This window comes from Maribellus sp. YY47, assembly GCF_023111095.1.
GTDB lineage: Bacteria > Bacteroidota > Bacteroidia > Bacteroidales > Prolixibacteraceae > Draconibacterium.
This window is the reverse complement of sequence record NZ_JALGYW010000020.1, coordinates 1-57,671: the sequence shown is the minus strand read 5'-3', so window position 1 is coordinate 57,671 and position 57,671 is coordinate 1. Positions and strand designations below refer to the sequence as shown.

Sequence of the window (57,671 nt, the reverse complement as noted above, 5' to 3'; positions counted from 1 at the left end):
TGGAATTTATGACTTTCCCGCGCATCTCTGCCCTTGCAGAGTCGGGATGGACCCGCGAGAATTCAAAAAATTACGAGGACTTTCAACAGCGGATTAGTAAACTACTCGCGTTTTACAAAAAAGAACAAATTACAGTCTTCGATTTTACGTCTCCGAATAGCAAGGAAATTACCGGACCGGTGAAGTGATGTGCAGAATTTCAATGATTGTTATTTTTGATGGTAGTTCGTAGTGAGTGCGATTTTAATGATCAAATCGAGTTGGTTTAAATGTTGAAACATATACTGTTGCATTATTTGGCGGGAGCAGAGAACAGGCAAAATCTTTCTTCTCGATAAAGTCTCTCTTTGATTTCAATATAATAATATTCTGAATCAGAGATATGAAATTTGAATAGAATTAGCGTTATGCAAGATTCGAATATGCATTCATTAGTGCCTCTATAACAGGCAGTTATTTGAGTTGTGTTTTTGAGGGTCACCGTTTCGTTCATATTTGAAGAACTTTTCATCTCAGATATTAAGAGTTGATAAAATTGGTAGTAAAAAACCGGATCGTTCTTTAATAAAATACTTTTTTATTGTATGTTCGGGGTATTATTTAACGACCATATTTTTTGACTATGGAATCAATCCTCGTTTTTTGGCGGAAAGATTGAGGGGAAAATTGTTCCAATGTTGATGCTGCTAAGTTATTCTTTTCTCATGTAGCCTTATTCTATAAAAGGCAAGTTTTAGACATTTTATCAATTACAAGACGACACTATTTTTATTAGCCAGATGTGCGCTTAGTTGCTGCATTTGTTTTTCAGTTGAGGTGAAGTATTATGTATAAAAATATACGTGGGCGATACGATCTTCTGTAAAAACTGTCTGGGATTGAAATTCTATTAATAATGACAAATAGCTGTAATCTAATAACTAAATAACTTGATAAAGATGAAGAAGCTAATTTTAGTAATAACAATTTTTCTTTCAGTCGCAACTGCATTTCCCCAAGGAAAAAGAATCGGGAATGAGGCAGAAGTTCAAAAGAAGGAACGGATGGGGTGGTGGGTTCACGATCGCTTTGGAATGTTTATTCATTGGGGAATTTATGCATTGCCGGCTCGCCATGAGTGGGTGAAAAATTACGAAAGAATATCTGACGAACAGTACCAAAAGTATTTCGATAACTTTAATCCTGATTTGTACAATCCCAAAGAGTGGGTGCGAAAAGCAAAAGAAGCAGGAATGAAATATGTGGTGCTTACAACCAAACATCACGATGGTTTCTGTCTGTTCGATTCAAAATATACCGATTATAAGGCAACAAATACTCCGATAGGCCGTGATTTGGTTAAAGAATATGTAGATGCTCTCAGGACAGAAGGATTAAAGGTTGGTTTTTATTATTCACTTCTCGACTGGCATCATCCCGATTATACAATCGACGGGTTTCATTCACAACGTGTAGAGGATGAAAAAGAATACGCTAAACTGAACAAAGGGCGTGATATGAATAAATACCGTGAGTATTTGCATAATCAGGTTCGGGAATTATTAACAAACTATGGTAAGATTGATTTGCTTTGGCTCGATTTTTCCTATCCGGGAGAAAACGGGAAAGGTTCAAAAGACTGGGATTCTGAAAACCTATTAAAGATGGTTCGTTCGTTGCAACCTGGCATTATTGTTAACGACCGTCTTGACTTGAATGAGTACGAAGATGGCTGGGACTTTACAACACACGAACAGTATAAAGTATCGAAATGGCCGGAAGTAAACGGTAAAAAAACTCCATGGGAAACCTGTCAGACGTTTAGCGGTTCTTGGGGCTATTACCGTGATGAATATACATGGAAAGACTCCAAACAATTATTGGGTCTGCTTATCGAATCGGTAAGCAAGGGTGGAAACCTGATTATGAATGTTGGCCCCACAGCCCGGGGTGTTTTCGACGAACGGGCAAATGCTTCTCTTGCTGCTTTTGGTAATTGGATGAAATACAATAGTCGCTCGATATACGGTTGTACCCAGGCGCCGGAAGAATTTGAGGCCCCGGCGATGAGTTTGTTAACCTACAATCCGGAAACAAACCGTTTGTACATTCATCTGCTCGATTATCCGCTACAAAACCTTGTTCTTCCAAATTATAAGGGAAAAGTGAAATATGCGCAGTTGCTTCATGATGGTTCGGAGATTGCAGTTAGTGCGCGTTCTGCAGAAGACATAAAGGAAAATGAATATCCTAATGATTTGACTTTGAGTTTACCTGTTCGAAAACCAAACGATGAGATTCCGGTAATTGAATTAATTCTGGAATAGAAAACATAATTGAAAAATTACTCAGATGAAATATTTGAAGCCAATAATTGCTTTAGCTTTCTCTTTTGTATTGACGACTGTTTTTGTCGCATGCTCTGTTAATAATAAAGAAATCCAGGTAGACAGCCCGGCTGGAACTCTAACCGTAAAAGTTTTTATGGCTGACGAAAGGCTTTCTTATTCTGTTTCTTCAGGTTATACTCCTGTTTTAAAAACATCTTCTTTGGGTTTAACTGTTGACAGTGTAGATTTAGGACATAACACAAATATTCTGTCTGCTTCCGGAATACAGGAGATTAATGAAGAATATCCGTTATTTGGAAATCATTCTGTAGCCCGAAATCATGCCAATGAAATAAAGATTAAGATGAAAACTTCGGGGAAGGAATTTAGCCTGATTGTACGTGTGTATAATGACGGAATCGCAGTTCGTTATACAATTCCCGAAGGAACAAAGTATATAAATGAAGAAAGTACCTCGTGGAATATTCCAGAAGGGACATCAAAGATTGCATGGTCTGAATTTAATCCGTCGTACGAAGAGTTGAGCTACGTCACTCCTCTAGAAAAAGTTCCGCAAAATAATCCGGTGATGGGGCCGCTAACGTTGAAAACAGATGGTTACTATCTTTCATTCTCTGAAGCCGATTGCGAAGACTTTCCCGACATGGTTTTTATCCGCAATGGTAATTTCTTTAATGTATGTTTCCCGGCAGCTGAGCAGGGATGGGAACTTAACCGACTGGCTGAAAACAATCCACAGGCATTGGATGGCACTTACAACGGCGAAAAAGTTACTCCGTGGAGGACTACCATTATTGCCAAGGATTTAAACGAACTGGTTAATTCCGATTTAATCACAAATGTATGTCCGGCGCCGTCCAAAGGTTCCGACTTTTCGTGGGTAAAACTCGGTCGCTGTTTGTGGCAGTGGTGGAGCATTGGCGCGCCCAGGTATGAAGACCAGAAAGACTGGTATGATGCAGCAGCTAAGTTAAAATGGGAATATTATCTTATTGACGATGGTTGGCGTTACTGGCAACAACCCAGTAAAGATCAGTGGAAATTGCTTGAGGAGGTTATTGGATATGGAAAAAGAGTAGGAGTGAAGTCGATTGTTTGGGTCGATTCTGAAGAATTCAGAGCGGCCAAAGAGCGTCGGACATATCTCGAAAAAGTTAAGGAAATTGGAGCCGATGGAATAAAAATAGACTTTATTCCTGAGCCCACTTCCGAAATAATGCAGTGGTACATGGGAACCATGCAGGATTGCGCCGAGTTGAAACTGCTCCTGAATTTTCATGGGAGTGTAAAACCTACCGGCTTGCAGCGTACTTACCCAAATGACATTACGCGCGAAGCAGTTCGGGGTAACGAATATCATATGACAAGATATGACCGTGTAATGTCGTTCGACCACGATGTTTGTTTGCCATTTACCCGCTTAATGACAGGGCCTGCCGATGTAACCCCGGTAATGTTAAATCCGGAGGAACTAACTACTTCCAGGTTCACCTGGGCGCACGAGTTTGCACAGGCAATTGTTTACCTGTCTCCGGTTACACATTTTTGCGACCAATACAAGTTTTACCTCGAAAGCCCGATGTTTGATTTGTTTCAGGAAATTCCAACTGTATGGGACGAAACAAAGGTTTTACCTTGTACTGATATGGGAGAGGTGGTTGCTTATGCCCGGAGAAAAGGAAGTACCTGGTGGATAGGTATTATGAATGGAGCAAATGAAAGAGAAGTAACAATATCGTTAGATTTTCTGAATGGTCAAACACCGGCGACCTTAGTTTTTGATGGGGAGGTTAATACAAGTATCGACCGCAAAGAACTGGTTTTGTCGCCTGATGAAAGATTAATGGTGCGTTTAATCCCCGGAGGAGGATTTGTTGGCCGCTTGTCTGGAGCCGAAAAATCTGTTAATTAAATAGGAGAATAAAGAAATCGCAGGCGAAGAATTCGTGTTTGAAGGACTTTGCTTTGTTCTAAGAAACAATTGGCCGTCATTGCTTTATGCCGCGATTAAATTATATCTTTGAGAGAATTGGGACAGTAAATAATTTAAAAAATAAGATACTCCACAGCGGAGTTGTTTGGGATAGGCAGTAGTTGGTTGTTTAGTCTATTCTTACATTCATTAATTTCTAAATATTTGATTGTTGAACTTTTGAGTTAATTCTTTAAAGAGAAGAGCTATGGAGATAAACGAGGAAAAACTCAATTTTGATAAAGATGCAATATTTCTGACGCGTCATTATAAACAAGACTATTTTACTTCCCCCCGACATTTTCATAACGAATACGAAATTGCCTACATTGAACAAAGTGAAGGTAAACTTTATGTAGGGAATAATATTGTTGATTTTAAGGCGGGGAACTTGTTTATTTTTGCTCCAAAGCTGATTCATAGTTTTAAAAATTCCAAAAAAAATAGTGAGAAAGGGACTGCCAAAGCAACCATTGTTCTCTTCAAAAAAGAATTTTTAGGAGATTCTTTTTTTGACCGCAAAGAAGCCATGCTTCTTAATAAGTTACTTGCCAATTCTGAGGCTGGGATAAAAATATTTAAGCCATCGCGCGAGGTGCTTAAGCTGATGAAGAAATTGTCTTTCAATAGTGGGTTAAAGAGTATTCTTGATTTGTTGACTATTCTTGATCTCTTATCGAAGAGTGAAGATTATGAATTGCTTACTGCCCGATGGGTAAAAAAGTTCTATTACAAGATAAGCGATAGTTTGATTAAAGATATAGTCTCTTTTGTTGAAGAAAATTATGCTGATGAAGATATTTTTAAAAGAGCCGTAGAATTATCTGGAATGGGAACAGCTTCTTTTTCCCGGTATTTTAAAAACAGAACTGAAAAAACTTTTTCGCAATATCTTAACGAGGTTCGAATAAATAATGCGCAAAAAATGCTGATCAATACAAATCTTGATATTAACGAGATTTGTTCCAGTTGCGGGTATAACAGCCTGTCTTATTTTAGTCGTCAGTTCAAACAAAAAAACGGCATCAGTCCCCACGATTTTCGAAATACTTATTTAAAAATACACTCTTTCTAAAGGATTAAGTGTTGATCGGACATTAATCTATGTTTTCTTCAATGGCTTGGAATCTTGGCTATCTATTTCGTTACGTACTGTTTATTTGTTAGCATTAGTTTTGCTTTGAAGTTTATTGTCTCTTATTTGAACTTAATTAACCTACTTTTTGGTCGTAACATCGCTTACCTACTTTTAACTCCTGAAAAGAAATTTGAATAAAGTCTGCAATTAATAGACGTCATTTCCAAGGCAAAAAGGAAAAAAGTATCCCGATTCAAATTCTGTTTCTGAAAACAAAATAAAAATGGCGAATAACGTAACAACGATTAAAACATGACAAGCATTGATAACCTAACATTCGCCTTTTATATACTTGCTTTTGTTTTTACTGGAGTAATCGCCGGAAGAAAACGTAGAACCGATGCCGCCGATTTTTATATCCGTCAGAATCATCTTCCCTGGTATGTTATTGGATTCTCTCTTGTTGCTGCCGGAATAAGCAGCGAACAATTTATAGGTACTGTGGGAGCAGTGTATAGCCGGGGCTTGGTAACAGCAAACTGGGAATGGGGGATAGCGCCGGCAGTAATAATTATGGTGGTGTTTTTTGTTCCTTATTATCTGAAAAATAAGATACTTACAACACCTGGTTTCTTAGAGAGGCGCTTCGATAAGCGGGTGAGTTCGTTGTATGCAATATTATCAGTATTTATTTATGTTTTTATAAACCTGGCAGGGGTACTGTATTCCGGCGGGTTTGCAATGAGCCAGATATTGGGCGTAAATATTTATGTGTGTATCGTAATTATAGCCTTGGTTGTTGGTTTCTTTTCTATTTATGGAGGAATGGCTTCTTTGGCCTGGACCAGCGTATTGCAGGCAAGTATGTTGTTAGGGGGAGGCTTCCTGCTTTTTGTGTTGGGGCTTAATCGTATCGACGGAGGCTTGGTTGCAATTATCGGAGAAGGAGAAAGGGCGCATTTAATCCGTCCAGCAACTGACCCTGAAATTCCATGGACAGCTTTGCTGGTTTTGATGTTCTCTACCAACATCTGGTACTATTGTACCAGTCAGAATATTAATCAAAGTGTTTTAGGGGCAAAAAACAGATGGCACGGTCGTATTGGATTGATATTTGCCGGATTTTTGTTGCTTTTTGTCCCTTTAGCCGATGTTTTTCCCGGGCTTATTGCCTATCGTTTAAATCCTGACTTGCCAAAAGCAGATATGGCTTTTGTATTTGTTACCCAGCAGTTGCTCCCCGTTGGAGGTGCTGGCATAATGTACGGGGTGTTGATTTTTTCAGTTGTTACAGCAGTACTTTCCGGCATCAACGGAGTTTCAACAATTTTTACATTCGATATTTATAAGAAGTTTTCGAAAAAGCAGGTTGATGATAAACGCCTGATTAAAATGGGACGTATTTTCTCCGCTTCCGTATTATTTGTCGGAGCATTATATACCCCTGTAGTTGGAAGCTTCAAACATATATTCGATTTTTTCCAGGAATGCTGGGCGTTTGTGGCAGTTCCCATCTCACTTACTTTTTTGTTGGGAATTTTCTTCCGGCGGATGTCGGCAAAGCTGGCTTTTTATCTGCTATTGCTCACTTTCCCGATGTTTCTAATGCCTTATGTGGTGAAGCTTCTCGGAATAACCATGAATATTTTCAATGTAGCAGGTATTGTATGGATTATCACTTTTGTTGCCTGCTTGCTTTACATGTTTTTGATTGATAAGTCAGAAAAAAATCAGGAAAAAATACTCTTTCTCTTTGAAAAAATAAAAGTGCCATGGTATAAGAATATTGTATTGTGGGCGGTAATTCTGGTCGCCTGCTATTTTACCGTTTATGTGTTGCTGTGGTAGTTAAGTAAAAACTAATTAAAAGCGAAATGATGCAAATATCATCATTATTAAGAATAGAAAACAAACACTTGCTGGTTGACATATTCCCCAAAGGAGGTGGAAAATTAACAAGCATTTATAATAAAGAACTCGGGTGCGAATTTTTATGGAGAAATGAAGCTCTTAATCTACAAAGTTATGCAACGGGTACTGAATATGATCCTGCATTTTATGGGGGGGTTGACGAGTTGTTGCCCAACGATATTCCGGAAAATGTTGATGGAATGGAATTCCCTGATCATGGAGAATTATGGACTCAGTCTTTAACTGCTTCTTTCATGGATAATTGCGTGACATTAAAAGGGCTTTTACCTGTTTCAAAGTTGAATTATCAAAAATCTATTCGCTTGGATGATAATGGCCCGTTTATTCATACGAGTTATATAATAACCAATGAAAATACTCAGCCTGTAAAATTCTTATGGAAACTCCATGCAGCGTTGAAGATTAAAGAAGGCGACCATGTTTTGTGCAGTGCGGGAAAAGGGCAGGTTGTTGATCCGGAGTATTCTCGTTACAAGCAAACTACTCCGTTTGAATGGCCACTTCTGGAACAGAATGATGTGTCGCTTGTCCCTCCGGAAAATGATACAATGGATTTTTATTACCTGTATGAATTGGGAAATGGAGAAGTAGGACTGGCCACCAAAGAAGGCACCTATTTCGGCTATCGTTTCGATAAGCAGGTATTCCCATATGTGTGGCTCTTTGCTTCTTACGGAGGTTTTCTAAATCACTATACTGCAATTTTGGAGCCTTGCACAACAATGCCTGTATCGGTAAATGATGCCGCCCGGTTGGGACAAACAATGATTTTGCAACCCGGAGAATCAATGAGTACGCAAGTGACGATTATTGCCGATAGTTTAACAAACACAACAAAGAATAAATAAAAGATTAACCAATGAGAACCAATAGACCAAAAGTATTAGTAACAGGTGCAGCTTCAGGGACCGGAAAAGCTACTGCAATGCGTTTTGCTTCAGAAGGATATGATGTCTGCCTTAACGATGTTCAGGATATGGAGAGTGTATTTGCTTCTCTTTCTCCCGGAGATCATATTGCAGTGAGGGGAGATTACGCAGATGAAAAAACAATAAATGAGTGCCGTGATCGGATTCAGTTGCACTGGGGACAATTGAACGTTCTTGTTAATTGTGCGGGAATTAGTGTGAAAACTGTTGTTGCAGAAACAAATACAGAAGATTGGGAGCGTATTTTTCATCTTATGTCCAGAGGTGCGATTCAAATGAGTAATCTGGCAATTCCGTTTATGGCTAATGGAGGAAGGATCATCCATATTACATCAATTCATGGCGAAAGAGCTGAATTTGGATCCGGCAGTTATGCTATGGCCAAAGCGGCTATTAATCAATATTGCCGGAATCTGGCGAATGAACTCGCTGATCGTAATATCCTGGTAAATGCCATTGCCCCTGGTTTTGTGAATACGCCCATGTCGGTGGTTGACGGGGCAAATGAACTGGAAAGCGAATGGTTCAAATGTAACTATGTTGACGGGCATCATTTACCGCTCCGCAGGCCAGCTCAACCGGAAGAAATTGCCGGTGTTGCTTTTTTCCTTGCAGGGAAAGATGCATCCTATATCACCGGACAGGTTATCACAGTAGATGGTGGCTTAACGATTACCTTTTAACAAAAACGAGATGAAGATAGAGTCAGTAGATTTTTTTTATTTAAGTATGCCCGAAGTGTTAGATGTGGGCGATGGAAGCCAGGACGCTCTACTGGTTCGTATAAGGGCTGGCGGCCATGAAGGCTGGGGTGAATGTGAAGCATCTCCTTTAACCAGCATTGCCGGTTATGTTTGTCCAATGTCGCATAGCGGTTGCAAACCTGTAAGCTGGGCTTTGGATGGGATGTCTCTTACTTCCGTTAACGACATTTATAAAATCAACCAACGGGTGCACGAAAACTGTTTTGACCTGCTCCAGGCAGATCATATTCTTTCTGGAATTGACATTGCTTTGTGGGATTTACTGGGGAAGATAAAGCAGGAACCGGTTTTTGCTTTACTCGGATATAGCCAGTCATATCCTAAACTTCCGTATGCCTCTCAACTATTTGGCGATATTCCTGAAGAAACTTTTCAAAAAGCCAGTGAATCGAAAAAACAAGGTTACAAGGCTGTGAAATTTGGCTGGGGGCCCATTGGAAAATTGGATGCGAAGACTGACAGAGAACATTTTCAGGCTGCCCGTAAAGGATTGGGTAGCGATTTGTTTTTAATGGTTGATATCGGTACTTATTGGGGAGAGGATACAGGAAAGGCAAAGCAACGGTTGCAATTCTTGAAAGAGGCAAATGTGTATTGGCTGGAAGAGCCTTTTGTTAACATGTCACTAGAAGCCTATAAAAATCTTTCTTGTGCTACTCCGCATGTAAGTCTGGCAGCTGGCGAAGGTTGTAACAACTATCATCAGGCCGTAGCAATGATGGATTATGCCGGATTGAAATTCATTCAAATCGATACAGGAAGGGTTGGTGGAATAACAGCCGCTAAACGTATTGCAGACCGGGCAACGGTTCAAAACATTACTTATGTGAACCATACTTTTACTTCTCATCTGGCATTGAGCGCATCTGTTCAGCCTTTTGCCGGAATAAAAGATAGTCGAGTCTGTGAATATCCGGTTGAAGCCAGGGCGTTAGCAAATGAAATAACAAAAGAAAAAATATTGCCGAATGAGTCGGGAGAACTTGTATTGTCGAATAAACCTGGTTTGGGGTTAAGTATTGACACTGAAAATTTGAAGAAATACCTTGTTGAAACCGAAATTCGGGTAAAAGGAAAATTACTGTATAAAACCCCCGATTTATAGAAATGAAATTGAAAAGAAATTGATATGACAACGTGTACAGGATTGCTAAAAAGAAAAATAGAAAATAAAGAAACACTGCTTTCCGGTTGTGTTTTCGACAGCCGATCAGGTTCTGTAATCGAGATGTATCATGAGATTGGTTTTGATATGGTTCTCATTGATCGTGAACATGGAGGGTTTAACAGTGAAACAGTTTTTGACCATATTCGCCTTGCCCGTGCATTGAATTTTCCCTGTATGGTGAGGGTAGCCGAACCATCTTATGCCGAGCTAAACCGGGTGATGGACCAGGCTCCGGATGGGATATTTGTTCCAAGAATCCGGACCCGGAAAGATGTGGAAGATTTTATGAGATTGATAAAATTTCCTCCATATGGAATTAAAGGTTATGCCGGGAGTGCATGTCCTGCCGGAAAGTATTTGGGTTGGGAAAGGCCACTTGAACAGTTCGATTATTTTAATCGTGATTTTGTTGTCGGGATACAAATCGAAACCGCAGAGTCGATTGAAAACCTTGATGATATCCTTTCTGTTCCGGGAATAGATGTTGCCCTGGTCGGAAATGATGATTTGTCGCTCGGTATGGGTATTCCTACTCAAACAGATAAAGCTGAATACATAGAGACTGTTAAAACAGTAATTACAACCTGCAATAAATATGGGGTTTTACCCGGAATTGCCTGTGGCGACCCTAAAAAGATAAAGTTCTGGAGGGATCAAGGTATGTGTTTGTTTTGGGCTGCATTTGATGTGGTAAGCATGTGGCAACATACAAAACAGGTATATCAATCTATTCAGCAAGAGTTGACATAGAAAATACATACTGGAAGGTAGGGGCATGAATTGCGTTTACTCGCAATAGAAAAGAATAGTGGATTAGTAAGTAAAGATAGCGAAAGCACTAGTAGGATTATGGTTTAGTGGAGAGATGGGGTAGCTGGAAATGTGAGATAAAATCTTAGCATATGGATGAGATTGAAAAAATACAATCTGAGACTAAGTTGTGGAATGATTTTGTGTCCGGGAAAAATGAGGCGTTTAAGACTATTTATTACCGGTATGCCAATGAATTGTTCCGGTTTGGGTTACATTTCTCTCAAAGTGAGGATATTGTTTTCGATGCAATGCAGGACCTTTTTATTGATTTGTATAATTATCAGCCACAACTTAAATCAGGGGATTGTATAAAGCAGTACCTCTTTGTATCTCTGAAAAGAAAGATATTTCGTCTTCAGGGAGAAGAAAATAAATACCAGTCTATTGATCTAAGTAAAATGTCGTTTGCATATGCGCTGGTTTCAGCAGATACTGATAACGAAGAAATGGATAATGAAAAACTAAAATTATTGGATAAAGCGATGGGAGAATTGAGCGACAGGCAACGGGAAGCTATTTACCTGCGCTACGTTAGTGGCTTGAGCTATGAAGAATTAAGTGAGGTGCTTCAGTTAAATTATCAATCAGCCCGGAATCTTATTCACAGAGGTATCGAAAAACTCAGAAAGATTTACCATAAAAAATCGTTGTCGCTGTTTTGTTCCTCTTAACATATTTTTCCATGAATAAAGTATGGTTTAATTTTTTATAAAAAATACAAAAAAGAGTGAGTACAAAATGAATGTTTCCTGCTCTTGTTCACAAAACATTTATTTAAATGGCAGAGGTATCAAATAAAGGCGTAAACAATTTCATAATCCGAGATGATTTTGTTGAATGGGTTCAATACCCAACAGCAGGGTCAGACTGGTATTGGAAACAGTTTCAGCTCGATAATCCCTCCTCAAAAGCAGATATTGAGGAAGCCATTTTTATTCTAAAAAGTATAAATCCTTACGAAAAACAGTTAGAAGATAAAAGACTGGAAAAGTTATGGATTTCAATTAGTAAAAAGACTGTAAACAGAAATCGTTCAAAAAGAATTTATATATGGTCGGCAGCAGCTTCGGTTGTTGCAATACTTGGAATTTCTATGTTGTTTTATTTCTCCGGTAACCCCGAGAGTGAAGTTGCTGGTTTCTCCTCCGTTGCAAAAGTGACTGAAGATACTGATGAAGTGAGGTTAATCCTTTCTGATAACTCGGAAAAAACATTTAGTTCGGATGATTTGGAAATAAAATACAACAAAGAAGGTGAAATTGAGGTAACAACTGAGAACGGGGAAAAATCAACTAGCATTATAAATAAAACTCCCAATGCAATAAATGGCAAACAAAAAGGAATTTCAAGTTCCGGTGTTGTGGGGGCGAAAGTAGAACAGCTAAACCAGTTAGTTGTTCCGCGGGGAAAAAGAATGAGTTTGGTATTGTCCGATGGATCTCGATTATATCTGAATTCGGGTAGCAGGGCAATTTATCCTGTAAAATTTTCAGAAAAAAGACGCGAATTGTTTGTGGAAGGAGAAGCTTACATTGAAGTAGCACACGATTCAAAAAGACCATTTATTGCAATAACTGATCAGGTAACGGTTCGGGTTTTGGGTACAAAATTCAATATTTCAGCCTATCCTGAAGATTCGTACTGTTCAGTTGTTTTGGTTGAGGGTAATGTGCAGGCCGAGGTTAACTCTCAGCAAATTGCGATGGATCCCAATCATTTACTGATGTATAAAAAAGACACAAAAGAAACATCTTTAGATAAAACTGAGGTATTGCCTTATATATCGTGGAAAGATGGGTGGTTGTATTGCAAAAAAGAAAAACTGAGAGTGGTTGCTGAAAAATTATCGAGGTATTATAATATTAAAATCGAGTTTCAGGATGAGGAAACTCCGGAGATGACATTGTACGGAAAGCTTGATTTAAAAACAGACTGCTCTGATATTTTTAAAGCAATTAGTGCCATTGCCCCTATTTCTTGTGTTGTTAACGAAAATGAAATTATAGTGTCAAAGAAAAGAGATAATAACTAAAAATTATTGCCTATAGAAAAGTTGAGAAAAGAAGAAACACTGCTAAACTATTAAAAACAAAAGAGGCAGATTATACCGCCATATAATCTGCCAAAGGTGTCTTAAATACATTGATATGTAAAGATTATTGTAAATAAAACAAACAAATTTATGAAAAAAAAAGGACTTTACGGGCCGGTGTTCCGGCATGTAAAAAAGTTACTACTGAAAATGAAAATATGTCTATTCTTCTTGGTTGTTTCTGTTGTGTCAGCGTATGCAAACGAAAGTTATTCGCAGAACACCAAATTAACCTTGAATATGGATAATGCCACCTATTCAGAATTGATTGACGCAATAGAAGGGCAAAGCGAATTTATTTTCATGGTGGTTGAAGATGCTCTGGATTTGTCTGATAAAGTGAGCATTAATGTTAAAAACAAAACAATCGAAAAAGTATTGGACGAGATTTTGGATCCGTCTAAGAATTCATTTGCAATTTTTGACCGACAGGTAATAATTGGGAAAAATACCGAAGACGTTGAAGCTATTACTTACAAACCTGAACCAAATCAGGTAAAAGGAAAAGTTACCGATTCTTCAGGCGCTCCGTTACCTGGTGTTACTATTACAATTGTAGGAACAACTCGTGGGGTTATTACTGATATTGATGGTTCATATGTGATTGATGTTAAACCTACGGATAAACTCGTTTTCTCTTTCATTGGGATGAAAAGCCAGATTGTTGATGTTGGTGAACAAACCAAAATTAATGTGGTATTGGAAGAGAAGAGTCAAGAACTGGATGATGTGACGGTAGTGGCATTTGGTAAGCAGAAGAAAGAGAGTGTACTGGCTTCTATTACAACTATAAAACCGGATGAACTAAAAGTTCCGAGTAGTAACTTAACTACTGCTTTTGCAGGAAGGGTTTCGGGCTTAATTTCATATCAACGCAGCGGGGAGCCGGGTGAAGATAATGCAAGCTTTTTTATTCGTGGTATTACAACTTTTGGTGCTGAGGCAAAAAAGGATCCTCTAATTCTTATCGATGGAGTTGAATTGAGTACGTCTGATTTGGCACGTTTAAATACCGATGATATTGCGAACTTTTCTATCATGAAAGATGCTACAGCTACAGCTCTTTATGGCGCACGTGGTGCAAACGGGGTTATTGCTGTAACCACTAAAGAAGGACAGGAAGGAAAAGCAAAAGTCAATGTGAGGATTGAGAATTCATTTTCGACACCTACCAAAAGGGTTCAGATTGCTGATCCGGTAACCTTTATGAGGTTGCACAATGAGTCGGTCAAAACACGTAATCCTCTGGGGTTAATGTTATATGATCAGGAAAAAATCTCGATGACCGAGAAAGGGCTTTACCCTGATATTTTCCCTTCTACCGATTGGTATCACACAATGTTTAAGGATGTGGTTTATAATCAAAGAGTTAATTTGAGTGTGAGCGGTGGAGGAAAAGTTGTGCGTTATTATGTAGCAGCCAATGTGGCACATGATAATGGCGACCTAAAAGTTGACAACCGCAATAATTTCAATTCAAATATTAATTTGAAAAAGTATGGTTTCCGTTCTAATATAAACATCAATTTAACAAAAACTACGGAAATGATCCTTAGGCTTAGCACAACTTACGATGATTATACAGGACCAATTGATGGTGGAACAGATATGTATAAAAAAGTGATGCAAGCTAATCCTGTTTTATTTAAACCTTACTACGAACCGGATGAGCAATATGCTTATGCAAAACATATTCTTTTTGGTAATTATGGAGATGCGAATTATGTTAATCCTTATGCAGAAAGTTTAAAAGGATACAGAGACTATAGTAAAAATACAACTATTTCACAGCTTGAAGTTAAACAGGATCTGGATATGTTAGTAAAGGGGCTGAAAGTTCGTGCGATGTTTAATATGGATAGATACTCAGAATATGCCGTAACCCGGCAATATACTCCATATTATTATTCAATCTCTTCTTATAACCTAAAGGAAAACACTTATTCTTTGGTACGCCTTAACCCTACAAAAGGGACGGAATATATTGACTATAATCCTGGCTCACGTTATATCAACAGTGCATATTACTTGGAGTCTGCTGCTGAATATAACAGACTCTTTGATAAGCATTCAGTAAATGGTTTATTGGTTTATACTATGCGGCAAGAGAAGACAGGAATAGCCGATAACCTTCAGCTTTCTCTTCCTAACCGAAATATGGGAGTATCTGGTCGTTTGGCATACAACTTTGATACTCGTTATTTTGGTGAGTTCAACTTTGGATATAACGGTTCGGAACGTTTTTCAAAAAATCACCGTTGGGGCTTTTTCCCTTCTGTTGGGGCTGCATGGATGCTTTCTAACGAGAAGTTTTTTGAACCGCTGACACATATTTTCAGGCAGTTTAAAATAAAAGCTACTTACGGAATGGTTGGTAATGATGCTATCGGTAGTGATAACGATCGCTTCTATTACCTTTCTCAGGTGGATATGGATGCTGAAAGAAATGTTTTCTGGGGAACGAACCTTACTTATAATCCGGGAGGTATCGATGTTACCCGGTATGCCAACGATGAGATAGGCTGGGAAAAGTCTTATAAAACGAATATAGGACTGGAAATGTCTTTGAATAATGGTTTTTCTGCAAACGTGGAAGTTTTTCATGAAAAACGTAAGAATATTTTAGTAAGCCGGGTAATTCCGGGAACAATGGGGGTTATTCCAGAGATAAAAAAGAATTTTGGTATCGCTTCCGGTAGAGGTATTGATTCTGAATTTAATTATGAAAAGAATTTTAATAAAGACTTATGGGTTACGGGAAGGGCAACCTTTACATATGCAACAAGCGAGGTGAAAGACTGGGAAGAACCAGATTATTCTGAAACTCCGTGGTTGTCTAAAGTTGGGCAATCTCTCTCTCAGCAATGGGGGTATATTGCAGAACGCTTGTTTATTGATGATGCAGAAGTAAAAAACTCTCCCACGCAGTTTGGCTCTTACATGGCAGGAGATATTAAATACCGGGATGTTAATGGCGACGGTAAAATATCCGAACTAGACAAAGTTCCAATTGGTTACCCTACAACTCCTGAGATTATATATGGATTTGGTTTTTCTGTTGGGTATAAGGGCATTGACGCTTCCTTCTTCTTTCAGGGAGCGGCACGTGAATCTTTCTGGCTGGATCCGGAAAATGTGACCCCGTTTCTGGATGGTGATGGAGATGACGGGTTAACCGGTTATAATTCTGTTCTACAGGTGTTTGCTGATGATCACTGGTCGGAAAGTAATCGTGATCCTTATGCTTTGTGGCCCAGGTTGGCAAACTACGAGGTGACTAATAATAACCAAACGAGTACATGGTTTATGGAAGATGGTTCTTTTCTTCGTCTGAAATCCGTTGAAGTTGGTTATACTCTACCTAAGCATTTAGCGAATAAAATGCATTTGGGAAATTTGAGGTTGTATGTTAGTGGAACAAATTTATTCTACTTCAGCAAATTCAAACTTTGGGATCCTGAAATGGCCGGAAATGGATTAGGTTATCCTATCCAACGGGTTTTTAATGTGGGGTTGAACATTAGCTTATAATGGCTGGTGCTACGGCTAATCATCATATAAATAAACAAAAACATAGATAACGATGAAAAAGATTATTCGATATATCTTAATCCTTATACCTCTGGCCTTGTTGTCTTCGTGCGACTATCTGGATGTTGTTCCTGACAACGTGGCTACACTTGACAATGCATTTTCCGATCGCTATAATGCTGAGAAATACCTGGCTACCTGCTACTGGAGTATGCCAAAATCGGGAGGATGGAATGAAAATCCTGCGATGTTTGGTGCGATGGAAATGATTTTTAATCCGGAGCATAATGATGGAGGAATGCTCTCTGCACTGGGGTATGATAGCCCTACCCAGACATATTTTAATTACTGGAATGCAGGTGGAGCACCAGTGCGTGGTTTGTATGCCGGAATTAATAACTGTAATGTTTATCTTGCTAATATTGGTAATGTAAGTGATTTGGAAACTTACGAAAGGAATCGCCTGATTGCTGAAGTAAAAACCATCAAAGCTTATCTCCATTTTTATTTACTGGCTTATTATGGCCCAATCTGTCCATTGAAAGAGAATTGGGACATAAATGAAACGGTTGCAGAGGTGAGGGTTTACCGAGAAAAGGTAGATGATACCTTTGAATATATTCTTGAATTGTTGGATGATGCAATTAACAGTAACGCGCTTCCTGTTCAGATTCAGAACAGAACTACCGAACTTGGACGTTTTACCCAGGCAGCTGCATGTTTTATTAAAGCAAAGGTTTTGGTTTATTGGGCGAGCCCGCTTTTTAATGGAAATACTGATTATAACAGTTTTATGGATCATAACGGAGAGCCATTTTTTAACCAGACTTATAATTCTGAGCGCTGGAAAAAGGCGGCAGTGGCGTGCGATTCGGCAATTACGGTTTGTAACAATAGTGGAATAAAGTTATATCAGAAAAGTGATTATATTACTGCAAAGACATTGTCTGATGAGACTTTCTTGGTTAATACGTTGCGTAATGTTATTAGCGAACGTTGGAATTGTGAATTAGTTTGGGGTTCTACTGCATGGCCGATAGATGAGGGTGTTCAGCAACAATGTATTCCCCGTTTTGAAGAAGCAGTTGAGCAAAACACTACAGCTAATATGAGTATTCCGTTGAATGTTGCAGAGAAGTTTTACTCTAAAAACGGAGTTCCTATTGACGAAGACCCTGATTATGACTATGCACATCGTTATAACTTGCGTACAGGCGATGTCGATCACCGTTATTACGTTGAGGAAGGCGAACAAACTGCCGCTCTTAACTTCGACAGGGAACCAAGATTCTATTCAACCCTGGGATTTGATCGTGGAAAATGGTATGGTAATTCATACAAAAATGAGCCAACTGATGATGCTGATTGTTTGTATCCGAAAGCCCGGTCCGGAGAATTTTCTTCGATGTTTCAACCCGGAGATTACAATGCTACCGGTTATTTCTGTAAAAAATTAGTTTCTGTCAACACCGTTTATAAGGATAAAAACTCGGTAGAATACGAAAGTTTTCCTTTCCCTGATATGCGTTTTGCTGATTTATTGTTATTCTATGCCGAGGCATTGAATGAAATGAAAGATGCCCCCGATGCCGAGGTCTATCAGTACATTGATATGGTGAGGGAGCGTGCCGGCCTGGACGGGGTTGTTGAAAGCTGGAAGAAGCATTCGATCGCTCCGTCGAAGCCGTCAACAAAGGCTGGGATGAGAGAGATTATACAAAGAGAACGTGCAATAGAACTGGCATGCGAGGGAGCTTATTTTTGGGACAGCAGAAGATGGAAAACTGCTATCAGAGAACAAAATGGACCGGTAAAAGGCTGGGATGTAACCAAAGCAGATGTTAATGATTATTATACTGTAACAACTGTGTATAACCAGACTTTTTCTTTTAAGAATTATTTCGCCCCAATTCCTGAAAGCGATATAATTAAGAATCCAAAATTGGTTCAAAATCCTGGATGGTAAATTAAGAAATAGTTACACGGATGAAACGGCCACGTTTAATTCTGAGTCCGATAACATCGGAGATTTATTCAGGTAGTTACTTCCACGAATTTTGAAAAACGTTTAATCTTAACTTGATGAAAAAAATAATTATCTCACTAATAGCACTTCTTTTTGTAATTAGTGCATGTGATGAAAAGGAACTTGGACCGATTACTGAAAGCATGGGAAAACCGTCAACGGTAACTCAGGTTCAAACAACCTCCATACCAGGAGGGGTATTAATCACTTATCGAATTCCTGATCAGGAAGATTTGTTGTCGGTAAAAGGGGTTTATACGTTAACAAATGGAAAAACCAAAGAAGTTGTTGCTTCTTTTTACGAAAATATCATAAGAATTGAAGGGTATAATGATGTTCAGCAGCATGTTGTTGAACTGTATTCGGTTAACCGTGCAGGAGAATTGTCGGATCCTGTTGAAGTGTCTTTTACTCCTTTAGAATCTGCGATTAGTAAAGCTTATAATTCGATGGAGATTGTACAGGATTTTGGAGGGGCACGTTTTAGCTGGTTGAATCCGGATAAAGGAATCCTGAATTTTGAGTTTTTGGCAGAAGATAGTGTTGGAATGATTCGACCGTATAAGATTCTTACCTCTCAGGAGGATACTGTCAAGTATTCTATGCGAGGCTTTGAACCAGAGCCAATAATTTTTGGAGTGGTTATATCTGATTTATGGGACAATGTTACCGATACTATTTTCCCGGCAGGAAAGATAATAACCCCTCTATATGAAAAGAAATTTGACAAATCGAAATGGTCTTTGTTGCAATTGGGAAACGATGTTACTTCCTGGAATAATTGGGAAGGGATTTCGGAGGGTATTATTGATGATGATGTATCAACAATCGGACATTCTCCTGTTGGTGCTATGCCTGCTTCGTTTACAATTGATATGGGAGCGAAGGCAAAATTGAGTCGCCTGGTTATGTTTCAATGGGATGATGATTGTGAATATGCGTGGGGAAATCCTAAACGATTTGAAGTGTATGGGCGTGCAGATGCTCCAAGTATGAATGGAGACTGGGACGAATGGGATAAAATCATGGATTGTACTATTATCAAACCATCAGGATCTCCTATCGGTACTAATACTGATGCTGACCTTGCAGCTTTAAAGGCTGGGCATGAATTTACAGTTGATGTGAACGCCGGAGTATTTCGTTATATAAGAATTCGGGTACTTAGTACATGGGCAAGCACCACATTCACACATATTGCAGAAGTTACAATGTATGGATCTGAGGTAAATTAGTTTAAACAGGATAACCTTTAATTTTAGTCTAGGCAATATTAAATGAGCATGAAGATCAAAGTATATTAGTTCGTATTGATTCCCAGTTGTTTGATAGACATGCAAGTTCATTTTGTTACTAATCATTAAATAAATATAGATACATGAAAAATTGGAAAATAATATATCAATGCTTGGTGGTAATCACATTATTGTCTGCGTTTGTTTCATGCGAAGACATGATGGATAAACATCAGGATTATATTGAAGGGGGTGAAATTATCTATGCTCCCAGGCCAGATTCAATTGCTTTTCTTCCGGGAACCGGACGAATTTTGTTTCGTTACTGGTTATATAATTCGCCCAATGTAAGTTCTGTGGACATATTCTGGAATAATGGCGCCGATTCTCTTATTATTCCGGTAACACCGGGAACCGGACTGGATAGTAGTGAGGTTCTTTTAAGTAATATGCCAGAGAGATCATATACATTCGATATTCGAAATACCGATAAATTTGGCAATAAGTCTTTAACTACAACTGGATTTGGAACCTCGTATGGCGAAAATTACGAAAGCGTACTTTTTCAGCGAAAAGTGAAATCGGTTGTAACATCTGGTGATGACGGAATTATTCGTTGGTATTCTGCAGCAGAAGATTTACTGGAAGTGCAGGTTCGCTATAAAGCAAATAATGGAGAAAATGTAGTTGTTGATATGCCGGCAGATATTGACACGCTTTTATGTTCCAATGTGTTGAAAGGGTCATCTTTTGAGTATCGCTCATTTTATAAACCCGAAAAGGATGCAATTGATACTTTTATCATGGCATGGACAGAATACGAAGAGCCATTTCCGTCAATAATAGAATTTGACAGGTCTGAATGGGAAGTCATTGATTATTCCGATCAACAGGTTGACGACGGAGGAGGTATCGGTACTTTATTCGATGGTGATTTCGATACATATTGGCATTCATCTTACAGTGACGGTGCTGCGCCGTTACCCCACTGGGTTATTATAGATTTGAAATCGGCAAAAAATATGAGTCGGATTGAAACATACAGGGCTGGAAATACCGATGCAAATACCATTCAATATTGGACAAGTGATGATCCGGATCCGGATGCTGCTTCATGGGAAAAAATAGCTGAAGGAGTTTATTCTTCTAGTGGAGATGTACTTGCATTAAACCTTCCCGGTACAGGTGTTACTTCAAAACGTTATTTGAAACTGGTTTTACCCGATAGTAATAGGGTTACTTATACCAGTATCTCAGAGGTGTTTATATACGGAAGTTACTAATATTTGATATTGTCTCATGCCTATGTTTATAGGTGTGAGACAATGTTGGTTTGTCGTAGGTGTTGTTTCTTAAAACAAGTTTGGAAAGATGTTAAAGAAATCAGGTTTCCTGTTATTTCCGGTAATTCTTTTTCTTATTCTGATGGCATGTAAGGAAGAGAAAACAGCGGTATCTGTTATTGATTTTGGAGCTGTCCCAAATGATAATAAAAACGATGCTGAGGCTTTAAACAAGGCTATGCAGTATTGTAGGGAACATTCTGGAACTACTTTATATTTTGAACCAGGAGTTTATGATTATGCCAACGAAATGGCAATCGAACTGATGAATGGAATACTGAACGGAGAGGTGAAAGGTAATCCGCAGGATTCTATTTTCAAACCATATTATCCATACGGAAAAGGTTTGGATTTTAATGGGCTGAAAAACATCAGGGTGGAAGCAAACGGAGCTGTTTTGCTTTTTAATGGCTGGGGAGAGCCGGTTTCGCTTAGCAATTGTGAAAATATTACCATCAAAGATCTCACTATCGACCATAAAATAAAACCCCATATCGAAGGCCTGATAACAAATATAGGGTCAGATTGGTACGAGGTTGCCTGCGACAGTATTTATCAATTAACCGAAAGAATGCCGCTTTGCCGTGTACATTATTACGATACGCGGGCACATCGCTTGTTGAACAGGGAAGATTACCTCCCGGAATTTGAGTTGGTAAATAGTCATGTTTTAAAAATCTTCAGGCAAATTGATCCCGAAATGTTGGGTTACCGCATAATGTCGCCGCAAACCTTTCATTTTCGTCCGGCAGTGTTGATGTTGGAAGCAAAAAACATCCGGCTGAATAATGTTACCATTCATTCTCAGCCGGGAATGGGGATTGTTGGCCATCGTTCTGAAAATATCTCACTAGAAGGATTACGCATTGTTCCTTTGTCAGGGCAAAGAATGTCAACAAATACGGATGCTACTCATTTTACTTCGTGTAAAGGCTACATCCGTTACCACGATTGCCAGTTTGAAGGACATGGTGATGATGCTGTGAATATTCATAATTATTACCTCACGATCGAAAAACCTGATGCAGGTAATGCGTATCACTTGGTTTTGAAAGGCGCTGATTGGCATGCACAAGTATTGGATTATCCTGATGTGGCAGATACTATGGAGCTGGTAAAGAAACAAACGCTCGAAGTGGTAAAAAAAGTGGTTGTTAAATCAGTTGATAACAATATCAAAGAGCTTTACAGCAAAGTGTCGTTTAACGAAGAATTGCCTTCCGATATTGAAAATTACTATCTAATAAATGTAAGCCGGTTACCCGAGGTGGAAATTACAGGCTGCTCTGTAATGTCTAACAGGGCGCGTGGCTTTCTGATAAAAACGCGAAACGTACTTATTGCAAATAATCTGGTCAGGGAGTCAACAGGTTCAGGAATTCATGTTGGGGCAGAAGGGGGCTGGCACGAAGGGCCTGCTTCTAAAAATGTAACCATTCGGAATAACCGGCTTATTCGTTGCGGAAGAAGCCTCGAAGGTGACGACTGGGCTTGCGGAATAACCGTAAATGTAGGTGCTGATCAAACAAATGTGGCTGGTTTACATAAGCATTTGGTAATTGAGGGGAACATTATTGAAGGCGAAGATTCCGAGAATGGCATTTTTATTTCGGGTGCCAGTGATGTGGTGGTTAGAAATAATGAAATCTCTGGTTGTAAAAGGTCGATGCGCATGGAGCATTCAACAGATGTAAAAATAGCTGGAAACAGTAACCCGTAGTTATGAATGAAAATAATTAATCAATCTTAAACGCTTATACTTATGTTGTCATTAAAAAAATTTATTTATCTGTTTTCTTGTAGTTTAACATTGCTTCTTGTCTTAGTTGGAAAGGGTTATGGTGAGATCAAAACTGATTTGCCGGAGAAAATTGAATACCTGAATATTACCGATTTTGGAACATGTTGCTACTGGAACAAAACTGATTCTGTTCTGGGGTATGAATTAACCGGAAATGATTTTCCTCTTCCAAAAGAGAAGGGAATTGATAACATGGGGATGCGTTGGTGGAATGCTCGCGATATTCAGCGTTTCGAAGTTGTATGTAATTCTTCGGCAACAGCAGAGATAGCTGCATCTATGCAAATTGAATACTGGAATGACAATTGGCCCGATGAACCTCCGCATATGCCTTCTTATGAAGATCATGAAGATGATCTTTGGAGGGGGAAATGGATCACTGCAAAAACAAATGTAGCTATAGATAAAAACAGGATTGTGTTTACTTTTCAGCCTTTAACGAAGGATGAAATTGCAAATGCGAAATATTTACCGGGAAAAGTTACTTATCGTCGTACATTGAAAATGCGGGTTAAATTTCCCGAAGAATACAGTGAAAAGGTAGAAGATATTAATGTTTTCTCAATGGCAGCAGTTCAGCCGCAAAGTATTCGGGTCGAATTTCTTCAGGTTGAAAAGAAAACAAAAAAAATAACCGGCGAAGTAGAGGTTTTTAACGGAGCTTTTAACGGACTTTCGGGCTGGAACTGGAAAGGTGGCGATAAAAAAACTGGTAAAAACGCCTGGAGTATCAATACTGCTGCCAATGGCAAAGGTATTATTCTGAAAGTATTGTCGGCGAAGGCTCTTTTGCCGGGATCGAATGAAGAAACAGTGGTGACGCTTAGAACTTCGAACGGAACATTTTCATTTTCTACGGCCGATTTATCAAATGGGCCTGTTTATGTCCCCGATTTTAGTACCTACATTTCATGGGCCGACGATCCGGTGACTTTTAGCGAAGATGTAGTTAAAGGAAGTAGTATTCGCGAACAAATATTAACCGAACCCGAACATTCGTACGAAAGAGCAAGCAACGAGATCCCACATAAAGATCCGACAGAGGATCAGAATGGGGGCCGAATTTTCCTTCCGATTGCCTGCGATGCCAGTTGGCAAAAGTTTGCCATTGAATGGGGTGGCAACATAATAATCGACAGAGACCGTACAAAAGCGCAGGGTAAAGCATTTGAAATTTGTAACTGGAACATTGATGAGCTGGACTGGAATTTTGGAACAGGAGAAGAGCCTTCGTACGGGAGAGAAGAAGAGAATAGCCGGATGTCAATTCTAAATAATTACTTACCTGTTATCCGGGCTGATTGGAACGACAAAGGACTTTTATTTAATGAGGAGGCTTTTGTTACTTTTCCCGAAAACAAACCGCTTTCTCCGTTTGATCCAAACCGCGACGAATTTACTCCTGCCATATTGATGGTGCAAATGAAGGTTTCCAATCCTTCGTTGAACGCCCAAAAAGCTCATTTGTGGTTGCAGGGAAATCAGGCATTAAATGATATCACACTGGAAGATGGTTATGTTTTTGACCAGAAAGATGGCACGAAATACATTCGTTGTTACACAAAAAAATCAAATGAGAATGCAATAAAGGCTGAAACCTTCAATGCTGGGAATAAACAGGGAATTCATTACGAGTTCGAACTGGGAGCCGGTTCTTCTGGAACCTTTTACTTTTGTTTTCCTTTTATAGGGAACCTGACTGCTGCTGAAAAGAATATTTTCTCTAACCTTGATTATTCATCTGAAAGAACACGGGTTGTTGACTACTGGCGCAATGTAGTTGCCGATAATACTGTTTTTGATGTACCTGAAGAAGTCTTTAACCAGCTTTCAAAATCAGTGATTCCGCATATTCGCATGAGTGTTACCAAAGACCCGGAGAGCGGACTTTACATGGTTCCTGCTGCATCGTTCAGCTATCCTGTTTATGCCAACGAATCAATTTTTCAAACAGTGTTTATGGATCGCCTGGGCGATTTCAAAACGGTTAACAGCTACCTCGAAACATTTCTGGAACTTCAGGGAAGCCGCAAGTTGCCGGGAGCTTACACCGGTGATCAAAAAGCTGTGTTTCATGGGGTGAAAGTATCCGATCATAACGACCTTACCGCTCTCGGATATAATATGAATCACGGAACTGTTCTTTGGGGAATGGCGCATCATTATTTACATTCGAAAGATAAGGACTGGCTGAAAGAAGTTGCTCCGAAATTAATAATGGCTGCCGACTGGATTATTGAACAACGCGCCCAGTCCAAAATAAACGACTCTAAAGGAAATCCTGTATTGCACTACGGATTGTTGCCCGCCGGAATGTTGGAAGACTGCCCTGAATGGAAATATTGGTACGCCACAAATGCATATTCCTATATGGGAATGAAAACCATGGCTGAAGCTTTTGAGGAAGCTGGTTTGCCTCAGGCAGATTATTATAAAAAAGAAGCGGAGGCTTATAAAAAAGATATTCAAACAAGTTTGCAAAAGGCAATGGAACTGGCTCCTGTAGTAAGGTTGCGAAATAATACCTATGTTCCATATATACCTACGCGGGCTTATCAGCGTTTCCGTTATTTTGGTTCTAAAAAATCGAAATATTACGATCGGTACGAAATGGGAATTTACCCGACACTGCGTTTATCTTCTACGCGCGAAGTGCTATATGGACCGGTAACCTTACTAAAAACCGGAATTATAGATGCGAAATCGCCAATGGCCGATTGGATTCTGAATGACTGGGAAGATAACCTTACGCTTTCAACCTCAATGAATTTAAATACGCACGGCTGGGTTGACGATGAATACTGGTTTAGTCGCGGAGGTATGGTTTTTCAGGCAAACCTGCAAAATCCGGTAAGTGTGTATCTCGACCGTCAGGAAACAAAATCCGCAATACGCAGTCTGTACAACAATTTTACTTCGCTGTTTTATCCCGATGTTATTGCCTTGTCGGAAGAATACCGTATGTGGGAACATGCCAGTGGGCCTTTCTATAAATGCCCTGATGAAGCTCGTGTTGTCAGTCAGATTATTGATTTTCTGATCGAAGAGAAAGATGACGAAGTCTGGCTTGGTAACGGAATCCCGGAACGTTGGCTCGAACCCGGGCTGAAGGTTGATCTAAACGGGGTTTACACCCGGTTCGGAGAATATAAATATTCGTTGGCTTCAGGTAAAGAACCGAATACTATTGAAGCAAGCATTTCACTCCCCGAAAATAGTCCTAAAACGCTGTTCTTTCTTCATGATCCGTTCCGGAAGGAAATACAATCGGTATTTGTGAACGGAAAGGAATGGACAGACTGGAATGCAGCTGAAAAGGTGGTTACGTTGCCGCAAAATCAGAATACTGTTGAATTGCTGGTAAAATATAAATGATCTAAATGTTTGAGTGATGAACAAACTTTTTAGTTTCTTTTTAATGCTTTTTCTTTTGGGTTCTGTTGCCGTTTTTGCACAGGATTACACTTCAAAAGTGCCCCGTTTTACCTTTGGGAACCAGCCCGAAGAGCAGCAAAAGCAATTGAAAGATAACTTGTTAATAAAGAGATTTCAGCAATCGCGAAAAGAACTTTCAGTTGACAAACACAGGCCTTATTATCATTTTATTAGTCCTGAGGGAAAATTGAACGATCCCAATGGCTTGTGTTTCTGGAACGGAAAATGGCATTTGTTCTTTCAGGCTTATCCACCTGAAGATCCCCGCCAGCATTGGGGCCACGCTGTCAGTTCCGATTTGGTTCACTGGCGCGACTTGCCGTATGCCATTTATCCGGGTATCGAAAGAATGTCTTTTTCTGGCTCTACCTGGGTGGAAAAGGATAGGGTAATTGCGATGTATCACGGAGTAGATGCCGGTAATATGGTGGCAATTTCAGATGATCCTCTGTTGCTGAACTGGACAAAAATTTCGGATAAAGCGGTGATTGCCCAGCCTGATCCTTCGGAGGGATTGCCTTACAGTCCGTGGGACCCGAACATCTGGAAAAAAGGCGACAAATATTATTCTTTAATGGGCGGAAATCTTTATAACGGGCCGGGAGGAAAAAAGGTCCGTGCGAATTTTCTTTTTGAATCGGCTGATTTGCAAAACTGGAAATACCTGCATCCTTTTGTTGAAGGTGATCGGTATTCTTACATCGGCGATGATGGTTCTTGCCCGTATTTCTGGCCAATTGGCGAGAACGGGAAATACATACTTCTCTATTTCAGTCATAAAAGCGGCGGAAAATATTTGCTTGGAGATTACGATCAGGTAAACGATAAATTCAATGTTACCGATGGCGGAAATTTCAATCATGGTCCGGCATCGCGTGGTGGCGTTCACGCACCGTCGGCTTATCCCGATGGGAAAGGTGGCGTTATTGCCATTTTCAATATGAATACGGGAAAAGAAATTGGCGAAGGAAACTATACCGAATTGATGACTTTGCCTTGGCGTTTAACGCTGGATGTGGATGAACGACTTCAGATAAGCCCTGCCGGGGATTACTCATCGTTAAGAGGTAGACATTCTTCTGTTTCAGAAATGCAATTGCCAGCCAATAACGAGTTTACTCTTCCTGAAATATCTGGAAATGCCATAGAGATTGATTTGACTCTTGACCCTAAAGATGCTTCGGCAATTGAACTGAAGGTTTTGTGTTCGCCCGGGAAAGAAGAATATACGCGCATCACTTTTTATCACGACGGGGGATATCTGAACCGCGATTATTCCGGCCCGGCTATAAGAACAAGTGCCATTTCTATTGATAATCTGAATAGTTCGATATCGGATAAGGTGGATTTCAGAATGCCTGAAACAGCTGATGTGCAAATAAAAGATGGAGAGCCGGTTAATCTGCATGTCTTCATCGATCGGAGTATTGTTGAAGTTTTTGTGAACAATCGTCAGTGCGTGGCTTTACGCACATATCCCGAACGGGATGACAGCAAAGGGGTATCAATAATTTCCCATGGAAAAGACGCTGTGTTAAAATCGCTGGATGCGTGGCAAATGAAAAATATCTATCAATAAAAGAATAAAAACTAATGAAACTGAATAATCGACTTATAAACTGGATGACCTTTGTAGCTGTAAACGGAGGACTGTTATTCGGACTGAATATGGCCGGAATTTCGGGGGCAATTACGGGTGTTCAGGATTTTTTCGAACTGAATCAAATGCAAACCGGATTGGCAGTAAGCTCCATAATGATCGGCTGTTTGGTCGGCGCACTCGTTGCCGGTTCGTTTGGCGATAAATATGGCCGTAAAAGAACGATGTTTATAACTGCTTTTCTTTTTGTGCTATCTGCATTATTGTGTAGTATCTCACATCGGTTTTCATTATTCGTATTTGCCCGTATTCTTGGAGGATTAGCAGTAGGAGCTTCTTCTGTTATTGTGCCAACTTACATAACCGAAATTGCTCCGGCAGAACGCCGCGGAACCTTGGTCTCTTTTTATCAGATGGCAATTGTAACCGGGATTCTGTTTGCGTACATTATCGATTATGTTTTGTTCAGGATAGGTTATGGCTGGCGTTTTATGCTGGGAGTACCGCTTGTTTTTGGTGTGATATATCTGCTTCTGCTTACTGCTTCTTTTTTCGAAAGCCCCCGATGGTTAATTAAAGCCGGAAGGAAAAGTGATGCTCAGGAAATACTGTTCAAAATAGGCGGAGCTCAATATGCGATGGATGAAATGTCGAATTTAGAAACCTCGGATGAGACTAATGATAGTAATAAGAAGGTAAAAATCAGCTCAATATTTAAGGGAAAACTGGGGTATGTTCTGTTATTGGGAACACTACTGGCAGCATTCCAGCAAATTACTGGGATTAATGTTGTAATTAATTATGCTCCGGTAATTTTTCAGCAGGCAGGAGTTGGAATAAATGATGCTCTTCTGCAATCCATTGTTGTCGGAATTGTAAATTTTGTTTTTACCATCGTTGCTGTTTGGCTGGTCGATAAAAAAGGAAGAAAAATTTTGTTGTTATGGGGTGCAGCAGGGATGACCCTCTCGTTGTCCTTTCTGGCTGCATCGTTTTTCAGTCAAAATAGTGGTGACATTGGAATGGTAATCTCTGTCCTTGTTTATATCGCCTTTTTTGCGGCATCGCTGGCCCCGGTTATGTGGGTAGTTACTTCTGAAATGTATCCAACTTCGATACGGGGAACTGCAATGTCGTTTTCAACTTCAATCAGTTGGATTTGTTCGTTGCTTGTTGTTCAGTTTTTCCCCTGGATGATGAGCAGCTTTGGCGGGGTGGTAACATTTGGTGTTCTTGCCTTATTGAGTTTACTCGCCTTCCTTTTTATCAAATTCTTTATTCCTGAAACCAAAGGAAAATCACTGGAAGAGATTGAAAAAGAGCTGGGACTGGCAAAATAGAAAAATGACGAATAAGTATAAAATAGCAGGAATCGGAGAAATATTGTGGGATATCTTGCCACAAGGAAAGGTATTGGGAGGCGCTCCAGGAAACTTCGCTTATCATGCGGCAATGTTGGGCGCAGATGGCTATATTTTCAGCGCTGTTGGCAACGACGGGTTGGGACGTGAAATCATCAGCCGCTTATCTGGATACAACATTCATCTTCAGATCGAAACTCTTAATTACCCGACTGGAGTTGTAGATGTTACGCTAAACGAAGCGGGTATTCCACAATATGAGATAACGGAGCAGGTGGCGTGGGATTTTATCCCGTTTTCTGCTCAAATTGCCGGTTTGGCCAAACAGATGGATGCTGTTTGTTTTGGAAGCCTGGCACAGCGATCCGAAATTTCGAAAGCTTCAATAACGAAGTTTGTAAGTCTTGTGCCTGATAGCGCATTGAAAGTTTTTGATATTAACCTCCGTCAGCATTATTACTCGAAAACATTGATCACCGAATCGATGCAGCTTGCAAACGTTTTGAAGATAAACGATGAAGAGCTACGTACAATCGCGGATATGTATGAATTGCCGGGTGACGATTTATTGGTTTGCAGACAGCTTGCCAAAGAGTTTAACCTGAAAATGGTTGCCTGCACATATGGCGCCAATGGAAGTTTGCTTTGTTCGTTAAGTGAGTCATCTTTTATGGAAACTCCGCAGGTAGCAGTAAAAGATACTGTTGGTGCAGGCGATGCTTTTTCAGCTGCGCTTATCGTTGGAATACTGAATGGTTTTCCGATGAAACGCTGTCACGAAATGGCAGTGCAACTTTCTGCTTATGTGTGCACACAAGACGGGGCGATGCCTAAGTATGATTACAAAACAATAAAAACAGAGTTACATGAAAAATAGATTCTTGATAAGTTTCCTTTTACTTCTGGTTAGCACGATAAGTTTTTCGCAGGAGGTTGTAAGTATAATTCCGGAGCCGGTGAACTTAACGCAGAGTTCAGGACATTTTGTAATAAATGGAAAAACAAAGATCGTTACAAACGGTGATGAATCTGTTTTGTCACTGGCCGCAATGTTTGCAGATAGAGTCGATTTTCTAACTGGCAATAAATTGACGGCAACGTCCAAAGGAAAAGGAAAGAATATTTCTCTTCAAATTAATAAAACAAGAAATAACGAGATCGGAGATGAAGGATATGTGCTGGAGATACAACCTTCAGGCGTAAAAGTAGCTGCAAACAATCCTTCTGGTATATTTTACGGATTGCAGTCGTTGTTGCAGTTGGTTTCGTTGAACTCAACAACTGAAAATAAAGGACAGGAAGTGGCTGTTCCGGCTGTTTCTATTGTCGATTATCCCCGTTTTGCATGGAGAGGATTGATGCTGGACGTTAGTCGTCATTTCTTTGATAAAGAATTTATAAAGAAATTTATGGATCAGATGGTGGAATATAAATACAATGTATTTCACTGGCATTTAACCGATGATCCAGGTTGGCGGATTGAAATAATGAAATATCCGAAACTCACCGAAGTTGGAGCCTGGCGTGTGCCGCGCACAGGTGTTTTTTACAGTATGCCGGCAGTTAAACCCGGAGAAAAACCAACATACGGAGGATATTATACGCAGGAAGATATCAGGGAAATTGTAAAATATGCCGCAGACCGTTTTATAACTATTGTTCCGGAAATCGATATTCCTGGACATAGCCGTTCGTTGATTGCTGCATATCCGCAGGCTTCGTGCAGTGGCAGGCAAACAACGGTTTATGCCGGAGAAATAGATGGGCCGGAGGGAAATGTATTGTGTGCAGGCAACGAAGCTAATTTTAAAATGCTCGACGATATTCTTGGTGAGGTGGCTGCTCTTTTTCCCGGAGAATATATACACATAGGTGGCGACGAGGTTTGCAAAGATTTCTGGGAGCAATGTCCTAAATGTCAGCAGGTGATGACAGATAATGGTTTGAAAGATGAACACGAACTTCAGAGTTATTTCATAAAACGTGCTGAAAAAATAGTGGAGTCGAAAGGAAAACATTTGATTGGTTGGGACGAGATATTGGAAGGTGGTTTGGCTCCCAACGCAACGGTAATGTCGTGGCGTGGAATGGAAGGTGGAATTAAAGCTGCTTCTGAAGGGCACGAAGTAGTGATGACCCCAACCGATTTCTGTTATTTGGATTACATGCAGGGAGACCCAATAACGTCGGGATTTCCTGCTCCGTGGCCAACACTGGATATTTCAAAGGTTTATAGTTTTGAACCTGTTCCCAATGGTATTGATCCAAAATATATTCTGGGAGGACAAGGAAATGTGTGGACTGAAATGATACAAGAAGAACGCCAGGTGGAATATATGACGTGGCCACGAGCTATGGCTTTGTCCGAAGTATTCTGGTCGCCCAAAGAAAAACGCAATAGCGAAAACTTTATGCATCGTTTGGAACAGAATTTACCGTTGTTGGATAAAAATAAAACGAAATACGCGCGGAGTGTTTACGATCCGTTTGCAAAACTGACTGAAACATCTTCAAGTGAATTGCAGGTAGAATTTGGCTCAGAATTTCCGGGACTGGACATCTTCTATTCTTTCAACTTTGCTTTTCCGGATGAATATTCCCCAAAATATAATGGACAACCGGTTACTATTCCTACAGGTGCTGTCGAGATAAAAGCGATAACATACAGAGATGGAAAACCGATAGGACAAATGCTTCGGGTAAAGATTGATGATTTGAAAAACAGATAGCAAAATATTGATATGTAAATTTTAAAAGATTATTGTGTATGAGAGTAAAACTAACAATTGTAATGTTGATGATTGCCAGCTTTTGTGCCTATGCGCAAAAGTTCGACAAACTGGCCCAAACTCCGCCAATGGGCTGGAACAGCTGGAATAAATTTGCCTGCGATGTAAGCGAAGATCTGATAATGGGAATGGCAGATGCTATGGTAAGCAGCGGAATGAAGGATGCCGGCTACGAGTATGTTGTTATTGACGACTGCTGGCAGGTTGGCCGCGACGAAAATGGGGAAATTATCGTTGACAAAGAGCGTTTTCCGCACGGAATCAAATACCTGGCTGATTACATTCATTCCAAAGGATTAAAGTTTGGCATTTATTCCTGTGCCGGAAGTGAAACCTGTGCCGGTCGTCCCGGTGGATTGGGGCACGAATACCAGGATGCGAGGTCTTATGCCAGTTGGGGAGTAGATTATTTAAAGTACGACTGGTGTAATACTACAACTCAGGATTCAAGATCATCTTATACAAACATGAGAGACGCGTTATATACCGCCGGTCGTCCGATTGTTTTCAGTATTTGCGAGTGGGGCGGGTCAAAACCGTGGGAATGGGCAAAAGATGTTGGGCATTTGTGGCGCACCACTGGTGATATCCTTGACAGGTGGGATGCCATGATCGGGATTGTTGATAAACAAAGAGATTTGGCAAAGTATGCAGGCCCCGGTCATTGGAACGATCCTGATATGCTGGAAGTTGGCAACGGAGGAATGACGAATGAAGAGTATAAAACACATTTCTCGATGTGGTGTATGATGGCTGCTCCGTTGATGGCCGGAAATGATCTTGCCAACATGTCAGAAGAAACAAAAGAAATTCTGACGAATAATGAACTGATAGCCATTGATCAGGATCCGATTGGCCAGCAGGCATCTTGTTACCGCGACAACGGAGACTACGAAATCTGGGGCAGAGCTTTGGAAAATGATGAAAAAGCAGTTTGTCTGCTTAACCGGAGCGACGAGGAAAAAGAAGTGCAGGTTAATTTCACCAGTTTACTAAAAACAAGTGATAACTACTGGTACACTTATCCCTACAACCTGGAAGATTATAATGTACGTGATGTGTGGGAGCAGAAAGAAGTGAAAACCGATAAGAGTATTATTATGGTTAAAATGCCTCCACATTCAGTTAAAGTATATCGATTCTTAAAAAAAAAATGATTCCTGTGACATTGGAGAATGAGTGCACGCGTTGAAAATGTCGGGGTCCAAATAGAAAAATTTAGAATGTAAAGCAGCAATAAGTATTTCTGATCAGCTTGAGGACTTTATTGACTTCCCTGCTATGGTTAGTTAATTAATGGCTTAAGTACCACTCCATTTTGTGATCAATGAGGAGTGTCGTATTTCAGGTGTTTATTTTCCTGAAAAGGGGGATTCTTTACTTTGTTTTCAATCTGATTCCGGAGATATGTGTTTGTTAAATTGCTAGTATCTAATCAATTAATTAAAAACATTATGAAAAAAAAGAGAATGTTGGTTCAATGGACTAACAAAATTAAATTAGTGAGAAATTTGGCAGGTCTATTAATTGTTCCTGCACTTTTGTTCGTTTCGTGTAGTGATGATGATCCGGAACCAGAACCTGTGGTTGTATCGGTTTCTTTTCCGGATGCTGTAAACAATCCGCTTGAAAGCACTATTGAGTTGGTTGATACAACTTTTAAGTTTGCCGTTTCGGCTGACCAAAATGCAGAAGGTGTTGTAGAAGCAACTATTGAAGTTGATCTTTCATTGGTTAGTGGGTTTAATTTTGCCCATGAAACTTCTTATTTATCAATGGTTGATGGTAGTTATGAGCTAAGCGGAAGTAAATTGACCATTTCTGATGGCGCTTCTAAATCAGATTCATTATCGCTTACCATTAAACCTGCCGGAAAGTTAGAAAGGGAAAAAACTTATTTACTTCCTGTACTAATTAAATCTGTAAGCGGAAACGGTACTGTTAGTGAGCAAAACAGTGTTAATTATTTTGTAATTAAAGTTAACAAAGCGAAAGAAGTTATTGTTTCTGATATCGATCGTTCCAACTGGGGAATTGAATGTTCCAGTGAAGAGCTGACAGCCGAAGGCGATGGTCAGGGTAAAGCCATTTACTTGCTTGACAATAACATTTACACATTTTGGCATTCCCACTATAGAGATTCTATTCCGGGACTTCCTCATTGGCTCCTTGTTGATATGAAGAGCGAGCAATCAATTCTGGGGTTCTGGCTTGTTGACTGCCAGGAAGACTGGGGCGACGAGTCATGGGCAAAAGACATGTATTTTGAAGTTTCCAGCGACAAAGAACAGTGGACTAAAGTACTGGAAATATCAGATGCTCCATATGTACTGGAAGACAGGATAGTATATATGCTTGAAAATGAAGTATCCTGCCGTTACTTCAGGTTAACAATTACCAATACTGCCTACGGCGGTCCTCATACCTATCTTGGCGAATTGGGAGCATATTACAATAGCAACAAGTAACACGTAATAGTTTAGTTTAGGCATATACGATAGTACGGGTCTTTGTACCTGTATTATCGTATTAAAGTCTGGTAATTGTGGGGAATTCAAGCCTAAATGGATCCTTTTAACTAGTTTGATAAATAAATTTTAATGGCTACTTAATACTACACCTAATAACATGGCTAACGAAATGAAACGAGCATGATAAAGTTTTTGACACATATGCATATCATTAAAATCATGCGAGTTACATCTTATACCATAAAAAACAAACAATTTTAATAAGATGAAATATTATATGAAATTAAAGTGGGTGTTACTCATTACCCTTCTTATTATTTCTTTTTCCTGTAAAGAAGATAGCGAAGAACCTGCTTATTTGGACATATCATCGAACGAACTGATATTTTTGCCCGAGGGAGGACAAGAATATATTGCAATTAAGTCTAATCGGGATTTTTCAGTAGAATCATCAGCTACGTGGTGTACAACCGAAATAAATTCTTCTTCAGAGAATAATCTGAAAATATCGGTAACAGCAAATGAAACAGTAGGCGAAAAACGTACTGCTGAAATAACAATAACAAGTGACAATATTTCTGATAAAATTGTAATTGGGCAGTTTGCCGTAGAACCTGTACTTGAAGTGAATAGCGACGAGGTTTTTTTCAATGAAAAGGAAACGCTCGAATTTGCGTTAGAAATTACAACGAATGTGTCGCTCGAATTTGAACTGCCTGAATGGATTATTCAGCAAGGAAATGACGGACAAAAAACATATTCTTTTAAAGCTGAAGCCTTACCTGAAGTCGGAACATCGAGATCGGGGAATATCATTATAAAGTCTGCTAATCAGAATATTAGTAAACAGGTTGTTGTTCCTGTTCGTCAAACAAATAAAGATTGTGTTTTACGTGTAGCATCCTATAACTTGTGGGTTAATGAAGCATCCTGGCCAACAAGGAAAGACCTGGTTAAATACTTAATCCATAACTATGATTTTGATATTTTTGGTACACAGGAAGGTACTTTAAAGAATCATCTGACAGATATTACCGAGAGTGGATATGGGGATTATGCATATATAGGAGAAGGTCGCGATGGGGGGCAAGACGGCGAGTATTCGGCTATCATTTATAAAGTTGACCGTTTTGAACCATTACAAACAGGGAATTTTTGGTTTTCAGAAACCCCTGATATTCCAAGTATAGGATGGGATGCTGCTTATAATCGCATATGTTCATGGGGTAAATTTCGAGATATTGAAACGGGATGTGAATTCTATTTTTTTAATTCTCATTTTGATAATGAAGGTTCAACGGCCAAATTAGAATCAGCTAAACTACTTTTATCAAAAATGAAATTAATCGCGGGTGATTCCCCCGCTTTTTCAACTGGCGATTTTAACTCAAAACCAACTACCACTCCCATACAAACCATTTTAAATGATGGTTTGCTAAGTGATTCATACGATTTGTCGGAAATAGCTCCTTATGGATCTTTTGGAACTTTTAATGGTCAGAGTGAAGATGTATCGACAAAAAGAATCGATTATGTTTTTGTAACAAGCCAGATAAAAATAAAAGAATATGGAGTATTAAACGATCGGCCAAATGGGCAATTCCCATCAGACCATGATCCTGTATTGATTATTGCTGAGTTCTAGTGTCGATGAGGGCTTTGGCATTTTAGAAACCATAAGGAATCAATTGTTACGAAAATTCAATTAGTGAAACAACTATTTAATATGCCTGCTTGATATTCAACCTTAAATTTTGATTACGAATACTAATTAAATATAATATGAGCTTTCTTCGATTTATCTTATTCTTTCTGTTGTGTATTAGTTCCTTAAGCGGAGGTGCACAAAAAAGAATTAAAATAGCCTGTGTAGGAAATAGCATTACTTACGGAGCGACCATTGAAAACAGGGAGATTAATAGTTATCCGGCTCAGTTGGCGGTTATGCTTGGTGAGCGTTACGATGTTCGTAATTTTGGAAGGAGTGGAACTACGCTGTTGTCAAAAGGTGATTATCCTTACATTGCTTATGAAGAATATCAGGAGGCGCTGGCATTTTTGCCCGATTGGGTTTTTATTAAACTGGGAACTAACGATACAAAGCCGGCTAACCGCGTTTTTCTGGACGGTTTTGTGGACGATTACAAGAAACTGATTTCTTCGTTCAAACAATTACCTTCTCATCCGAGAATTGTTTTACTATCTCCTGTCCCTGCTTTTGTTGAAGGTGACCGTGGAATTACAGCTAGTGTTATTCGCGACAATATTTTGCCCAAAGTAAGACAGGTTGCTTTTGAAACCGGAACCGAGATCGTTAATTTATACAACCTGTTTATTGATTCTCCAACATTATTTACTGATGGTATTCATCCTTCGGCAGAAGGTGCAACAATAATTGCCCAACGTGTTTGTGATTATATTCAAACAAAAAATGATTCTCATTTAGAGTTGATTTCCAGGCTTCCATCCAATACTGGCTCTTTTAATTTTTATGGCTTTCAAGGGTACGAGTTCGACTTTAACGGGAGGAATGCAAAAATTGTAGTTCCCAAAAATGCTGCAAAAGGAAATCCATGGGTTTGGCGGGCTCGGTTTTGGGGGCACGAACCGCAGTTTGACATCGCCTTACTTGAGCGTGGGTTTCATATCGTTTATTGCGATGTTGCAGAATTGTTCGGCAACAAGGAAGCGTTATCTACATGGAATCAATTTTATAAGTTCCTGACAAAAGCAGGCCTTTCAAAACAATCCGTAATGGAAGGTATGAGCAGGGGCGGGTTTTATATTTACCGCTGGGCAACAAAGTATCCGAAGCGTGTTGCTGCAATTTATGCCGATGCTCCGGTGCTCGATATTAAGAGCTGGCCGGGCGGTAAAGGCAAAAGTGCCGGAAGCCTGAACGACTGGGAGACTTTTAAAAATGATTTTGCGCTGAGATGCGAGTCAGAAGCCATGGCTTTCAAAGGCAACCCGCTAGATATGACAAATAAAATTGTACGGGGTGACTATCCGATATTACATGTTGTTGGCGATGCTGATGAGGTGGTGCCTGTTGAAGAAAACACTGCTTTGTTCGAGAAAGAAATAAAAAAGGCAGGAGGTGGGATACATGTAATCCATAAAGCTGGAATTGGACATCATCCGCATAGTTTGCAGAATCCTCAGCCAATAGTTGATTTCACATTAGAAGCATATTCAAAAAAATAAAGATCCTTAGTATGCTCAAAAAAATTGTCATCGGTATTTTCTTTTTTATGGTGTTTCTGGGTTGCTCTCAAGGCCGTAAAACATCCAATTTTGTTGTATGGCAGCTGCCTTCTCAAGTCGATGCAGTTGGTAACTCATATGTTTTCAGGATGAATAACGGAGAGGTGGTGATAATCGATGGCGGCGTAACTGAAGAAGAAGCCTACCTGAGGGGTTCTCTTGCTGCATTGGGAAGTCATGTTTCACTTTGGCTGGTTAGTCATCCTCATCCCGATCATGTTGGTGCATTAACCCAGATTATAAAAGCTCCCAATGGAATAACGATTGATAAAATTTGTCATTCAGAATTGTCTGAAAGTTTTTGCGAACTGGAACCCGATTACAAGGATGTGGCACTATATTTTTACCGGAAACTGAAAGAATCAGGCATTCCGGTAGATAACCTCACTGAACCTGGCGAGACCTTTCAGGTTGATCATACAAAATTCAAAATACTCAGTGTAAAAAACGAATCACTGACAACAAACCCTTACAATAATTCAAGCACGGTAATCCGTGTTTGGGACGATAGAAAATCAATTTTATTCTTGAGCGATGCGGGAGTTGAAGAAGGCAACCTGTTGTTAAACGGTCCATCCCGGAAAGAGCTGGATTGCGATTTTTTACAAATGGCTCATCACGGGCAAAGGGGAGTCAGTAAAGAGTTCTATCGAACTATAAAATTTAAAGCCTGTCTGTGGCCAACTCCCACATGGGTATATAACAACAATATAGGAAACGGTTTCAACACACATACATTGGAAACAATAGAAACAAGGAATTTGATTGATTCTCTTGGTATAACTGGGAATTATGTGAGTTGCGAAGGCCTTTTTCGGATTGAATAGACTAAATAACTGGTGCCTAAAATTAAACTAATTATGAAAAGATATTTTTTGTTAATGTGTTTCTGGATTGGATTTGGAATTTTACTCCAATCGTGCCAGAAAGATGATAATGGAGGAGGAACCGGTGTTGACGATCAAGAGGAAGACTATGAATTACCTGCTCCAACATTTACAATTTCAAATCCGGTGCCGTGCATAAACGAGGAGGTAGAGTTTTCTTTTACTACTGATGCTTCTGTAACCCAGGTTTGGAAATTAGGAGATGAAACTTCATCCACTGAAAAAACAATAAAACACAAATACACGAGTGAAGGTGATTTTAATGTTAACCTAAAACTGTCGGATGGGAAAGGCGGTGTCGTTAGTATTGATACAATCATATCAGTAATGGGAAAACGCATAAACGATGCGCTCGATGAACTGGTAAAAGAAACCGGAAAAGTTTGGGTGTGTTCTCATCGGGGAAATACCTATTATGGACAAAAAATTGGAAGCGTTCCCGAAAATTCGGTGGAGGCCATAGAACGTGCTGTGACGGCTGGTGCCCAAATGATTGAAATGGATGTAAGAAATTCGGCAGATGGTGCCTTTGTAATGATGCACGATGCTACAATCGACCGCACAACAGATGGAGCCGGAACAGTTGCCGAGATGTCATTATCCATGCTAAAGCGCTTTAAATTAAAGGCAGAAGACGGGACTGTGACAGATGACCAGATCCCTACGCTGGAAGAAGCTCTGTTGGCCGGGCGAGGAAAGATATTTTATGAATTAGACATTAAAAAGGGCGTTGATATTCCCACTGTTGTTCATTTATGCGATTCTTTACATATGCTGGATCGTGTTGTTTTCTATCGAGGTAGCAGTAAAGAGAAAGCGCGGGAGGTTACTGATGTGAATTCACAAGCCATTGTTTTTCCATATGTAGAGACTGTGGCAGATATAGATTACTGGTCGGCTGATCCCCGGATAAAATTAATACAGGTAGGCTATGGCGATGCCACCGCCAGTGAGATTGTTGCTGCAGCAAAGGCAAAAGGAATGGCTTCATTTACCAGTTACATCAGCGATGCCATATTGTACAACAATTTCACTGAAGTAGACAATATAAGAAGTATGCAATATCAGATCATCTTAACAAATTATGTCGAGATGTTGAAGCCATACGTGGAATGAGCATTCATTTTAGCGTCTATCTGAATGAAGGTTGAAAAGAATAAACCAAAGTAATAGTGTGTATTTAAAATGAAAAAATTAAGCTAGTTATGAAAAAAAGTATTTTGTTAATGTGTCTCTGGATTGGATTTGGGATTTTACTCCAATCGTGCCAGAAAGATGATAATGGAGGAGGCCCCGATATTGACGATGAAGAGGAGGAATATGAATTACCTGCACCAGTACTTACAATTTCTAACCCGGTTCCGTGCTTAAATGAAGAGGTAGAGTTTTCTTTTACTACCGATGTAGCAGTGAGCCAGACCTGGAGTTTGGGGGATCAATCTTCGTCTTCCGAGAAAACAGTGAAACACTCTTATACACAGGAAGGCGTTTTTAATATAATCCTGAAATTATCAGACGGAAAAGGTGGAACCGTGAGAGTGGATACGACTGTTTCGGTGATGGGAAAACGTATGAATGATGCTTTGGCTGATTTGATGAATAACCCATCAAGAAAATGGATTTGTGCCCATCGGGCGAATACCTATTATGGAAAAAAAATAGGAGGCATTCCTGAAAATTCGGTTGAAGCTGTACAAAGAGCTATCGAAGCTGGGGTCGAGATGGTTGAAGTTGATGTGAAAACCACATCGGATGGTGTCCCGGTAATTATGCACGATGAATTAATCGACAGGACAACAAATGGGGCGGGAGCCATAGCCGAAATGACTCTTTCATTTTTAAAACGGTTCAATCTGAAAGCTGAAAATGGAGATTTGACAACGAGTAAGGTTCCGACCCTTGAGGAAATATTATTAGCAGGACGAGGTAAAGTTTTTTATGATCTGCATTTAGGGGCAGTTAATGCGTCTGATGTTGTTAATCTGGTCGATTCTTTACACATGCTCGATAGAGTTGCTTTTTATACTGGGAGTCAAAAAACATTTGCGCAAAAATTTTCAGATGTGAATTCTCAAATTATTCTTTTTCCCTATGTCAAAAGTACATCTGTAATTGACTACTGGGCCGAAGACCCCCGGATTAAAATGATACAATTAGATTATAATGCATCAACTGCCCGGGATATTGTTACAGCGGCCAAGGCAAAGGATATGGCTTCTTTTGGTAATTATCTATATGAGAAGGGAGAACTTATTTTGCAGGGCGATTATTCTGTTCTTGACAGTATTGTAAATCTCCAGTTTCACATTATCCAGACAGATTATGCAGAATATGTAAATGCTCACCTGGGAAAATAAAAGGGTAGTCGTAATTCATCATAAAATCGCGACGATGTTACTAACCGCTTTTGGGGAGAGTAAGACAATAAAAAAGAAAAAGCATGAAGAGAATTATATTAATAGTCAGTACTTTTTTGAGTTCGCATTTGCTATTTGCACAGTCGTCTGAAATTAACTATGGTAATGGATTACCAGCGACAGATGGTTTGGGGCGAAGACTTCCCACTTTCACGGATGTAGGCGGAGAAAAAGACAATAAAACGGTTGGTTTATTTTACTGGACCTGGCATACCGATGATTTGGCGAATTTTTCTCCGGTGTTAAACATTACGCAAATTCTGGAACAATATCCTGAAGCTGTCAGTGATGCAGATCATCCTGCATGGCATGGTATTGAAGGAGGAACTTTTTGGTGGGATGAGCCGCTGTTTGGATATTACCGGACAACCGATGAATGGGTTTTGCGGAAACATGCAGAAATGCTGGCCGATGCCGGTGTTGATGTCGTCTTTTTCGATTGTTCGAACGGGAGCTACACCTGGAAATCTTCCTATACCAAATTGCTCGAAGTTTGGACACAGGCGCGTGCCGATGGTGTTCCTACTCCACAAATTGCATTTCTGTTGCCATTTGGTGCAACTGAAGGTGCGATGAGTTCTCTTACCGAACTTTATGATGAACTTTATGCTCCCGGTCTTTATAAAGATCTTTGGTTTATGTGGAAAGAGAAACCACTAATTATGGCCTATCCTGAATGTATGAAGGTTAAACGAAACAGTGCAGGGTTAAAATTTACTGCAAGCAATGCTTTTTACGGGGTAACTGCATCTTGCCCGAGCTGGGGAAACAATATTGGTAATCTTACATTCAGGTTGTATAAATGGAATAATAGTTATGCCGAAACAGTTGCAGTTGATCCTGTTGTTGAGAAGACATTTGAGAATTTTGTCGATAATGCAACACTAAAATTAACTTTTACTAAACAGGAAGCTGGAATTTATCTCTGGGAACTCTGTAAAGGAACAGAGATTGTTGGAGCATGGAAGTACGATGAAACGACAGCAAACACCGTTAGTTATTTTAATTCGGCACAAACAAGTGGCAGTTACGAAAGCGAGATAGCTTACTCTTCTTCATTACATTTTGTTCCACTAACCAGTGGTGAAAATAGTTCACCTGTTCAGATTCTTCAGATGACAGACCAACAAAAAGTGAACGAGGTGAAGTCGTTTTTTACTTTTCGACCGGCGCAAGCCGATTATGTGAACGGACCCAAGAGGAACGATCAGTGGGGCTGGCTCGAAATTTATCCGCAACATGGATATGCACCAAATGAAGGGGGCTACGAGCAGGTTCCGGTTGGAGTAGGCCAAAATGCTTCTGATGCCAGCGGCGGACATGCCAGTGCTTTTAACTCTGAACTTACATACGGTCGAAGTTATACAAAGGCAAACGGGCAGGATTCGAGAGAAAATGCATATTTCTATGGGTTAAATTTTCAGGAACAGTGGGACAGGGCGCTTCAGCTTGATCCTGATTTTATTTTTGTTACAGGTTGGAACGAATGGACTGCCGGACGTTGGTTCGACTGGAATGTTAAACCTTTTGCTTTTGTTGATTTGTACTCAGCCGAAAAAAGCCGCGATGTTGAGCCCGTAAAGTCCTGGGGCGATAAAGCTGATGTTTACTATATGCAAATGATTGACAACATCAGAAGATACAAGGGAATGCAGGACGAAACAGTAGCCTCGGGAGCAAAGTCAATCGATCTGAACAACATTGCCGACTGGGATAACGTGAAACCTGAATTTCTTTCATACAAAGGAAATACGCTTCACCGCAATCATGCCGGGCAGGGAACAGAACTTGTATATACCAATACCACGGGTAGAAACGATATTGTAAAAGCCAAGGTTGCCAGAGACCAGGAATATCTTTATTTCTATGTCGAAACAGCCTCTGATTTAACACCTAGTACAGATTCAAAATGGATGCGGCTTTTTATCGACATAGATCGGGACAGAACTACTGGTTGGGAAGGGTACGATTATGTAATTAACCGCAATAGTCCGGGCGAGCTTGCCGATGTGGAGAAAAGTGAAAGCTCATGGGATTGGAATAGGGTTGGTACGGCCGAGTACAAAGTTGATGCTTCAGTATTAATCATAAAAGTAAAACGGTCTTTGTTCGGGCTTTCCAGTAATAAAACGATCGATTTTGAATTTAAATGGAGTGATAATATGCAGGAAGAGGGAAGCATTATGGACTTTTATGTGAACGGAGATGTGGCGCCGTCGGGGCGTTTTAACTATCACTATTTCACAGATGTTATAGATAAAGTTTCTATAAAAAACAAAGGCGTTTTCCAAATCTATCCAAATCCGGCAACCGATAAATTGAATATTGTTTTTCCTGATGGAGTAACCAGTCAATCGAGTCTTTTCATATATAATTCAGTTGGTCAGCGGCTGTGGTCGAAGAATTTGGACTTTTCAACAACAACTGAAAGTATCGATTTGAATTTTATTGAAAGTGTAGGCATGTATATTATTGAATTAGTGGATTCTGAAAGGAGTATTCGTGAAAAATTCATTGTTCAATAAAAGACAATTGAGGTTTATATCTTTTGAATATAGTTTATTATGATAAAGAAAGGAATTGTTGTATTATTTGTTTTGTTGGGATACACCAATGTGTTGCTGGCTCAGTCGTCCAGTGTGAATTACGGGAACGGGCTTCCTGCTACCGATGCGCTTGGAAGACAGCTGCCTCTTGCCGAGGAAGTTGGGGGGCCTAAGAACGATAAATACATAGCTATGTTTTACTGGACCTGGCACCAAGAAATTGACGACACTACTTATCAGGTGAAAAACATAAGTGAGATAGTGCGTAAATATCCGGAAGCAATGAAGGATTACAATCATCTAGCCTGGGGAGCAAAAAAGCCTGGTTACTTTTACTGGGAAGAACCTCTGTTGGGATATTATCAAACAACCGATCCGTGGGTATTACGAAAACATGCAGAGATGCTGGCTGATGCCGGGGTTGATGTTGTTTTTTTCGATTGCACCAATGGCGACCTGACCTGGAAAGACTCATATGAAGCTTTAATGGAAACCTGGTCACAGGCCCAAAGTGATGGTGTAAATGTTCCGAAAGTGGCTTTTATGTTGCCCTTTGGTCCCATTGATTATTCGTTAATGTCTATCCGCCAATTGTTTCGCGATGTTTACCAACCGCGTCGCTACGAGAGTTTGTGGTTTCAATGGAAAGGAAAGCCTTGCATAATGGCTTATGCTGATAATTTGACAGATTCGGAAATCGACGTGGAAATCAGAACATTTTTTACGTTCAGGCCGGCGCAGGCCGATTACGTGAATGGCCCATGGCGAAACGACCAGTGGGGATGGCTGGAGATTTACCCGCAGCACGGATATGTGAAAAATGAGAATGAGAAGTATGAACCGGTACCTGTAGGCATTGCTCAAAATGCCGGTCCAGAAACAAATGGACATTGTAGCGCTTTTAATTTACCTGGAACGTATGGCCGGAGTTTTAGTCAACGCAATGGCTTTGATCCGCGGGTAGATGGATATTTATATGGTTGGAACTTTCAGGAGCAATGGGAACGGGCTTTGGAATTGGATCCTGAGCTGGTATTTGTAACCGGCTGGAATGAATATACTGCCGGGCAGTGGCTACCGCGCGATGATTGGACGGGTGATCCGTTTTCTTTTGTCGATCAGTTTGACTGGGAACACAGCCGCGATATTGAACCTAACAAAGGCTGGGGCGATAAAGGCGACGTTTATTACTTGCAAATGATAGACTACATCAGGCAGTTTAAAGGAACGCTGGAATCAGAAAAAGCTTCGGCTCCAAAAACAATAAAATTGGGTAAAGCTGGTGGCTGGAATGATGTAGAACCTTACTATCCGGCGTATAAAGGAAATACCTTTCATCGCAATCACTGGGGCTGTTACAGTGCATATTACAAAAATACGAGCGGACGAAATGATATTGTAGGAGCAAAAGTGGCTCGAGATTCTGATAATTTTTATTTGTACGCAGAAACATCCGAAAAATTAAGCCCTTCAACTGACCGGAACTGGATGATGCTTTTTATTGACAGCGACCGCGATAAATCTACCGGTTGGAATGGCTACGATTTTATTCTTAACCGAATAAGCCCCAAAGGAAGAAAAGCTATTGTGGAGAAAAATATAGCAGGTCGTTGGGAAAGGGAAAAGGTTGCCGAAGTTCGATTTGCTGTTGTTGATAATAAATTGGAAATCAGAGTGCCAAGAGTTGTTCTGGAACTTTTGGATCAAACCATTGACATTGAATTTAAATGGAACGACAATATGCAGGGAAACGGCAACATCATGGATTTTTATGTGAACGGAGATACGGCCCCGGGAGGACGGTTCAATTTTATTTATTCAGAGAAATAAAATTATTCAGAGTAACGACAGATGAATAAGTTATTAGTACTTCTTTTATGCGGAATTTTTATTGTTGGATGCTCTTCCAGTATAAAATACATTAATGATGATTTGGCGCAGGGCTTTATTTCTCCGCCCGATTCTATTCAAACAAGTGTATATTGGTACTGGTTGTCCGATAATATTTCTGAGGAAGGAGTGGTGAAAGATCTTCAGTCGATGAAAAAAGTCGGTATTAACCGTGCTTTCATCGGAAACATTGGTCTTGAAGATATTCCTTACGGCAAGGTGAAAATGTTTAGTGACGAATGGTGGAACATTCTTCATACTGCACTGAAAACAGCAGGTGAGTTGAACATTGAAATCGGGATTTTTAACTCTCCCGGCTGGAGCCAGTCTGGCGGTCCATGGGTAAAACCTGATGAGGCTATGCGCTACCTTACATCGTCGGAATTTAAAGTGGAAGGGCCTTCAATATTCAATCAAAAATTAAATAATCCTGCCCCCCTCTTCCAGCCTGTAAAAGTTATTGTATTTCCTGTTCCTGAGGATTTTGAATTGTCGTTGAATACTCAGAATTCATCTATTAAATCAATCCCCTGTGTTGCAAGCATAGAGAAGCTTACCGACGGGGATATACACTCAGGTGTTAACTTTCCGGAAGGAAACGAGTTTATAATTGATTTTCATGCAAAAAAGTCCTTTACAGCGAGAAGACTTACCATTTATTCAACTGCGCATCCTGTTACTGCCGATGTTGTTCTTCAGGCTAAAAAAGCGAATGGTAAGTTTCATCCGGTTTCTTCTTTCGTACTTGATCGCTCGAATCCGGCGCTCGATGTTGGGTTTAAGCCGTATGCTCCGGTAGTGATTTCTTTTGATGAAGTTGTTTCCGATGATTTTCGCCTGATATTTAAAAATGCGACAAGTGGAAGTGGAATTGCAGAGGTTTGTCTTTCTTCTTCTCCGCGTGTTGAACGGTACAGTGAGAAAACACTGGCAAAAATGCACCAGTCTCCTTTGCCTTACTGGGGTGATTATTTGTGGAGAGAGCAACCAGCGGAGGAAAACAAAAATCTGGTTGTAGATACTTCAGAAGTGATTGATCTTTCGGGGAAAATATCGGATGACGGAACATTAAAATGGGAAGTGCCTGAAGGGAAGTGGATTATTTTGCAAACGGGAATGGTGCCAACAGGAACACAAAATGCACCAGCTTCGCCGGAAGCTACCGGTTATGAGGTTGACAAAATGAGCCATAAGCACGTTGCCGGACATTTCGACAAATTTATAGGGGAAATATTAAGACGCATTCCTGAGACCGACAGAAAAACCTTTAAAGTAGTTGTTCAGGATAGTTACGAAACTGGCGGGCAAAATTTCACAGATGATTTTCTGAAAGAGTTTAAGCGAGAATATGGATACGATCCTGTTCCTTATTTACCGGTTTATGAGGGAATTATTGTTAACAGCCCGCAGGCTTCCGACCGTTTTCTGTGGGACATGCGGCGGATGGTCGCGGATAAAGTTGCATACGATTATGTAGGTGGATTGCGGGAAATAAGTCATCAGCATGGACTTACTACCTGGCTCGAATGTTATGGGCACTGGGGATTCCCGGGAGAATTTCTGATGTACGGTGGGCAGTCGGACGAAGTAGCTGGCGAGTTCTGGAGCGAAGGGGAACTTGGTGATATAGAAAACCGTGCTGCTTCTTCTTGTGGTCATATTTACGGAAAAACAAAAATATCAGCTGAATCAAACACTTGTGGCGGAGCTCCGTTTGCACGTTATCCGGCTATGTTGAAACAGCGGTGCGACCGTTTTTTTGCCGAAGGAATTAACAATACGTTGTTGCATCTATTCATTTCTCAGCCTTATGATGACAAAAATCCGGGGATGAATGCTCCGTTTGGAAATGAATTCAACCGAAAAAATACATGGTTCTCGCAACTTGATGTTTATCTGGAATATATTAAACGGACCAACTTTATGCTTCAGCAGGGAATAAATGTGGCTGATGTGGCTTATTTTATTGGGGAAGATACGCCCAAAATGACAGGAATTACCCAGCCTGAACTGCCTGTTGGGTACCAATTCGATTATATAAATGCAGAGGTGATCGAGAAATTTATGATAGAAAAAAACGGACTGCTAACCTTGCCTCACGGAACACAATACCGTCTGTTGGTACTTCCTGAGTTAACAACAATGCGTCCTGAACTTTTGTCAAAAATAAAGGATTTGGTTATGCAAGGGGCTGTTGTATTGGGACCAGCACCCTATCATTCTCCCAGTTTGCAAAATCAGCCGGAGGCAGATCGTCAGATAAAGGAAATGGCGGCAGAATTGTGGGGAGATGTAGATGGCAGGAATTTCAAATCACGAGAAGTTGGCAAGGGGATGATATTGAATGGTATAGATATGGAAGAAGCTTTAGCAACGATTAATTGTATCCCCGATTGTGAGTTGCCCGAAGATGGGGCCATTCATTACGGGCACCGAACCATAGATAATGAAGACATTTATTTTATAAGCAACCAGTCAGATGAGCTTCGTTTTATTTCTCCTGCGTTCAGGGTAAAAGGGAAACAGCCTGAACTTTGGGATGCTACAAGTGGAAAAATCAGGACTCTTCCTGCTTTTATTTATGCGAATGAAACTACCATTGTACCGTTAAGGCTGGAACCTTTTGAAAGCGTGTTTATCGTTTTCAGAGAAAAAGCAAAAAATAGACGAAGAGAAGCCTGTTGGGAAGATAATTACCCGTTTCCGGTAACTGTTACTGAATTAAATGGCCCCTGGATAGTACGTTTCGATTCATTACAGGGAGGTCCCAAAGACCCTGTTGTTTTCGAAACTCTTCAGGATTGGAGCGCTTCCGATAATGAGCAGATCAGGTTCTATTCGGGCACAGCCATTTATCGTTGTACTTTTTGTATTGAAGAATTGCCGAATAACCCACAAATTCAGATAGACCTCGGGAAGCTTGTGGCTATGGCGAAAGTTTCGGTAAACGGAAAATATGTTGGCGGCGTATGGACCCTGCCTTACAGGCTGGATGTTACTGATTTTCTGAAATCGGGAGAAAATGAGATTGAAATAGAAGTGGTTAATAACTGGGTAAATCGCTTAATTGGCGATAGTCGGTTGCCGGAAGAAAAACGTTCTACCTGGTGCCCCGTAAATCCATATCGTCCCGACAGTCAATTGCAGGCTTCTGGCTTAATTGGACCAGTAGTAATTCAGGCTGTTTATGAGCAAAAAACGTTTGCAGTAATTAAATAGTGTATCGTTGAAGTAGATGTATTTAATCTGTAATCAATATGACATGAATGAGTATCTATATGTTTTATTAATGGGTGTGTTTTTAGTTATTCAGTTATGGGCGATAATAGACATTATCTGCCGCATTCTTAATCTTGACAGAAAATTTAAAACTTATTGGATTTGGGTTATTCTTTTTCTGCCAGTAGTCGGGCCAATTATTTATTTTCAAAGGAAAAGGTACGAGTTGGCTCATCATTGATTTGTTGTTTGTTGAAGTTTTCTGGTATTCTATCAGAAGAGTATTATCTGGGAAAGACGTTTGGCATAGTTAATTATATACTAATGAGGAAGATTTTTAGATATTTTTTGTGTCAGGTATTGTTGGCCGGAATGATTTCCTGCACTAATACAAAGGATACGTTTGTTACGGGGCTGAAGTGTTGCAATATGGTTGACCCTGAAGGTATTGATTTTCCCGTTTTCAGTTGGGAAATAACAACTTCTTCCGAAGGAGTATATCAGAAAGCTTGGGAAATAGAAATAGCTTCTTTAAAAGAACTGTTGGTTAATGGAAATCCGAATGTATGGAAATCGGGAAAACAGAATTCTGATGAGCAGTTCAATATAAACCCCGAAGGATTACAGTTGAAAGAATCTGCCGGATATTATTGGAGAGTAAGAATATGGAACAACTCAGGGCAAGTGAGCAAATGGAGCGATCCGGCTTATTTTTCCATAGGGTTGTTGTCTGAAGAATCATGGTCGGCGAAATGGATTACCTATCCTTATTCAAAAGAACGGTCTTTGCCTTATTTTCGGAAAGAATTCAGTATAAATAAAAACAGGAAACTGAAAAAAGCTATCGTTTCTTTTTCCGGACTGGGAGCAGGAGAACTTTATCTGAACGGGCAAATGGTTGATTCTGCACGTTTTCTTGATCCTGCTCAAACCAATTACGAGAAATATGCTTTGTACAGCACTTTTGATGTAAGCTCACAATTGGTGTCGGGAAATAATTGCCTTGGCGTGATGTTGGGAAATGGATGGTTTGCCCAGGATGAAGCTTGGAAAGGAGCTCCGTTCTCATACGGATCTCCCATGTTCCGTCTTCAACTAATTATTGATTATACCGATGGGGAGTGGGTAGTTTTGGGAAGCGATGAAAGTTGGTTCTGGACTGACGGGCCCCTTCTTAAATCGAACATTTATTTGGGTGAACAGTACGATGCCAGGTGTGAAATAGACGGGTGGTGTAAGGCCGGAACCGATTGCAATGACTGGCAAAAGACGATCCTTGCAGATGAGGGTGTTCCTCCACATTTATTCCCGCAACTTATGGATCCAATCCGAAAAAAAGAAATTGTAACGGCTGATACTATTTGGCAGGATTCGGCAGGAAACTGGATTTTCGACTTTGGGAAAAATGTTGCCGGAATTCCCTGGTTAAGTGTTGAACAGCCCGAAGGAACACATTTGTCAATTCGTGTATCAGAAGCGATAACGAACGATCGAAGTCTGGACTTTACCTCCTTGGGATGGATTCATCATGGGAAGATTTTTACGCACGAATATTTCTGCAACGGAAAGGGCAAGGAGCAATGGATGCCACGTTTTTCCTATCATGGATTTCGATATGCAGAGCTTTCGGGCATAAGTGGGAAACCCGATCTATCAGCATTGAAACAGGTGATTGTTCACAGCGATGTAGCGCAAACAGGCACTTTTAAGTGTGCTGATCCGCAAATTAACCGTTTGCACGAATTGGCTGTAACAACATTACTTAGTAATTTGAATGGGATTCCAACCGATTGCCCCGACAGGGAAAAATGTGGTTGGCTGGGCGATACTCATGCATACGTAAAAATGGCAAATCTCAATTTGCAGATGAATAATTTCTGGGTGAAATACCTGAGTGATATTCATTCGGGAGCAGCAGTGCAGGAAAAGGAAACCCTGTTTCATGAGCGATACAACAATACATTTTATTTTACCGAAAAACAATCCGGGCTTCCTTATATGATTGCTCCCGGGAAACGCTTGTGTGGCGTAGCTTCTCCCGATTGGGGTACAGCTTTGGTGCAACTTCCCTGGTGGTTGTATGTGTATTATGGCGATCAAGAAGTCCTGAAAGATTATTATTCCGAGATGAAGCATTGGACGAATTATATATCATCGCTTGCCTCAAATGAAGAACGAAAAGAAAAATACAAAGCAAGAACACAGCATATTGTTTGGCAGGGATTGGGAGACTGGTGTCCGCCAGTTGGCGATTCTTCCTTAATAGCCCCGGTTGAGTTTACTTCTACCGCTTTTCATTACCTCGATGTGAGCATTATGGAAAAAGTGTCTGCCATTTTGGGCGAAGATGACGATAATCAAAATTTTAAGGAAGAGAAAAAGGCGATAAAAGAAGAGATGGTTGCGGTATTGTATGAAAAGGATAAAAAAACATACGGAAGCCAGACTGCCGATGCAATGGCCCTGGATTTGGGGCTGGTACCTGCCGGTGATGAGCCGCTTGTTGCAGAATCAATAGTTCTGAATATGATCGAAAAAACAGACAGCTTTTTTCACTGTGGTATTTTTGGTATAGGAAGAATTGGAAGCACGTTGGCTCGTAACGGACAAACTAAGGCTGCCTGGAATGCTTTCACAAAAAAAGGTGAAAATAGTTTCGAATGGATGTGGAAAGGGGCAGATGCTACATCGTTATGGGAAACACTTCCTATTAACGAAGCAACCCGAAAACTGGCTTTGCCTGATTCGTATAATCATCCGATGCAGGCCGGATACGATGTTTGCTTTTATGAGGATATTGCCGGTATTCGCCCTGATTCCGATGGATATGGTTTTAAAATTATTCGTTTTGAGCCTTTGTTTTGCAATTATCTTTCATGGGCCGAAGCCAGTATCCTTTCTCCGTATGGATATGTTTCAAGTAGCTGGAATGTTGAAAACGATAAATTTAATTGGAAGATTTTAATTCCTGCAAATTCTTCTGGCCAAGTAGTTTTTCCTTTTAATAAAAATATTTTAGTAAATGGGAAAAGACTGGATAAGTTGAATTACGAAAAAATTGAAGATGGCAATGGGGAAGTGGTATATCGTTTCCCTTCCGGGCATTTTAGCATAAGCGCTGAAATTTGATCGTTTAAGCGCAAAAGTCAATTGAATTAATATTAAAAAAACAAAATAATGAAGATTAGTTTATTGGGTACATTAATGATCCTCTTGAATGTGGTTACAGCTTTTGGTCAAAATACTAACAGGTGGAGAATTGATACTGATGGTTCAATCGTTTGGAATGTGGGGGAAGATATTCCTCATTACGATCATGTTGAAATGAGCGGGGAATTCCTTTCTTCTGTAATGCGTTACGGAGTGAACGATGATGGTTCATTTTCGCTTGAACGCACCGTTATATGGCCAATGTTGCGAACCATTCCGAACGATACCCATGGCAGTCTCACAAAACGTTTTTCGGTTGATTTTATGCGGTTGCTAGTAGCGAACAATTCATCGTTAAAAAGCGAAAAAGTAAAGTCGATGCGATTTAATGGTTACCTGACAGTAGTGAGCGAATACGCATTTACTTACCGCGATTTAATTAAGGGAGAAAAAAGATATCCGGCAGTGGAAGTAACACGAAAAATATTCCCTTCGCCTGATAAACCTGTATTTTGCGAACAGTACAGTGTAAAAAATATAACCGATAGTCCGATGGAGATAATGATTCCGGAATACAAAAATGTTTATCATACAGATGCTGGAAATGGGGTTGACGGCAGTTATACTATTGTGGTAGAGTTGGATGCTTTGGGAACGGAAACTTTACAACCAGGCGAAAAAATTGAATTTGGTACTTCGTTTCAGGCTTTTTCTACCGGTAAAGGAGAACATGAATTAGCTGTTTCGGTTGAAACGGAACTTACTTTGCGCGAGCAGTTTATTTCAAAAATGTGGGATAACCTGGTTCTGGAAACTCCGGACGAAGTTATAAACCGCGAATTTGCTTTTTCAAAGATCAGGGCATCAGAGAGTATCTACCGCACAGCAGGCGGATTGATGCATGGTCCTGGCGGGGAACGTTATTATGCTGCAATATGGGCAAATGACGAATCAGAGTACGTTGCCCCATTCTTTCCTTTTTTGGGGTATAAGACCGCCAACGATGCGACATTGAATGCATTCAGGCTTTATATGAAGTACATGAATCCAGACTATGTTAGGGTTCCCAGCTCTATCATCGCCGAAGGTACCGATGTTTGGCAAGCCGCTGGAGATTGCGGAGATGCAGCCATGCTGGCTTATGGTGGAACGCGGTACGCTTTAACGCGTGGCGATATGGAAGAAGCGCAGTACATCTGGCCGCTTATGGAGTGGAGCCTGGAATATTGCAACAGAAACCTGAACGAATTCGGGGTTGTAAAATCAGATGCCGACGAATTGGAAGGGAGGTTTCCTTCGGGAGAAGCCAATATTTTGGTCTCTTCTCTTTATTACGATGCCCTTGTTTCTGCGACTTACCTGGCAAGAGATCTTAAACTTCCGGCGAGTCAGGTCGCAAAATACAGAAAGCAGGCGCAGGCATTGAACAAAGCTATCGAAAGTTATTTCGGAGCCAATGTTGAAGGCTTCGAAACATACAGTTATTACAAAGGAAATACGGTTTTGCGTTCGTGGATATGTGCCCCACTTTTTGCCGGAATTCAAGAACGGGCGAAAGCTACAGCCGATGCTCTTTTTTCTCGTTTGTGGACTCGCAACGGTTTGTTAAGCCAATCGGGAAGCGATATTTTCTGGGACCGCTCTACACTTAGTGCGCTTCGTGCAGTTTATGTTGCCGGCGAAACAGAGAAAGCTACTCGTTATTTAAAAGAATATTCGCATCAGCGTTTGCTGGGCGATCATGTTCCATATCCGATAGAAGCATGGCCCGAAGGAAACCAGCGCCATTTGTCGGGCGAAAGCGCGCTTTACTGTCGCATCATTACCGAAGGGATGTTCGGCGTTCGTCCTACTGGTTTACGTTCATTTTCGCTAACTCCCCGCTTGCCCCTCAACTGGGGAAAAATGGAATTGCGACACGTAAAAGGTTTTGGCGGCGATTTTGATATTCTGGTTTCACGCGAGAATGGAAACTTGCATGTTGTTGTAAAATCGGAAGCAAAAATTATTACCCAAAAGAATATCAAAGAGGGCGCTGCACTATCTGTAAAGTTAGACTAGTAAATTCGATTTTAACTTGAAAACAATTTGAATAAAATGAAAATAAAAAGCTTGATTATTTTTCCCCTATTGGCTGGTTTTGTGTTTTGCACCTCTGCAAAAAAAGAGGTTTCATCAGAAATTATCGCATGTGGAGGCCATGATATCATCATTTTCGATGAAGAGCACTCAAATGGAACTGATTTGAAAATTACATGGAGATGGAATATTGAAGAAGCAAAAGAGCTACCGACAGAATATCAGAAATATTTAAATCCATTGGATGAATGTAAACCAATAGATGGGAACAGCAAAATACTTGCGACATCTTCCGGTGGAGGAGTGGTTTTATTGGATCGGGCCACAAAAAATATACTTTTTTACGCCAATGCACCCATGGCTCATTCGGCTGAATTATTGCCCGGTAACCGTATTGTTGTGGCACTGTCCGATCATCCTTATGGAAATAGCATTGAGGTTTTTGATATTGCAACACCCGAAAAATGTATTTATCGCGATGCATTGAAATGGGGGCATGGAGTTGTGTGGATGCCTAAGCAAAAGCGACTTTATGCGCTCGGCTCAGACGATTTGGTGTGTTATTCGTTAAAAAACTGGGATACCAATCAGCCGGAATTAAAAAGGGAAAAAACATGGACGTTGCCGGAATGGGGTGGACACGATTTGCTTTCAATTTCAGATAACGAACTGGTGATTACAGTTGCCGAAAGTGTTTGGAATTTTTCTATTGATAGTGAAAAATTCGAGGCCTTCGAGCCGATAAGTGCAGTAGATTTAAAATCAGTTAATTATAATAAAACAACCGGAAAGCTGGTCTATACAAAAGCGGAAGAGGAATGGTGGACACACAACATTTATTCTGTGAATCCAGATAAAAAGTACACTATTCCCGACATTAATGTTTATAAAGCACGGGTATATCCCCAATAAAGAAATCATAATAGCTATGGGGCCGTTTAATGTTGTTGTTCTATTATCCTGTCTTATCGTTTAAAACAAAGTTGTTTTATGAAATTAATATTAGTTATTCTTATCGGTATTACTCTCATCTCTTGTTCTTCAAAAGTAAAGGATACATCATCCGTTCAACTCTGGTATAAACAACCAGCAGAAAATTGGAATGAAGCATTGCCTTTAGGAAACGGCCGTCTGGGAGCTATGGTTTTTGGGAAAACTGATACCGAACGAATTCAGCTTAATGAGGAAAGTCTTTGGGCAGGTGCTCCGGCTGATAATACAAATCCCGAAGCGTTTAAAAATCTTCGAAAAGTTCAGCAATTGATATTGGATAACAATATAAAAGAAGCTGTAAAACTGGCAGAGGAAACAATGATTGGAGTTCCGCCACGTGTGAGGTCGTATCAAACTTTGGGCGATTTGTTTCTCGATTTTCGGCCACGCGAAGTAACTGATTACAGACGGGAACTTGATCTGGAGACAGGTATCTGTCGTGTTTTATACGCTGCCGGGGGAACTACTTTTTCCGAAGAAATACTTGCTTCTGCTCCTGACGATCTGATTGCATTGCGTTTAACGGCATCGGGGAAAGGTGCCTTAAATCTTAATATAAGGCTCGAACGAGAGAAAAATGCTGTAACCAGTGTAGTTGACGATATGTTGATTATGTCTGGTCAGGTAATTGATGAAGATGATCCTTTGCGTGGCGCCGCTGGCAAGCACATGCGTTTTGAAGCACGCTTAAAAGCCGTGAATTATGGTGGAACATTACATGGTGAAAACAATACTTTAGTGGTAAAAGACGCTGATGAACTGCTAATTGTTCTGACTGCCGCTACTGATTATAATTTGGAATTGTTGAATTTTGATAGGAGTATCAATCCTTCAGAGGTCTGTGGAAATATCCTGAAACAAGTAGAGAATAAAAGGTTTAGTACGATTCGAAAAAGACATCTGGAAGAATATCAACCAATTTTTAATCGGGTGTCTTTGGATTTGGGAGGTTCTGATTATTCTGCAATACCAACCGATGAACGTTTGGCGTTAGTAAAGAATGGCGCTGATGATCCGGGGTTGGTTGCGCTTTATTTTCAATATGGGCGGTATTTGCTAATGGGAAGTTCAAGAGCCCCCGGAAGGTTGCCTGCCAATTTGCAGGGAATTTGGTGTAAAGATTTTAATGCGCCGTGGAACTCTGATTTTCATACCAATATTAATTTGCAAATGAATTATTGGCCTGCTGAGGTTTGTAACCTGAAAGAGACAGAAAAACCATTGTCCGATTTTTTTATTCAGTTGCAAAAGCCGGGCAAAATTACAGCTCGCGAAATGTATGGTGCAAGGGGCTGGACTCTTCATCATTTAACCGATGCTTTTGGGCACACTGGGGTAATGGATGGGATCTGGGGGCTTTTCCCAATGGGTGGACCCTGGATGACTTTCCCGTTTTATGAGCATTTTGCATTTACCGGAGATACTGCTTATTTGAAAAGTACTGCTTATCCGTTAATGAAAGGGGTTGCGCAATTTGTGCTTGATTTCCTGGTTAAAGATAAGCAGGGCAGATGGGCTACAGTACCATCGAATTCTCCGGAGAACAAGTATATATTACCGCAAACAGGCGAAGATTTTTATATGACTTATTCGGCCACCATGGATGTCGAAATTATAACAGAGCTATTTAATAATTGTATAAAATCAGCAAAACGATTGGGGGTTGACAAAGCTTTTACTGATACGCTGGCAAACGTATTAAACGAATTGCCTGAAATAAAAATTTCACAGCGGACAGGTGGAATACTGGAGTGGATTGAAGATTATGAAGAAACAGAGCCTGGACACCGTCACATGTCGCATCTTTTGGCTTTGTATCCCGGTACACAAATAACTTCCGAAACTCCTGAATTATTGGACGCTGCCCGGCAATCTATTTCGAAACGGCTTGAACAAGGTGGTGGACACACTGGTTGGAGCCGAGCCTGGATTATTAATTTTTACGCGCGTCTTGGCGACGGAGAAAATGCTGCATCTCATATGTCCGAACTTCTGAAAAAATCAACATTGCCAAATTTGTTTGACAATCATCCTCCTTTTCAGATAGATGGTAACTTTGGAGGTACTGCCGGAATTGCCGAAATGCTTTTGCAATCGCACGGCGGAGTTATTACTTTATTACCAGCTCTGCCAAATACATGGAGTAGTGGAAAGGTTAACGGACTTTGTGCCAGAGGTGGGTTTGAAGTGGATATGACCTGGGAAAACAACGAGCTACAGGAAGCTAGAATCCGCTCTTTGTCTGGAGCGCCTTTAAATATCATGTATAGAGGGAAGAAAATAAAATACAATACAACGAAAGGAGATGAAATTGTTATTTCGCGGCAACAATTTGCTTCATTTTAACAGAATAGTGAGAACTAGTTATTCGCAGATAATTTATTTGTCGCCTCTGTTTGCAGCCAAACAAGAATAAATAAAAAGATAAATGACTAGTCCTAAATAAGCGTTACAGATTATTGGACTAAGTTAATAGATTCACAGACCGTTTCAAAGCTAGCTTTGAAACGGTCTGTTCTTTTATAGCTTTTAATTTTAATGGTATCTTGTTTG

At 40.2% G+C, this 57,671-nt stretch carries 34 protein-coding genes; all 34 read left to right on the top strand.

Features of this window, described 5'->3' with window-relative positions; all coding sequences use genetic code 11:
• Positions 1-938 precede the first annotated feature (938 nt).
• Positions 939-2,306 (top strand): alpha-L-fucosidase, encoded by a 1,368-nt coding sequence (locus MR764_RS15785; RefSeq protein WP_247980409.1) that lies wholly within the window; start codon positions 939-941, stop codon positions 2,304-2,306.
• A 25-nt stretch (positions 2,307-2,331) separates the two neighbouring features.
• Positions 2,332-4,242 (top strand): glycoside hydrolase family 97 protein, encoded by a 1,911-nt coding sequence (locus MR764_RS15780; RefSeq protein WP_247980408.1) that lies wholly within the window; start codon positions 2,332-2,334, stop codon positions 4,240-4,242.
• 268 nt (positions 4,243-4,510) lie between these two features.
• Positions 4,511-5,377, top strand: coding sequence for an AraC family transcriptional regulator (locus MR764_RS15775; protein WP_247980407.1), 867 nt, complete (start codon positions 4,511-4,513; stop codon positions 5,375-5,377).
• Between the two features lie 315 nt (positions 5,378-5,692).
• Positions 5,693-7,228, top strand: a complete 1,536-nt coding sequence (locus MR764_RS15770; RefSeq protein ID WP_247980406.1) for a sodium/solute symporter — start codon at positions 5,693-5,695, stop codon at positions 7,226-7,228.
• A gap of 26 nt (positions 7,229-7,254) precedes the next feature.
• Complete coding sequence (locus tag MR764_RS15765) at positions 7,255-8,160, top strand: hypothetical protein (protein ID WP_247980405.1); 906 nt, start codon at positions 7,255-7,257, stop codon at positions 8,158-8,160.
• 11 nt (positions 8,161-8,171) lie between these two features.
• A complete protein-coding gene (locus tag MR764_RS15760; protein WP_247980404.1) occupies positions 8,172-8,924 on the top strand; it encodes an SDR family oxidoreductase in 753 nt (250 codons plus the stop codon).
• Positions 8,925-8,934: 10 nt separating this feature from the next.
• Complete coding sequence (locus MR764_RS15755) at positions 8,935-10,110, top strand: mandelate racemase/muconate lactonizing enzyme family protein (RefSeq protein WP_247980403.1); 1,176 nt, start codon at positions 8,935-8,937, stop codon at positions 10,108-10,110.
• Positions 10,111-10,134: 24 nt separating this feature from the next.
• The gene (locus tag MR764_RS15750) at positions 10,135-10,923 is read left to right on the top strand and encodes an aldolase/citrate lyase family protein (protein WP_247980402.1); all 789 of its coding nucleotides are present in this window, start codon (positions 10,135-10,137) and stop codon (positions 10,921-10,923) included.
• Between the two features lie 152 nt (positions 10,924-11,075).
• Positions 11,076-11,657, top strand: coding sequence for a sigma-70 family RNA polymerase sigma factor (locus MR764_RS15745; RefSeq protein ID WP_247980401.1), 582 nt, complete (start codon positions 11,076-11,078; stop codon positions 11,655-11,657).
• A gap of 107 nt (positions 11,658-11,764) precedes the next feature.
• Positions 11,765-13,018: a FecR domain-containing protein gene (locus tag MR764_RS15740; protein WP_247980400.1), complete on the top strand. Its 1,254-nt coding sequence runs from the start codon at positions 11,765-11,767 to the stop codon at positions 13,016-13,018.
• 150 nt (positions 13,019-13,168) lie between these two features.
• Positions 13,169-16,609 carry a TonB-dependent receptor gene (locus tag MR764_RS15735; protein WP_247980399.1) on the top strand — a complete coding sequence of 1,147 codons (3,441 nt, stop codon included), beginning with the start codon at positions 13,169-13,171 and terminating at the stop codon, positions 16,607-16,609.
• A gap of 52 nt (positions 16,610-16,661) precedes the next feature.
• On the top strand, positions 16,662-18,575 hold the full coding sequence (locus MR764_RS15730) for a RagB/SusD family nutrient uptake outer membrane protein (protein WP_247980398.1): 1,914 nt from the start codon (positions 16,662-16,664) through the stop codon (positions 18,573-18,575).
• Positions 18,576-18,691: 116 nt separating this feature from the next.
• The gene (locus MR764_RS15725) at positions 18,692-19,870 is read left to right on the top strand and encodes a DUF5000 domain-containing lipoprotein (protein ID WP_247980397.1); all 1,179 of its coding nucleotides are present in this window, start codon (positions 18,692-18,694) and stop codon (positions 19,868-19,870) included.
• Between the two features lie 143 nt (positions 19,871-20,013).
• Complete coding sequence (locus MR764_RS15720; protein WP_247980396.1) at positions 20,014-21,153, top strand: DUF4998 domain-containing protein; 1,140 nt, start codon at positions 20,014-20,016, stop codon at positions 21,151-21,153.
• Between the two features lie 88 nt (positions 21,154-21,241).
• Positions 21,242-22,933 (top strand): right-handed parallel beta-helix repeat-containing protein, encoded by a 1,692-nt coding sequence (locus MR764_RS15715; protein ID WP_247980395.1) that lies wholly within the window; start codon positions 21,242-21,244, stop codon positions 22,931-22,933.
• 42 nt (positions 22,934-22,975) lie between these two features.
• Positions 22,976-26,389, top strand: coding sequence for a hypothetical protein (locus tag MR764_RS15710; protein WP_247980394.1), 3,414 nt, complete (start codon positions 22,976-22,978; stop codon positions 26,387-26,389).
• Between the two features lie 16 nt (positions 26,390-26,405).
• The gene (locus MR764_RS15705) at positions 26,406-28,028 is read left to right on the top strand and encodes a glycoside hydrolase family 32 protein (RefSeq protein WP_247980393.1); all 1,623 of its coding nucleotides are present in this window, start codon (positions 26,406-26,408) and stop codon (positions 28,026-28,028) included.
• A 14-nt stretch (positions 28,029-28,042) separates the two neighbouring features.
• A complete protein-coding gene (locus MR764_RS15700; RefSeq protein ID WP_247980392.1) occupies positions 28,043-29,389 on the top strand; it encodes a sugar porter family MFS transporter in 1,347 nt (448 codons plus the stop codon).
• A gap of 4 nt (positions 29,390-29,393) precedes the next feature.
• Entirely contained in the window at positions 29,394-30,287 is an 894-nt protein-coding gene (locus tag MR764_RS15695) for a carbohydrate kinase (RefSeq protein WP_247980391.1), read from the top strand.
• Complete coding sequence (locus MR764_RS15690) at positions 30,277-32,139, top strand: family 20 glycosylhydrolase (protein WP_247980390.1); 1,863 nt, start codon at positions 30,277-30,279, stop codon at positions 32,137-32,139. The genes MR764_RS15695 and MR764_RS15690 overlap by 11 nt, the downstream gene beginning before the upstream one ends.
• Before the next feature lie 38 nt (positions 32,140-32,177).
• Positions 32,178-33,356: a glycoside hydrolase family 27 protein gene (locus MR764_RS15685; protein ID WP_247980389.1), complete on the top strand. Its 1,179-nt coding sequence runs from the start codon at positions 32,178-32,180 to the stop codon at positions 33,354-33,356.
• 297 nt (positions 33,357-33,653) lie between these two features.
• Positions 33,654-34,667, top strand: coding sequence for a DUF1735 domain-containing protein (locus MR764_RS15680; protein ID WP_247980388.1), 1,014 nt, complete (start codon positions 33,654-33,656; stop codon positions 34,665-34,667).
• Between the two features lie 268 nt (positions 34,668-34,935).
• Positions 34,936-36,315, top strand: a complete 1,380-nt coding sequence (locus tag MR764_RS15675; RefSeq protein ID WP_247980387.1) for an endonuclease/exonuclease/phosphatase family protein — start codon at positions 34,936-34,938, stop codon at positions 36,313-36,315.
• Between the two features lie 137 nt (positions 36,316-36,452).
• A complete protein-coding gene (locus MR764_RS15670) occupies positions 36,453-37,877 on the top strand; it encodes a GDSL-type esterase/lipase family protein (protein ID WP_247980386.1) in 1,425 nt (474 codons plus the stop codon).
• An 11-nt stretch (positions 37,878-37,888) separates the two neighbouring features.
• Positions 37,889-38,764 carry an MBL fold metallo-hydrolase gene (locus tag MR764_RS15665; protein WP_247980385.1) on the top strand — a complete coding sequence of 292 codons (876 nt, stop codon included), beginning with the start codon at positions 37,889-37,891 and terminating at the stop codon, positions 38,762-38,764.
• Positions 38,765-38,797: 33 nt separating this feature from the next.
• The gene (locus MR764_RS15660) at positions 38,798-39,940 is read left to right on the top strand and encodes a glycerophosphodiester phosphodiesterase family protein (protein WP_247980384.1); all 1,143 of its coding nucleotides are present in this window, start codon (positions 38,798-38,800) and stop codon (positions 39,938-39,940) included.
• An 89-nt stretch (positions 39,941-40,029) separates the two neighbouring features.
• Positions 40,030-41,181 carry a glycerophosphodiester phosphodiesterase family protein gene (locus tag MR764_RS15655; RefSeq protein ID WP_247980383.1) on the top strand — a complete coding sequence of 384 codons (1,152 nt, stop codon included), beginning with the start codon at positions 40,030-40,032 and terminating at the stop codon, positions 41,179-41,181.
• 83 nt (positions 41,182-41,264) lie between these two features.
• The gene (locus tag MR764_RS15650; RefSeq protein ID WP_247980382.1) at positions 41,265-43,766 is read left to right on the top strand and encodes a T9SS type A sorting domain-containing protein; all 2,502 of its coding nucleotides are present in this window, start codon (positions 41,265-41,267) and stop codon (positions 43,764-43,766) included.
• Positions 43,767-43,805: 39 nt separating this feature from the next.
• Positions 43,806-45,617, top strand: coding sequence for a hypothetical protein (locus MR764_RS15645; protein WP_247980381.1), 1,812 nt, complete (start codon positions 43,806-43,808; stop codon positions 45,615-45,617).
• Between the two features lie 21 nt (positions 45,618-45,638).
• Positions 45,639-48,896 (top strand): glycosyl hydrolase, encoded by a 3,258-nt coding sequence (locus tag MR764_RS15640; RefSeq protein ID WP_247980380.1) that lies wholly within the window; start codon positions 45,639-45,641, stop codon positions 48,894-48,896.
• Between the two features lie 324 nt (positions 48,897-49,220).
• Positions 49,221-52,025, top strand: a complete 2,805-nt coding sequence (locus MR764_RS15635) for an alpha-L-rhamnosidase (RefSeq protein WP_247980379.1) — start codon at positions 49,221-49,223, stop codon at positions 52,023-52,025.
• A 48-nt stretch (positions 52,026-52,073) separates the two neighbouring features.
• A complete protein-coding gene (locus MR764_RS15630) occupies positions 52,074-54,107 on the top strand; it encodes a hypothetical protein (protein ID WP_247980378.1) in 2,034 nt (677 codons plus the stop codon).
• A gap of 36 nt (positions 54,108-54,143) precedes the next feature.
• Positions 54,144-55,037 (top strand): DUF6528 family protein, encoded by an 894-nt coding sequence (locus MR764_RS15625; protein WP_247980377.1) that lies wholly within the window; start codon positions 54,144-54,146, stop codon positions 55,035-55,037.
• A 78-nt stretch (positions 55,038-55,115) separates the two neighbouring features.
• Positions 55,116-57,464 carry a glycoside hydrolase family 95 protein gene (locus MR764_RS15620; RefSeq protein ID WP_247980376.1) on the top strand — a complete coding sequence of 783 codons (2,349 nt, stop codon included), beginning with the start codon at positions 55,116-55,118 and terminating at the stop codon, positions 57,462-57,464.
• Positions 57,465-57,671: the final 207 nt, after the last annotated feature.

Coding starts and splice junctions, on each gene's coding strand:
- MR764_RS15785 (WP_247980409.1), top strand. CDS start 939: ATGAAGAAGCTAATTTTAGTAATAACAATTTTTCTTTCAGTCGCAACT.
- MR764_RS15780 (WP_247980408.1), top strand. CDS start 2,332: ATGAAATATTTGAAGCCAATAATTGCTTTAGCTTTCTCTTTTGTATTG.
- MR764_RS15775 (WP_247980407.1), top strand. CDS start 4,511: ATGGAGATAAACGAGGAAAAACTCAATTTTGATAAAGATGCAATATTT.
- MR764_RS15770 (WP_247980406.1), top strand. CDS start 5,693: ATGACAAGCATTGATAACCTAACATTCGCCTTTTATATACTTGCTTTT.
- MR764_RS15765 (WP_247980405.1), top strand. CDS start 7,255: ATGATGCAAATATCATCATTATTAAGAATAGAAAACAAACACTTGCTG.
- MR764_RS15760 (WP_247980404.1), top strand. CDS start 8,172: ATGAGAACCAATAGACCAAAAGTATTAGTAACAGGTGCAGCTTCAGGG.
- MR764_RS15755 (WP_247980403.1), top strand. CDS start 8,935: ATGAAGATAGAGTCAGTAGATTTTTTTTATTTAAGTATGCCCGAAGTG.
- MR764_RS15750 (WP_247980402.1), top strand. CDS start 10,135: ATGACAACGTGTACAGGATTGCTAAAAAGAAAAATAGAAAATAAAGAA.
- MR764_RS15745 (WP_247980401.1), top strand. CDS start 11,076: ATGGATGAGATTGAAAAAATACAATCTGAGACTAAGTTGTGGAATGAT.
- MR764_RS15740 (WP_247980400.1), top strand. CDS start 11,765: ATGGCAGAGGTATCAAATAAAGGCGTAAACAATTTCATAATCCGAGAT.
- MR764_RS15735 (WP_247980399.1), top strand. CDS start 13,169: ATGAAAAAAAAAGGACTTTACGGGCCGGTGTTCCGGCATGTAAAAAAG.
- MR764_RS15730 (WP_247980398.1), top strand. CDS start 16,662: ATGAAAAAGATTATTCGATATATCTTAATCCTTATACCTCTGGCCTTG.
- MR764_RS15725 (WP_247980397.1), top strand. CDS start 18,692: ATGAAAAAAATAATTATCTCACTAATAGCACTTCTTTTTGTAATTAGT.
- MR764_RS15720 (WP_247980396.1), top strand. CDS start 20,014: ATGAAAAATTGGAAAATAATATATCAATGCTTGGTGGTAATCACATTA.
- MR764_RS15715 (WP_247980395.1), top strand. CDS start 21,242: ATGTTAAAGAAATCAGGTTTCCTGTTATTTCCGGTAATTCTTTTTCTT.
- MR764_RS15710 (WP_247980394.1), top strand. CDS start 22,976: ATGTTGTCATTAAAAAAATTTATTTATCTGTTTTCTTGTAGTTTAACA.
- MR764_RS15705 (WP_247980393.1), top strand. CDS start 26,406: ATGAACAAACTTTTTAGTTTCTTTTTAATGCTTTTTCTTTTGGGTTCT.
- MR764_RS15700 (WP_247980392.1), top strand. CDS start 28,043: ATGAAACTGAATAATCGACTTATAAACTGGATGACCTTTGTAGCTGTA.
- MR764_RS15695 (WP_247980391.1), top strand. CDS start 29,394: ATGACGAATAAGTATAAAATAGCAGGAATCGGAGAAATATTGTGGGAT.
- MR764_RS15690 (WP_247980390.1), top strand. CDS start 30,277: ATGAAAAATAGATTCTTGATAAGTTTCCTTTTACTTCTGGTTAGCACG.
- MR764_RS15685 (WP_247980389.1), top strand. CDS start 32,178: ATGAGAGTAAAACTAACAATTGTAATGTTGATGATTGCCAGCTTTTGT.
- MR764_RS15680 (WP_247980388.1), top strand. CDS start 33,654: ATGAAAAAAAAGAGAATGTTGGTTCAATGGACTAACAAAATTAAATTA.
- MR764_RS15675 (WP_247980387.1), top strand. CDS start 34,936: ATGAAATATTATATGAAATTAAAGTGGGTGTTACTCATTACCCTTCTT.
- MR764_RS15670 (WP_247980386.1), top strand. CDS start 36,453: ATGAGCTTTCTTCGATTTATCTTATTCTTTCTGTTGTGTATTAGTTCC.
- MR764_RS15665 (WP_247980385.1), top strand. CDS start 37,889: ATGCTCAAAAAAATTGTCATCGGTATTTTCTTTTTTATGGTGTTTCTG.
- MR764_RS15660 (WP_247980384.1), top strand. CDS start 38,798: ATGAAAAGATATTTTTTGTTAATGTGTTTCTGGATTGGATTTGGAATT.
- MR764_RS15655 (WP_247980383.1), top strand. CDS start 40,030: ATGAAAAAAAGTATTTTGTTAATGTGTCTCTGGATTGGATTTGGGATT.
- MR764_RS15650 (WP_247980382.1), top strand. CDS start 41,265: ATGAAGAGAATTATATTAATAGTCAGTACTTTTTTGAGTTCGCATTTG.
- MR764_RS15645 (WP_247980381.1), top strand. CDS start 43,806: ATGATAAAGAAAGGAATTGTTGTATTATTTGTTTTGTTGGGATACACC.
- MR764_RS15640 (WP_247980380.1), top strand. CDS start 45,639: ATGAATAAGTTATTAGTACTTCTTTTATGCGGAATTTTTATTGTTGGA.
- MR764_RS15635 (WP_247980379.1), top strand. CDS start 49,221: ATGAGGAAGATTTTTAGATATTTTTTGTGTCAGGTATTGTTGGCCGGA.
- MR764_RS15630 (WP_247980378.1), top strand. CDS start 52,074: ATGAAGATTAGTTTATTGGGTACATTAATGATCCTCTTGAATGTGGTT.
- MR764_RS15625 (WP_247980377.1), top strand. CDS start 54,144: ATGAAAATAAAAAGCTTGATTATTTTTCCCCTATTGGCTGGTTTTGTG.
- MR764_RS15620 (WP_247980376.1), top strand. CDS start 55,116: ATGAAATTAATATTAGTTATTCTTATCGGTATTACTCTCATCTCTTGT.